Consider the following 57,671-nt stretch of genomic DNA (forward strand, 5'->3'; position numbering starts at 1 on the left):
GCCGGTTTTTTCATGGCGCTCACGTATTCGCTCGATGATTTCGCCGTCACCTTTTTTGTCACCGGCAACGGCTATTCCACGCTTTCCGTTGAAATTTATTCACGGGCGCGCCAGGGGATTTCACTCACGATTAACGCGCTGTCAACGCTGCTCTTTTTCTTCTCCATTATCCTTGTGATCGGGTACTACCTTATTAACCAGCGCCAGGCCCGCACGAACGGAATGGGGGTTAAAAGATGAAACAGTTGTTGCGTGTTTTCATTGCGATACTCGTGGTTGCCCTTGCCCTGCAGTTTCTCGCCGGGCGCATGAACCAAACGGAAGGCTACGCAGGCGGCAATACGCTTACGATTTACAACTGGGGGGATTATATCGACCCCGCCTTGATTAAGAAATTTGAAAAGCAGACCGGCATCAAAGTCATTTACCAGACTTTCGATTCGAACGAAGCCATGATGACGAAAATCTCCCAGGGCGGCACAACGTTTGATGTTGCGGTTCCGTCCGAATATATGATCGAAAAGATGAAAAAGGAGAACTTGCTGATTCCGCTTGATCATTCGAAGTTGCCGAACTTGAAATATATCGACCCGCGCTTTATGGATTTGCCGTTTGACCCGGGAAATAAATACTCGGTGCCTTATTTCTGGGGGACGGTCGGGATTGTATACAATTCAAGCATGCTCGGCGGCAAAAAAATTACAAGCTGGGATGACCTGTGGGATCCCGATTTGAAAAATCAGATTCTGCTTGTGGACGGCGCCCGCGAAGTGATGGGGATGGGGCTCAACAGCCTGCATTACTCGCTGAATGACACGAATGAAAAACATTTGCAGCAGGCAAAAGCAAAACTTGACCGGCTGATGCCGAATGTGAAAGCGATCGTCGGTGATGAAATCAAGATGCTGCTGGCCAATGAAGAAGCTTCGCTCGGGGTTGTCTGGTCGGGAGATGCGGCTGAAATCATGTCGGAGAATAAAAAGCTGAACTATGTTGTGCCGAGCGAAGGCTCCAATCTCTGGTTCGACAACATGGTTATCCCGAAAACAGCGAAAAACGTAGATGGCGCCCTGAAGTTTATCAATTTTATGCTCGATCCGAAAAACGCCGCGCAAAACGCCGAGTATGTCGGTTATTCAACGCCGAACAAAGCGGCTCTGAAGATTTTGCCAAAATCGATTTCCGGCGACCGCCGTTTTTATCCGGATGCTGCACTCACAAAGAAACTGGAAGTATATAAAAACCTTGGCAAGAAAAAACTCGCCCGCTATAATGAGCTATTTTTGGAATTTAAAATGCATACCAAATAACGAAAGCCGTCCCGGATGCGCGGGGCGGCTTTCAAAATGATTACGGACGAAAATAACCGGCGGAATGTCTTTTGAAGTGGGCACGGACATCACTCGGGTGGCGATTGAAATATTTTTTGGAGGTTTGAAAAGGCCAAAAGCGGCTTGGTTGGTGTTCGAAATGTCCTTTTGGGGGTTTGAAAAGGCCAAAAGCGGCTTGGTTGGTGTTCGAAATGTCTTTTTGGAGGTTACAAAAGGACAAAAGTGGCTTGGGTAGTGTTCGAAATGCCTTTTTGGAGAGCTCAAAAAGACAAAAGGAACCCGGGCAGTGATCGAAATGTCCTTTTGGAGGGCTCAAAAGGACAAAAGGAATCCGGGTAGCGATCGAAATGTCCTTTTGGAGGGTTCAAAAGGCCAAAAGTGGCTTGGGTAGTGTTCGAAATGTCTTTTTGGAGGTTTGAAAAGGACAAAAGTGGCCTGGTTGGTGTTCGGAATGTCCTTTTGGAGGCTTCAAAAAGACAAAAGGACCCCGGGTAGCGATCGAAATGTCCTTTTGGAGGTTTCAAAAAGACAAAAGTGGCCTGGTTGGTGTTCAAAATGTCTTTTTGGAGGTTTCAAAAGGCCAAAAGCGGCTTGGGTAGTGTTCGAAATGTCTTTTTGGAGAGTTCAAAAGGACAAAAGGGACCCGCCCACCAATAGAAATCCTTCATCGAGATTATGAAAGACAAAAGAGAGACGGCAGCCCTCGGAAATGTCCTTCATCCCGCGCATGAAGGACAAAAGGGGATCCGCCCGCCCTCGGAAATGTCCTTGATCGCGGGCATGAAAGACAAAAGGGACCCCGCCCGCCCCCAGAAATGTCCTTCATCACAGGCATGAAAGACAAAAGGGGATCCGTCCGCCCGCAGAAATGTCCTTCATCGCAGCCATTTGGGCGACCTGCGTACTCGGCCATAAAAAAAGCAGGGTCTGGCCCCACTTTCGCCTTACGCTCTTCGCTTTTCCATATCAATATACAAATTCCGGTATGCATTCGATTCCGCCTGCATGCCGAGTTCGTGATAAATTTTTGACAACCATTTGACCGGGGTTGGGTCGTTTTCCCGCAACTCCATTTCCCAGCTGAAACAGTCAAGCGCCTTGTCGTATTGCCCAAATTCAAAATACAATTCTCCGAGCAGCGATTGCTTGTCGGGATCGTCCGCCATTTGGTGCATTTGCTCCACTTTGCGGATGGCCGGCAAATGCCCCGCCGCTTTCTTGAACGGAAGCAGCCATTCCATTATATAGGAAGTGTCCCGGTGCTGTAACAAATATGAAATGCACTTTGCCGCAAATTTCTCTGCCTGTGCCGGGTGCCCGGAAAAAAGTGGGGCAAGCCGGTTCAGCGTTTCCACATCTGTATGGCCATCCGGGCTCCATGATTCAAGCATATTTTCCACTTTTTCCGCCTGTTTCGCACTAAGCTGAATCTGTTCCTCAAGCATCATCGGGATCATTTTTTCCAGTTGTTTTGTCTCAATATAAAACTTCAGTAAATCCTGCTGCAGCGGTTCAAACTGCCGGATGCGGGCATAAAGATTTTCCAAAATGGCCATTTTTTCCGCCTGTTCAAAATGCGCCTCCAGCCGCTCAAGAAGGGCTTTGTAACCGGCATCGGATGGCGCCGCCTCCATCTGTTCAAGGCTTAACGCGATTTCGTCCGCCCACCGGTTTTGCGCCCGCAGCAGGCTGCAAAGTTTTGCAAAAGCATCGGTATCCGGCATTTTCTCATATAAAAGTTTTTCGGCATAAAGGGGGTCTTTCCGGATCAGTTCGGGTGAATAGGATTGAAAGAGTTTGTCGTACTTAATCAGATTTAAATCGCGGGACATTTGCTTGACCCAGCTTTGCTTCGGCGCAAAATCTTTTAAGATGCGGAGGATGCGCGCGCACTGCAATAGCTGGCCGTTGCGGCGGTATTCGTAAAAGATGGACTGGATATATTCAAAGAGCTTCCGTTTCGGGACAAACGATTCGAAAAACGTGGCAATCCAGGCGGCTTCAAGTGGCGGGAACAGTTTCTCCATTTTGCCGGTAAGCTGGGCAAAATGAACGGTTTTAAAAGAGCAACCCGGCTGGAAAAGCAAATCAATCAGCGGATGGGGAGGCTCCAGCACAATGCAGTCACGGAAAGCCTGCGCCACTGCGGACTGCCGTTTGATTTTGGCGGCGGGTACCGCGTTCAAATAATGGTCCTTGTAAAAAATCACATACCACAGGCGGCCATCATCACCGGTTGCCTCGACAAATTTGCCCTGCAAAAAAACGGCCATCCTTTCTATATCCGCGTGAATCACGTGTTTGCGGTCTGTAATGGTCAATTGGGCTGCCATAAAATCCCCTCCTTGATAGTTTGATTATACCATACGAGAGCGGGATTGCGACCATCGGATATTCCGTAGCAGGCTCACGATTTTGAAGGATTGCGGGTTGTTCCAAGAAAGATTTTAGGCCCGTTTTTGGCGCTGAACCACCGTTGGCAGGCAAAAGATCCGTGGCAAAAGCCCGCCGCAGGGTTAAATTGCGAATTGATATGCTTACCCGGCCCCGGGTAAACGTATCAGGGGCCTTCACGAAAAAGCTTCGCGGACGTTCTTTTATTTCATATGCAAAGTTTTTACGCTGCCATGTTCTATTACGATGCAAATACAACAGTTTTTGCTGCCGGCAAACCGATACGGATATATCCGGGCAGGCCGGAAAAGCGTGATAAGGGTTACAATTTCTTACAATAAAAATTTTTTATTAATTTGTTATATTTCTATATTGATAAATTTTCAATGAAAAGTATAATAGAGATATGCAATTATACAAAAATTTTGGGGAGGATGAGAGATGAGCATCTTTCAGACAAAAGCAATCGCAAACCTTGTAGAAGAGACCCAGGGCAAGCAAGGGCTGAAAAAAGCGCTTGGTGCACTCGATCTCACTTTGCTTGGGATCGGCGCCATTATCGGCACAGGCATTTTCGTGCTGACAGGTGTGGCAGCAGCAAACTATTCCGGCCCTGCACTCGTCATTTCCTTTATCCTGTCGGGCCTCGCATGCGGATTTGCTGCCTTGTGTTATGCAGAATTTGCATCAATGGTGCCGGTTGCCGGAAGTGCTTATACTTACGGGTATGCGGCGCTGGGTGAATTTTGGGCATGGATTATCGGTTGGGATTTAATTTTGGAATACGGCCTGGCGGTTGCGACCGTTGCGATCGGCTGGTCCGGATACGCCGTGAACCTGCTCGGAAATCTCGGAGTCCATCTGCCAAAAGCGCTGACGCTTGCACCGATGGACGGCGGCATTGTCAACCTGCCGGCCATTCTCATCATCGCTTTGGTTGCCTGGCTGTTGTATTCAGGGGTCCAGCAGACATCCCGCCTGAACGGCATCATCGTAGCCATTAAAGTGGCCGTTGTCCTGTTGTTTGTCGTGCTTGCTGTCGGGCATGTAAAACCGGTCAACTGGCATCCGTTCATGCCGTTCGGGTTTAAAGGCGTGCTTTCGGGCGCAGCGGTTATTTTCTTTGCTTACATCGGTTTTGATGCTGTGTCGACAGCTGCGGAAGAAACGCGCCGCCCGCAAAAAGACGTGCCACGCGGAATTTTGTTCTCCTTGTTAATTTGTACCGTGTTGTATATCATCGTTTCCGCCATTTTGACAGGCGTTGTCAAATTCAGCATTTTCGGCAGGCCGGAAGCTGCTTCTGCTCCAGTTGCTTATGCATTGCAGCAAATCGGCATTCACTGGGGTGCGGCACTGGTTTCCGTCGGGGCCATTTGCGGGATTACTTCCGTATTGGTTGTCATGGCATACGGGCAGACGCGTGTATTGTTTGCCATGTCGCGTGATGGACTTTTGCCTAAAATTTTTTCAAAAGTCAGTGAAAGGAGAAAAACCCCGGCGACTTCAACCGTTCTGGTCGCGATCGTAACCGCGGTCACAGCCGGGTTCCTGCCGATCAATATCGTGGCTGAGATGACCAATATTGGGACGCTTGCTGCATTTGTGATTGTATGCGTGGCAGTCATCGTGCTCCGATATAAACGCCCGGATCTGGAACGCCCGTTTAAAGCGCCACTTGTGCCAGTCCTGCCAGCCCTTGGCGCGATTTGTTGCACCATCCTGATCGCAAGCCTGCAGCCGGCAACTTTGATCCGTTTCGCTGTCTGGTTCGCAATCGGCATGGTCATTTACTTCGGATACAGTATCCGCCACAGTGAGCTGCAGCAGGGAGCGAAAAAAACAGCATAAAATCCAAAAAAAAATAGATGGCCTGTTTCAGCAGGTCATCTATTTTTTGAATTTTTTTACGTTTTGTTATTGATCGTTTACGACAATATAAGCTGCTTTAACTGGCCCATGGACGCCGACGATCAAGTTCATTTCAATGTCAGCGGAGTTGCTTGGGCCTGTAATAAAATTGATGCACGACGGGACGGTTTCCCCGTTTTTGATTTTTTCGCGGATCTTTAAGGCGGCCTGCGTCATACGCGGGACAATCGTGCTTTTCGGCACAATCGCGATATAGGTTTTCGGCAGCAGGCTGACCGACCGGCCGCGTTCTTTACTGCTGAATAAAACCACCGTGCCGGATTCCGCCAATGTGATATCACTGAACGTAATCCCGACATTCGCTTTCTCGCACAGCGCAATATTTTTTTCGCCGATTTCGGGATCCCAGACATGGGTTTCGATTCCCATTTTCGGCCAGCCTTCCTCAATCAGCGGGGTTAAACCGAATTCCCCGAACCGCTTGTCATTCCAAAGCGAGACAGGCCCGCCGCCGTACAGTTCGACAACTTCGTTTAATTTTCCGGGCAAAGTTTTTGCATCCGTTTCAAAAAAATCAACATGGACACTGAGCGACTGCTGGCGCAATACTTCCAGCAGTTCCTCCTGGTTTGCATTTGGCAGTACATCATATTGCGGCTTATGCTTGTAATCCGGGCGGGCAACACCGGATACAACCGGTTTGCGGCCGAGCCTGCCGGCAATATTTTTTAAAAATGCATCCCGGTTTTGGATGGCTCCGTTCATTTTTTCTGCCCCCTGTCTTTTTCCCGCTTTTCAAACCAGTCGCGGAAAGGTTCTTTGTTCGGCGCAGGGAAATCGCGCACATCCGTCCACGGTTTCATCGGGCCAGGCCCTTTGTGGATCAAATCGTCTTTTAAAAACGGGCGGACGACTTTGGAAGCCATTTTTGCGCCTGCCCCGTAAATCCCGGGTTTTGAAGCGCCGACGCCGAATGCTTTCATCAGCAGCCGTTCCGCTACCGGCGAGCGTTTTTCTTTTTCCGCGATCACTTGGCGGTGCTTGATCAAAAGCTCATGCAGCGGAATTTTCACCGGGCAGGCTTCCGTGCAGGCGCCGCAAAGCGAAGAGGCGTACGGGAGTTCTTTGTATTTGTCGTATCCGCCTAAAAGCGGGCTTAATACCGCGCCGATCGGTCCCGGGTAAATGGAGCCGTACGAATGGCCGCCGATATTCCGGTAAACCGGGCAAACATTGATGCAGGCTGCACAGCGGATGCACTGCAGCACTTGTTGGAATTCCGTCCCGAGAATATCGGAACGCCCGTTGTCGACAATCACGAGGTGGAATTCTTCCGGCCCGTCGACTTCGCCTGCTTCTTTCGGGCCGGTCACGGTTGTAATATAGCTCGTCAGCCGCTGACCGACCGCGCTCCTCGTTAAAAGGCTCACCAAAACTTCAAACTCTTCGTAAGTCGGGACCAGCCGTTCCATCCCCATCACAGCGATCTGTGTTTTCGGAAGGGTTGTGACCATGTCGGCATTCCCTTCATTTGTGACAAGGCCGACCGATCCGCTTTCGGCAATGGCAAAGTTGCAGCCGGTAATCCCGATTTCCGCTGATAAAAATTCTTCGCGCAAAACTTTACGTGCAAACGCGGCCAGCTCCTCCGGTTTTTCTGTGCCGGTATAGCCGAGGCGGTCACGGAACACGTCGCGGATTTGATCTTTGTTTTTGTGCAAAGCCGGCGCGACGATATGGGAAGGATGGTCGCCGGCCACCTGTAAAATGTACTCGCCGAGGTCGGATTCGACAACAGTGCTGCCCGCTTCCATCAGGGCTTCGTTCATGCCGATTTCTTCCGTCACCATCGATTTCGATTTAATCACTTTTTTCGCGTTTTTTTTCTGCACGACTTCTTTAATATACCGGCTCGCTTCTTCAGCGGTCTGGGCAAAGAAGACATGGCCGCCGCGTTTCGATACATTTTCGCTTAATTGATATAGATAATAGTCCAGATTGTTTAAAACATGCTGGCGGATTTCTTCGCCGAGCGAACGCCATTCTTCCCAGTTTCCGAGTTCATTGGCCGCTGCCAGCCGGTTGGTTTGCAGCCGTTCCTGGGCACTTCGGACGGCACCGCGCATAAAATCATCGTTGATGCCTTCTTCGACCCTGCCTTTAAATTTTTCATCACTAATCGATAAACCCATTTTTTTCACCCCTTTGCCGTTTTTTAATCCCTGCTGTTCAAAACTTCAGCAATATGCATAATTTTTATCGGTTTTCCTTTACGCGTCATCCGGCCGCCAATATTCATTAAACAGCCGCAGTCGCCGCCGATTAAAACGTCGGCGCCGGTTTCTTCGACGTGCTCCACTTTTTCGTCCACCATTTGCTCGGAGATTTCGCTCATTTTCACGGAAAATGTGCCGCCGAATCCGCAGCATGACAATGCATTAGGCAGCGGCACAAATTCAAGGCCGTCCACATGTTTTAACAGTTTCATAGGCGCGTCTTTTACCCCGAGCAGGCGCGTCATATGGCATGATGGATGGTAGGTGGCCTTTGCGTGCAGGCTTGCCCCGACATCTTCCACTTTTAATACATCCACGAGAAATTGTGTAAATTCGTATGTTTTTGCAGCGAGCGCTTTTGCTTTTGGTTCCCACACCGGGTCGCCCGCAAAAATTTCCGGGTATTCTTTAAACATGTATGCGCATGAGCCGGAAGGGGATACGACGTAATCTGCGTTTTCAAATGCTTTCATCATTTGTTTCATCGCAGGCTTTGTATCTTCCAGATAACCGCTGTTATAGGACGGCTGCCCGCAGCAGATCTGGCCTTTTGGAAGATCAACTTCACAGCCCTGCCGCTCCAGCACTTCCACCATTGCTTTCCCGACGTCCGCTTTGAACATATCGACAAGGCAAGTGATGAACAAACTCACTCTCACAATATTCACCTTCTTAAAGTATTAGGCCAATCATCAGATGACCGGATTACAGTTATTATACTCCTTATAGTGAAAACTTGGCAATGAAAGAAATATAGGTTTTAAAACTTTTGCCCTACGAAACGGCAGTTCTGATTGGTTTCCATTCCGGAATCAAAAAGTTAATTCCATTCTATATGTTTATTTTAATGGAAAGATACAAATAAAACACCTGATTTACCGCTTTTTCTATCTTTAGTGACCTTTCTGGAGAGCCCAGCCTTTTTAGTCAAGCCGAACAGTTCTCTTAACGGAAAAGATGCTGCCTTCCTGTAAATAATTCAAAAATTTTAGATACTTATTTACATTTTATCCTTGTCTCTTTACGATATAAATATATGAACATGTTTGGAAAGGGGATGATGATTTGGTCACTTTGGAAAAACTTGTCGAATTGCCTGCGTTTGGCCGGATTGTGCTTGCCGCCGGAAAGTCAGGAATCAGCCGGGCGGTTACGGGGGTCAATGTGACGGAGAGCGTTGATTGGGCGGATTTTTTTAAGCCGAACGAACTACTTGTCACCACTGGGGTCACCATGGGCAATGATCCTGAAAAATTGGAGGAGATGGTGGCGTTTGCCTGCGGTCGGCGCGCAGCCGGGATTGTCATTAACACGGGCCCGTATATTCCTGAAATTCCAGAGGCGGTCATCCGGTTTGCCGATTCACAACATTTTCCGGTTTTTCAAATGCCATGGGATTACCGGGTAGCAGATTTTATAAAAATTACCGTCCAATTTTTGATGATTGAGCAAGGTAAAGAAGCGCTTTCCCAGCAAATACTTGCGGAACTCCTTTTTAACCCGGGGATGGACCGGGCGTATATGCGGAACGGGCTGTTCAAACTCGGTTTTGGGGAAGATGCAGATTACGGCATCATCGTTTGTACCCAGGACACGGAAAAGCCTGATATGTTGCCGTTTGCACAAACGGTGGAAGATGTTTTCCATGCCCGTTATGCGCAGTATCTGGCCGGCGTTTATGAAGACCAGATTATTTACCTTGTCGACCGTTCAAAAGTGCGGACGCCAGATATCCCGTTTGCAAGGGCAGCGGCAAAAATTCAGGAATCCATTTATAAACGGAATATGGAAAGCCTGCTTGTGGGGATGGGAAATTTTTACCGGGATATTGCCGGGATCCATAAAAGCTACCACGAAGCAAAAATGGTCATCCAGCTTGCCAAGCGCCAAGCTGTACCGCCTATTTGCAAATACAAGGAAATCGGCGCCTATAAAATTCTAATGGAAGTCAAGGATCGCGAAAGGATTGCAGGGTTCCACGGGGATATGCTTGGCAACTTGTACCGCTACGATGAGTTGCACGGCACAGATTATGTCCATTTCCTGAAAATTTATTTGGAAGAAGACGGCCAGACTGCTGCGATCAGCCGCCGCGAATTTATTCACCGCAACACCGTGCTGTATAAGGCGAAAAAAATAGAAACGATACTGGATGCAGACCTGACCCGCAGTTTTACAAAGACCAATCTTTCGCTTGCGTTCATGATTGAAGACATTCTCCAATGAGTATGTGCAACCGCACAAAATAATTTGTTCCAATCATCATTACATTCTGAAAAAAACCTTTTTATAATGAGGTTATCATTTACAAAATAGAAATGGAGCTGTCAATCATGAATGAAGCGGAGATTACGCAAATCCAGCAAGACGATCGGCAGTATGTCATGCACTCGTGGGCGAAACAGGCGTATGTGCGGCCAACGGTAATCACGAAAGCAAAAGGCATTTTTTTCTGGGATGAAAGGGATCATAAGTGCTATGACATGTGCTCCCAGCTTGTTTATTTGAATGTCGGGCACCGGCACCCAAAATTGTTGGAGGCGTTTAAATCGGTCGGGGAAATTCCGCTCGCCGCGCCGGCGTTTGCCACCGCGCCAAAATCTCAACTTGCCCGCAAAATTGTTAAGGCGGCACCGGAAAACATGGCCAAAGTATTTTTTACAAATGGGGGTGCGGACGCCAATGACCATGCTGTGAAAATTGCGCGGATGGCCACCGGGCGTTATAAAATTTTTTCGCGCTATCGTTCCTACCATGGCGCGACATTTGGAGCCGGCAACCTGACAGGGGAATCGCGGCGCTTTCTCGTGGAACCAGGGATCCCCGGTTTTGTAAAATTTGAAACACCCTATCTGTACCGCGAAACGCTGGATTTTGAAAGTGAGGAAGCGGCGTCCGCTTTTTACCTTAACCGTCTGCACAGCCAGATCCTCTATGAAGGGCCTGATCAGATTGCCGCTGTTTTCCTTGAGCCGGTTCCGGGCTCAAATGGCGTCCTCATCCCGCCGAAAGGATATCTTGAAGGCGTGCGCGAATTGTGCAGCCGCTACGGAATCCTGATGATCTGCGACGAAGTGATGACCGGCTTTGGTCGGACGGGCAAAATGTTTGCTGTCCAGCACTATCCTTTTGAACCAGATATGATTACTTTCGCAAAAGGAGTGACAAGCGGATACAGCCCGCTTGGCGGTGTCATTCTCAGCCGGGACGTAGCGGAATACTTCGATGAGCATATTTTTCTGACTGGCCTGACCTACAGCGGTCACACGGTTTCAGCTCAAATTGGCTGTGCCTCGATGGACATTTACCAGGAAGAGAATCTGCTTGAAAATGCCCGCGAAACCGGGGGTGTGCTGGCAGAACGGCTCAAACAGTTGAAAAAATTTCGCGCAGTCGGAGATGTCCGCTCGATCGGCCTCTTTGCCGCAGTCGAGCTCGTAAAAGATAAGGAAACGAAGGAACCGCTTCAGGCATATGGCATGGATTACGGAAAAGATCCGTCCGGCCTTATGAAGAAATTTGTAGCGCTGCTTGCAGAAAAAGGTTTTTATACCTATTCGCATGAGTCAAGTGTGATTATTGCCCCGCCGCTGATCATTACAGCCGAACAGGTGAATGAAGCGATGAACTTGTTTGAAACGGCCCTTCGCGAGTTTGAAGAGAACGTATTGTTTCCTGCAAATACTTTAACGGTAAAATGAGGAAAAGCATTGTTGGGATAGAAAGTTTTTCAAAAACTTCATTGGCGCCGGCCGGTGAACTGCGGAAAGGTAAGGGATTGTTGAAATGGAGGACTTTTTTTATAAACAGCCCGTCCCGATTGATTTCGGGGCCGGCAAGATCAGGAAGCTACCTGAAATCATCAAACAGACAGGCGGAAAAAAGGGCATTTTAATCAGCGCCCCGTCGATGCTCAGACAGGGAATTGCGCAGGATATCATGAAAGAAGCTGGTGGTGCGCTTACGGCGGTGTTTTCAAGTATTCAGCAAAATCCGACCGTAAAAAACACGGATGATTGCGCGCGGATGCTGCGTGAAGAAGGAGCAGATTTCGCGGTTGCCATCGGGGGAGGCAGTGTCCTCGATTGCGCGAAAGCTGCTGCCTGCATCGCGCAGACGCCATACAGCGCGTCTGCGTTTCTGGCAAAAGCACAAACGCTTGTGCAACCGGGCATTCCGCTGATCGCCATTCCCACAACTTCAGGGACTGCGAGCGAAGTGACCAATGTGTCGGTCCTGACCGATACCAAAAAAGGCATTAAGGCGCTGATTTCAAGTGATTTCCTTTACCCCGCGTATGCTCTCGTGGATCCTGAATTGACGCTCTCGTGCCCGAAACATGTTACAGCGTCAAGCGGGCTTGATGTGCTTGCACATTCCCTTGAAGCCTATTATGGGAAAAAGCACCAGCCTTATACAGATATGGCGGCTGAACGGGCTGCAGCGCTCGTGTTTGAATACCTGCTCCCGGCTTACCATGAACCTGGAAATCTGCAGGCGCGGGCAAAAATGAGTGAGGCATCCGTCACAGCCGGGCTTGCTTTTAACATGACGCAGACGGCCGCCGCCCATGCCTGCTCTTACCCGCTGACTCAGGAATTCGGCATTGCGCACGGGGAAGCATGCGCTTTTACCCTGCCGTCGTTCTGGCGTTTGAACAGTGTGGAAGGACCGGAAAGCGGGCGCCTTGAAGCGTTCAGCCGCTGCCTCGGGTTCAAAGATGCGGACGCGCTTGCCGGTCGTATTGATGAAATGAAAAAAGAAATGGGGCTTATCACGACGCTTGAGGAAGCAGGTATTGAAACGGAAGCAGATCTGGACCGGCTTGTCGCAGCGAGCTTTGCACCAAATATGCAGAATAGCCCAGTGAATATAACAAAAGACAAATTGAAAGTTATGTACAGCCGGCTCGCAGGCGGAAAAGTTAAACTGGCTTGATAAAAGCTTCGGCGTTCATTAGCGGTGAACAGTAGATTTTTTCACAAAAAAATAAACTGAAAATTAGCTTAAAAATAAACATTAAAACAATAAAAATAGTGATTTTGTTTTTTCAGTGATATTCAACAAAAGGAGGAGAAAGGCATGCAGCAACAAAAAATGCTGGTTAATGCACAAAGGTTACAGGAAACGCTGGAAAAGTTTGCGTCATTCGGGCGGACGCCGAATAACGGGGTTACACGGTTATCATTGTCGCAGGAAGATCTTACAGCAAGGGAGTACTTGGAAACTTGCTGTAAGGAAATCGGGATGGAAGTGAAATACGATGACATGGCAAACATGTATGCTACAATGCCCGGCAAAGAAGGCAAGCCGCCTGTGGTGATGGGCTCCCATCTCGATTCCGTCAAGAAGGGCGGACGCTTTGATGGCGTTCTTGGTGTCGCGGCGGCATTGGAAGTGGCTCGCACGATTCATGACAACCGGATCAAATTGGAAATCCCTTTTACCATCGTCAATTTTACAAATGAAGAAGGGGCAAGATTTGAGCCGGCGATGATGTGCTCGGGGGTCATTTCGGGCAAATTTGATAAGCAAACCGTTCTTCAAAGCCGGGATGAGACGGGGATGACATTCGGAGAGGCGCTTTCGGCGAGCGGTTATGCCGGCAGCGTTGAAAACCGCCTGAAGAAAGCAGCCGCCTTTCTTGAAATGCATATCGAGCAAGGTCCGGTCCTGGAAAGTGAAGACAAACAAATCGGAATTGTCGAAGGGGTCGTCGGCATGGTCAATTATGAAATTGAAGTCACTGGCGAATCCAACCATGCTGGCACGACGCCGATGGGCATGAGGAGGGATGCATTGTTCGTTGCTTGTGACATCATCAGGGATGTTCGTGAACAATTGAGTATGCTTGACCCGGAACTTGTTTATACGATGGGGCGGATGAATGTGTATCCGAATATCCATACCGTCATTCCGAATAAAGTGGTGTTCACACTTGAAGCAAGGCACAAAGATCCTCAAGTAGTGTCGCAGGTGGTGAGTACAATCAGGACGTTACCGCAGGAAATGGGCGGATGCACGATTGCTTCAAAAAAATTATGGTCCCGTGATACCGTTGCATTTGATCAGGGCATTGTCAGCCGGCTTGAAAAATCGGCTCAGTCGCTTGGGATTTCCGCCAAAAGAATGTACAGCGGCGCTGGCCATGATGCGCAATTTATTGCAAGCTACCTGCCAACCGCGATGATTTTTGTACCGAGTGCAGGTGGCAAAAGCCACTGTGAGGAAGAACTGACGTCATATGAAGACTGCGCGCGCGGCGCAAACGTGGCACTGGATACCGTGTTGTCTTTGCTTACAGGGCAATAACAGCAAATGAAAACGGAGGGGAACGGATGAAATCACAAATTGAAGAAAACGGTATTGTCATCCTGACGAAGGAAACGGCAGAACAATTGCAGCACTCAAACCTCTGGAATGATGACCTGCGCCCTGCAACAAAAGAAGAGCATACCTGGACAGGAAGGAGTTTTGCAGCTTTATGGATCGGCATGTGCCTGATCATTCCTTCCTATACAATGGCAAGCGGCATGATCTCGCTTGGGATGAACTGGTGGCAGGCACTTCTGACCATTTTTCTTGGAAACTGCGTTGTGCTGGTCCCGATTTTGTTAAATGCGCATGCCGGTGCAAAATTTGGGATTCCTTATCCGGTATTTGCAAGGCTCTGGTTCGGATCAAAAGGCGCACATATTCCGACTTTGGCTCGTGCGATCGTGGCAGCCGGTTGGTTCGGGATTAATACCTGGATCGGCACGACAAGTATTGACGCCTTGATGTCGCGCATGGTCTCGGGCTGGTCCGGCCTGCCTTTTCATACCGGAATTGTATTTCTGCTTTTCTGGGCGTTAAATGTTGGCATTGGGATCAAAGGGCCTGAAGCGATTAAATGGCTTGCCACCATTTCTACACCGGTGGTTGGGGTCTCGTCCATAATTTTATTTATCTGGGCGGCCACCCATGTCAATGGCTGGGGGCCAATACTCACAGCGCCGAGCAAGTTCCAGACGACAGGCGAATTTCTCGCGGTGTTCTTCCCGGCACTGACCGGCGTCATAGCCTTTTGGGCAACGCTTGCGCTTAATATTCCCGATTTTGCCCGCCATGCGGTGAACCAAAAATCGATGATGATTTCCCAGTCGTTTGCGCTGCCGCTGACGATGACAATATTCTCTTTTATCGGCATTTTCGTCACTTCCGCCACCGTTGTGATTTTTGGTCAGGCACTTTGGCAGCCGGTTGATCTGCTTTCAAAATTCCCGACTCTTGTCGTTTTTATCGGGGCCATTGTTGTCGCCATTTCATCCATTACGGTCAATGTCGGCGCGAACCTGGTGGCCCCGGCCCGGGCAGTTGAAAATTTATGGCCGCGGCGCCTGACATTTGCGTCGGGCGCAATTGTGACAGGCCTTTTTGCCATTGCCATGCAGCCATGGTACCTCATGTCAAACTTTCAAAATCTGATTTACGGTTTTCTTGGCACATACGGTGCGCTCCTCGGCCCGATTGACGGTATTGCGATCGCCGATTACTGGATTGTAAGGCGCCGGAGGTTTGACCTAAAAGAACTGTATGAGACGAACGGGCGCTACAACTATTCTTCCGGAATTAATACGAGCGGGGTATTTGCGCTTGTGATCGGCATTGCGGTTCCGGTTGTGGGGCTTCTTGTCCCGGGCCTTAGATTTTTGTGGGACAATGCGTGGACAGTCGGAATCTTAGTTGCCGCTGTTGCCTACAGCTGGCTGATGCGCAATGACAGGAGTTTGTTGTCCCAGAAAGCATATGAAGACATCACCGTTTTTGTCAGCCGTCATGAAAAAGGCGGTGCGGTGACCGCAACCGTTGCGGAACAAAGCAATCAAATATAACTTGCAGGGGGTGTTTGAATGGAATCTTTGACGGTCTCAGCCGTGTTTAAAGAAGTTCGGCGAGATTTATCCGCACAGGAAGCAGTGGAAGAAGCAAACCGTTGTTTATACTGTTATGATGCGCCATGTACGAAAGCCTGCCCGACCGGCATTCCCGTTCCTTCTTTTATCCGGAAAATCGCCACGGGCAATTTGAAAGGTTCCGCGCGTGCGATTCTGGAAGCCAATCCGATGGGGGCGACCTGTGCCCGCGTCTGCCCTACCGAAGAATTGTGCGAAGGGGCATGCGTGCTGAACGAGCTTTCCCTGCCGATTATGATTGGCGATTTGCAGCGGCATGCCGTTAACTGGGCGATGCAGTCCGGGGAGACTCTTTTTGAAAAACGCACGTCAAACGGCATGAAGGTTGCCATTATCGGCAGCGGCCCAGCCGGTTTATCCGCGGCTAGGGAACTGGCGAGGCACGGCTTTGGCGTCACTGTTTATGAAGCAAAGGAAAAAGCGGGCGGACTCGATACATACGGGATTGTCCCGTTCCGCCTTCCCCAGGAAATTCCGCTCTGGGAAGCGGACCAAGTGACAGCTTTGGGCGTGGAGATTTTGACAGAAATAAGGGTCGGCGAAGACATTTCAGCGGAGGAAATCCTCTCCCGCTATGATGCCGTGCTAGTTGCATGCGGAATGGGAAATGTTCCGCGCCTCGGCATCCCCGGAGAGGAGTACAACGGCGTTTTGGATGCAATTGAATTGATCGAGAATATCAAAGAAGGCAGGATAACGAATGAATTTAAGGGCAAAAGGGCGGTTGTCATCGGTGCCGGGAATACAGCGATCGATGCTGCCACCTGCCTGAAGCGCGCGGGGGCGGCGGATGTAAAAATTGTCTACCGCAGAACCGAAGCGGAAATGACGGCTTACAAAAGTGAATACGAATTTGCGAAGCGGGAGGGAATTGAATTCAGATGGCAGTGGCAGCCCGCAGAAATCATCAGCGATGTATCCGGCAATGTTACGGCGCTTTCTTTGAGCCGGGTCGTGCTTGGCGCACCTGATGCCTCTGGAAAACGCAAGATCCAGGCAACAGAAGATCCGAAATTTAGGCTAGAAACAGACGTGGTGGTCCGGGCGATTGGCCAAAACCGCCGTACTGATCTAATCAATGCATTCGGCCTTGTGCATCACCATGGTATTCTTGCAGTGGATCCGGAAACTTATCAAACTTCCAATGAAAAAATTTATGCGGCCGGAGACGTTATTTTTGGCATCGGCCTCACGGAAGCGATGGTAGTCAGTGCGGTTGAACAGGGAAAGAAGGCAGCATATGCCATTCAACGCGCCATGCAGACGCGTTACATGAGAGAGGAGGTTTAGTTTTTGGCAAATTTAAACGTTGAGATTACCGGCATCCGTTCGCCCAATCCTTTCTGGCTGGCATCGGCGCCGCCGACCAATTCCGGCTACCAGGTACAGCGTGCATTTGAAGCCGGATGGGGCGGGGTGGTTTGGAAAACGCTCGGCGATCCGATTTTAAATGTCACGTCCCGGTTCGCCGCACTTTCCTATAGCGGAAGAAGAATGGCCGGTTTCAATAATATTGAACTGATTACAGACCGGCCGCTGGATGTAAACCTGAAAGAAATTACTGAAACGAAAAAGAAATTTTCTGATCGAGCAATTATTGCCTCGGTGATGGTGGAGCCAAAACGGGAAAAATGGCATGAAATTGTCAAAAGGGTGGAGGATGCCGGTGTTGATGGACTCGAATTAAATTTTGGCTGCCCGCACGGCATGGCGGAGCGCGGGATGGGTGCGGCATCCGGCCAGGTCCCGCAGCTGGTTGAACAGCAGACTTACTGGGTCAAGGAAGCCGCAAAAACCCCGGTGATTGTAAAACTGACTCCGAATATAACGGATATTACAGCCACTGCCTTCGCTGCTGTACAGGGTGGAGCCGATGCCGTCAGTATGATCAATACAATTAACAGCCTGATGGGGGTGGATCTCGATACCTGGCAGACCGTCCCCCACGTAGCAGGCCTTGGCACACACGGCGGCTACTGCGGCCCGGCCGTGAAGCCGATCGCATTAAGTATGGTGGCAGAATGTGCCCGCGACCCTGACATCCCCGTCCCGATTTCCGGAATCGGAGGGATCGCCACCTGGAAAGACGCAGCTGAATTTATGCTGATGGGCGCCTCCAATGTCCAAGTTTGCACGGCCGTCATGCACCACGGATTCTCAATCGTAGAGGATATGATTGACGGATTGAACCATTATTTGGATGAAAAAGGGTTGCAATCAGCTTCGGACCTTATTGGAAAATCCGTACCGAAATACAAAAACTGGGGAGAACTCGACCTTAATTACAGGACAGTCGCCCGCATTAACGAGGAGCATTGCATTCATTGCAATAAATGCTATATCGCCTGTGAAGATACGGCTCACCAGTGTATTGACAGGCTGGTGGATACTTCCGGAAAAAGCATTTTAAGGGTGCGCGAAGAAGACTGCGTCGGCTGCAATCTTTGCTCGCTTGTCTGCCCGTCGGACGGCGCCATCACAATGATACCGTTACGAGGGGAAATGCCGCTTACCTGGAATGAACGTCAGCGAAAAATATCCGGTCTTGAAGCCGACGAAATCACAATCAGTTAAATGGAGGGAAATACATGAAAAAACTTATTAAAAATGGAATTGTTGTAACCGCAGCGGACACTTATGAAGCTGATTTGCTGGTTGATGGGGAGAAAATTACAGAAATAGGACGCAATCTCACAGTAGATGATGCAGAAATCATAGATGCAAAGGGGGCTTATATTTTTCCGGGCGGGGTCGATCCGCATACACACCTAGACATGCCGTTCAACAATACGGTAACCGATGATGACTGGGAAACCGGCACAATTGCCGCAGCATTCGGCGGCACCACCACGATCATTGATTTCTGCCTTACAACAGGGGATGATACGTTGGAAAAAGCCGTTGCGCGCTGGCATGGCAAAGCGGAGGGCAAAGCTGCCATTGATTATGGTTTCCACTTGATGCTTGCCAATCTGGATGAAAAGGTGCTGGAAGAATTGCCACTCTTGCTGGAAAAAGAAGGAATCACCTCGCTGAAAGTTTTTATGGCATACGCAAAAGAATTCCAAGCTGACGACCGCACCCTGTTCCGCGCATTTAAAGCCGCAAAAGAAGCAGGCGCGCTCGTAATGGTCCACTGCGAAAATGGAAGCGTCATTGACGAACTGGTTACAAAGGCGCTTGCAGAGGGACACACGGAACCGATTTACCATGCTTTAACCAGGCCTTCCGAAGCGGAAGGGGAAGCGACACACCGGGCAATCGAGCTGGCCCACATGGCGGATTCCCAGCTGTATGTCGTCCATGTCACCTGTGCCGAAGCCGTCAAGCAAATCGCCGAAGCACGCGCCAAAGGATACAAAGTATGGGGAGAAACATGCCCGCAATACCTTGTCCTTGACCAGTCTTATTTGGAAAAACCGGATTTTGAAGGTGCCAAATACGTCTGGTCGCCGCCGCTCCGCGAAAAGCATCACCAGAAAGTGTTGTTTGACGCTTTAAAGGCCGGCATTTTGCAAACCCTTGGCTCGGATCAATGCTCTTTTAACTTTAACGGAAAAAAACAGCTCGGACGCAATGACTTTTCTAAAATCCCGAACGGCGGCCCGTTTATCGAAGACCGGTTCAGTATTTTTTTTTCAGAAGGCGTGAAAAAGGGGATCTTATCCTTGAACCAGTTTGTGGACATTGTTTCCACCCAACCGGCGAAACTGTTCGGCCTGTTCCCGGAAAAAGGAACAATAGCTGTCGGGGCGGACGCAGATCTCGTTATTTTTGATCCGGAAGTAAAGCGCGTAATTTCTGCAAAAACCCATCATATGAACGTGGATTACAGCGCGTTTGAAGGCATGGAAATCACAGGAGAGCCAATCTCTGTTTTATGCCGTGGCAATTTTGTCATCAAAGACAAAAAATTTATTGGCCAGCCGGGAAGTGGGAAATATTTGAAACGCAAAAAATTTAACCAGGGTGCTCTGCAGTCCCCGACAGCAGCCACAGTGTAAAAGGAAAAAATGATGCGCGAATCCATTTTATTCCTGAAAGAAAAAGCGGAGATTGACCGTCTGCTGGATTGCGGATTTCGGATTACAGCGGTAGAAGAGGACTTGAACGGTTCTCTGGTCACCTTTACGAAAGAAAACCGATGCTCAGTGCGGCAGATCGTGACCACGGAAGGAAGAAAGTATTTTCCATTAAAAATTTGATCCATCAGAAACCCGATTGCTTTATGCAATCGGGTTTCCCATTTCTAGGAAATCTATTCCAAAATTTATTTTAACGAATTACTAATTTACCACTTTACCAAACTAAAGAAACGCGTTAAAATAATGACATAAAATGAAGCGAAACCAAACCAACACAAAGGGTGAACATATATGAATAAAAAATGGGGACTTTGGACTTTAACCACGTTCGTTGTTGGCAATATGGTAGGCGGCGGGGTCTTCATGCTGCCGGCCAATCTCGCAAATAAGGCCGGGGCGCTCGGTTCAACACTTGCATGGGTTCTGACCGGCTTTGGCGTTTTGATGATTGCGCTCGTGTTCGGAAACCTGGCCATCCGGAAACCGGAACTGAAAGCAGGGCCGCAAAGCTACGCACAGTCGCTTTTTAAATCGAAGCAGGCCGGCCGGGTCGCCGGCTACAGCATGGCATGGGGCTACTGGGCAGCCAACTGGGCGGCAACGGCTTCCGTCATTATTTCGTTTGCGGGTTATTTAACGACATTTTTCCCGATTATGCAAAGCACGAAAATCTTGTTTTCGCTCGGATCTTTCCAAATGGAGGACGGGAAATTTTTGACATTTGCCGTGTGTACAGTGATGCTATGGGGGATTCAATGGATCCTGTCGCATAGCTTTAACAGCGGCGGAAAAATGAATCTTGTGGCGACGGTCACAAAAGTGCTCGGCTTTATGATGTTTATCGTCATTACCGTTTTTGCATTCGATGCCGCGAACTTCGGCAATGCGAAAGCTTTTACCGATGCGGACGGCCACGCCGTTTCTCTCTTCGGGCAAATTAACGGCGGCGCCATCTCCACATTGTGGGCGTTTATCGGGATAGAATCGGCGGTGATGCTGTCAAACCGCGCCAAATCACAAAAAGATGTGAAAAAGGCAACACTTCTGGGCCTTTTGATCTCGATCTTGATTTATGTCGGCATTACCCTGCTGACAATGGGCGCTTTGTCCCAGGCTGAACTGCGCGTCTCGCATAAGCCGCTTGTCGATGCGCTCGGCCAGGTGCTCGGTGCAAACGCCCAGTATATTTTAGCCGCACTGGCGCTCATTTCCTTGTTCGGTTCCACGGTAGGCTGGATTATTGTCAGCTCCGAAGTGCCGTACCAGGCGGCAAAGGCCGGTCTTTTTCCGGCCTTTTTCGGGAAAACGAACAGAAAAGGATCGCCGTCCCGTTCGTTATTGGTAACGAATATGATGACGCAAATCTTTTTATTTTCCACTGTATCGGACACCATTTCGGAAGCATATGATTTTGCCATTGTTGTGGCAACACTGGCGTATTTGATCCCGTATCTTGTATCGGTTATTTACCAGTTGAAGCTGGTGGCAGCCGGGGAAACTTATACGTCTCTTGGCGCGCGCACAACGGACGGCATCATTACCGGCATTGCGCTGGTTTATTCGATATGGGTCATCATCACCGGCACTGCCGATTTAAAAACATTCTTCCTCGGCATCGGGCTGTTTGTTATCGGCCTGGTTTTGTACCCGGTTTTGATGCGGGAAAATAAAGTATATAAAGAAGTGCTGGAGTAACTGCAACCCGTTGGGAAGGCTGCTTCCTGACTGGGCTCCTTTGCTTGGTCGGTTTCTAACGGGCCGCCGCTTTGTCCGGAATTTCTGCTGATTCGGAAGTGGGGTGCGAGTATTTTAAAGATGATAACCCCTCATTTCGCAGGCCCCGTCAATAAGAAAAGGATGTCCCTATATAGGACATCCTTTTCTTATTACAAGCTCATTCTCAAAATCTCCCGCACATCTTCTTTGCCCAGTTTTTGAAAGTTGCCGATTGGGCCGAATGGCAGAGCTTTTTCCGCCACGACGCCGAGCTTGTCATCGCCGATATTGTAATCTGCAAGCCGGCTTGGCGCGCCGATTTCGTTAAAGAAAGCACGGACTGCATCAATGCCGGCGAGAGCCGTTTCTTCGTCCGTTTTTCCTTCAGGATCCACACCCCATACTTCAACGGCAAACCGTTTGAAACGTGGGATATTTTCTTTATATACATACTTCATCCAGTTCGGGAAGATGATCGCAAGCCCGCCGCCGTGCGGGATATCGTAAACAGCGCTGACGGCATGTTCAATCGAGTGCGTTGCCCAGTCGGTTTCCACGCCGGCCGCAAGCAGGCCGTTAAGCGCAAAAGTGGAACTCAGCATTAAGTTTGCGCGTGCATCATAGTCCTCAAGGTTTTGCAGCACTTTGCGCGCATTTTCGATCACGGTTTTCATAATCGTTTCCGCAAAGCCGGTTTGCAACGGAATTTCTGTTGTATGCGAAAAATATTGCTCAAATACGTGCGAGAGCGTATCTGAAATGCCGTAAACAGTCTGGTTGCGCGGCACGGTAAACGTATTTTCCGGGTCTAAAATCGAGAACACCGGGAAAGTCATGCTCGCTCCGTGTTTTTGCTGTGTTTCCCAGTTCGTAATAACGGAGCCTTTGTTCATCTCTGAACCCGTCGCAGCCAGCGTCAGCACAGTGCCAAGCGGAAGCGCTTTTTCCACTTTTGCCTTTCTTTCGTAAAAATCCCATACATCGCCGTCATACAGGGCGCCGCCTGCGATTGCTTTCGAGCAGTCGATGACGCTGCCGCCGCCGACAGCAAGAATCCAGTCGAGTTCATTTTCGCGGATCAGGGAGATGCCTTTTTTAACAGTGGACAGGCGCGGATTCGGTTCAACACCCGCAAGTTCGCGCACATGGCAGGCTTTTTTCTCAAAAATCGCCTGCAATTTATCGTACAAGCCGGAACGTTTGATGCTGCCGCCGCCATATACAAGCAAAATCCGTTTGCCAAGCTGGTCAATTTTTTCATTAAGCTTTTCGAGCTGCCCTTTTCCGAAAATCAGTTCAGTCGGGTTATAAAACGTAAACGGGTTCATTCAATTCCCTTCTTTCTTTGGAGTTTTACAGACAGATTGTACCACATTTTAGGATGTACCAATCATTTTAAAAGCTTGCATGAGGAAAACAGCCCCCATCTGTAATGATTTGTACACTGAAAGCGCATTCTGACAGGTTTGTAAGAAAACCTGACAAGAAACATAAAAATTTTAAAAAAATTAACGAAAAAGTATTGAAAAAATGGCTGACATCACATATGATAATTTATATAACAAAGATACGTTATAAAATCTAACATCAGAAAGGAAGAGGCAAATGGTTCCTGCAGATTCGGTCTTTATGTTTGTATCGACGGCGCTTGTTTGGGTTATGACACCTGCGATTGCGTTGTTTTACGGGGGGATGGTGAAAAGCAAAAACGTTCTAAGCACCGCGATGTACAGCTTCGGTTCGCTTGGCATTGTATCGGTATTATGGATTCTTGTTGGTTACTCGCTGGCATTTTCAACCGGCGGCAACGCGATTCTCGGCGATTTAAGCTGGGCGGGGCTGCACGATGTCACCTTTAAACCGAATGCAGATTACAGCGCGACGATTCCGCATAACTTATTCATGATGTTCCAAATGACGTTTGCGGTTTTAACCATTGCCATTATTTCAGGCGGTTTTGTCGGGCGGATGCGGTTTTCGGCATACTTGATTTTCATTTCCTTATGGTGCGTGCTCGTATATGCGCCTGTTGCCCACTGGGTATGGGGCGTCGGCGGCTGGATCCGCAACCTTGGCGCACTCGATTTTGCAGGCGGCAATGTGGTTCATATTTCTTCCGGCGTGGCGGCCCTCATCCTCGCGCTTGTACTCGGCAAACGGAAAGAATCCGAAACCGGGCGGCATAACTTAATGCTTGTCCTGATCGGCGGCAGCCTCCTTTGGCTCGGGTGGTTCGGATTTAACGTCGGAAGTGCCTTATCGTTAAACGAAGTTGCCATGTATGCTTTCATCAATACCAATACAGCGGCGGCTTGCGGGTTAATCGGCTGGGCCGCGGTGGAATGGATTGTCAATAAAAAGCCGACATTGTCAGGTGCGATCTCGGGCGGCATTGCAGGGCTCGTAGCGATCACACCGGCAGCCGGGTTTGTAACACCAATGGCATCGATTTTGATCGGCCTGGTTGGCGGCATCGTCTGCTTCTGGGGCGTCACGTATTTGAAATCGAAACTCGGCTATGATGATACGCTGGATGCATTCGGCATTCACGGTATCGGCGGCACATGGGGCGGCATTGCAACCGGCCTGTTCGCCTCCAAAGCGGTCAACTCCGCCGGCGCGAACGGCTTGTTCTACGGCGATCCGTCGCTCGTCTGGAAGCAGCTCGTCGCCATTGTGTCCACCTATATTTTCGTCGGCATTGCCTCCTTTATTATCATCAAAGCGATCCAATTGTTTATGCCGATCCGCGTTGATGAAGAAGCGGAAAAAAGAGGCCTTGATATCACGTTGCACGGCGAACATGCTTATGGACAGCCGTACGAAGAGGGGGTTTACGAACAGGCTGCAGCAAAATAATAGAGGGCGGGCATATCCGCTTTTTTCCAGCTGCCGGGACATTCCCGGCGGCTTTTAATTTGCTTGGGCAGGGCACCCGTTTCAGTGCATCATTCCTTTTTTGCCGCAACATTTCCAAAAATCATGTAAAATGGAGATAAATCCTGTTTGGCGGGGGATGGGGATGCGCAAAAGGAAAGTTTCATTGCAGACAAAAATACTTGGGCTTGTGCTGCTCCTGTCTTTTTTGATCATCGGCGCGCTTTCCGGTTATTTTATGATGCTGGAGCAGCGCCGAATCGAACAACAGGAAGGGCGCCTGGCGTTAAATATTGCCAAAACGGTGGCGGCAATGCCGGATGTCGTGGACGCTTTCCAAAGCAAGGATCCGTCCGACACGATCCAGCCGCTTGCGGAAAAAATCTGCAAAGAAACCGGCGCCGAGTTTATCGTTGTCGGCAACAGGGAAGGAATCCGCTACTCCCATCCGCTCCCGGGCCGGATTGGCAAAAAGATGGTTGGCGGTGATAATGAACGGGCCATTTTGAAAGGGGAATCCTATATTTCAAGCGCAAAAGGATCGCTTGGCCCGTCATTAAGAGGGAAAACACCGGTACGCGACCGGAGCGGAAACATTATTGGCATCGTATCGGTCGGATTTATGCTGAGCGATGTGAACCGGCAGACCAACATCCACATGATGAAAGTTGCCGGAGTCGCACTGCTCGCTTTTTTCGGGGCCATCATCGGAAGCGTGCTGCTTGCCCGGGATATCCGCAAAGACACAATGGGGCTTGAACCGTTCGAAATTGCCTCGCTTTACAAAGAAAAGCGGGCCATTTTACATGCGGTCAAAGAAGGGATTATTGCTGTGGACCGGGAAGGGTTTGTCACCACCATGAACCAGCCGGCGAAAAAAATGCTGCATATTGGCGGATCAGTCAGGCGTACAAAGATTGACAGGCTGATACCGGCTTCCATTTTTTACGCCGTGTTAAAATCCGGCAAGCCGCAAAAGGACCGGGAAATGGTATGGAAAGACCGGACGCTCATTGTAAACAGTACTCCGATTCTGAATGAACGAGGGAAAGTGCAGGGGGCGGTTGCTTCTTTTCGCGACCGTTCGGAAATTGAACGAATGGCCAATACATTGAGCGAAGTCCGCCAATACTCGGAAGATTTGCGGGCCCAGTCCCATGAATACGCAAATAAGCTGCATGTCCTTTCCGGGCTGTTGCAGCTTGGGGCTTATGAAGACGCAATTGAATTTATCAGGGAAGAGACGGCATCTTTGAAAAACCAGCACGCCCGTGTTTTTGAGAAGATAAAAGACATGAAAGTCCAGGCGGTTTTGCTCGGCAAACTCGGCAAAGCATCCGAAAAAAAGATTCATTTTGATATTGATCCGAACAGTTCTTTAGAAAGGTTGCCAAAGCAAATCGATGTGATGCGGCTGATTGTCATGCTTGGCAATCTGCTCGACAATGCTTTTGAAGCAGCGGGAAAAACCGATCACCCGGCCGTCTTGTTTTTTGCGACAGATATGGGGGATGACATTGTATTTGAAATCAGCGATAACGGACCTGGCATGGAAGAAGCGGTCCTCGGGCATATATTTGAAAGGGGTTTTACAACAAAAGCAAAAGAAGCGAACAGAGGGTTTGGCTTATCCAATGCCGCTCATGCTGTGTCTGAACTTGGAGGTTTTATTGAAGTCCACAGCCACCCCGGGGAAGGAACGGTTTTTACGGTTTATTTGCCGAAAAGGGAGGGTGTCAACAGTTGAAAACAATAAAAGCGGTGATCGCCGAGGATGATTTCCGTGTGGCGCTTGTCCATGAAAAGTTTCTGGCGGAGTTCCCTTGTTTCGAAGTGGTTGGCAAAGCCTTGAATGCAAAAGAAACACTGGCGCTTGTAGAGGAAAAGTCTCCGGATTTTTTGCTTCTGGATGTATATTTTCCCGACCGGATCGGTGTTGATCTGCTTCCTGACCTGCGGGCGTTGTCGCCGCATCTCGACATTATGATGATTACAGCCGCTGTGGAAAAGGATTTTATCGAAAAGGCGCTTCATTATGGGGTGGAACATTATTTAATCAAGCCGGTTTCGCTTAAGCAGTTTAAGGAGACGGTCGAAAAGTATCTGGATAAAAAGCGCCTCCTGGAAACAGCGGGTACGGTGGATCAGGCCTGGGTTGATTCGCTGTTCGGGTCGCCACGCCGGGAAGCGGGGACGCAGGAAACGGAGCTGCCGAAAGGAATTGATGCGATTACGCTGAGCAAAGTAAAAGCAGTGCTGATTCCGGACCAGGGGCAGTCCGCCGAACAGGTCGCCGAAAAAATCGGCGCCTCCCGGACAACCGCCCGCCGCTATTTGGAATACCTGGTTTCAATCCGGACGTGCAGGGCAGAAGTCGAATACGGCATCGTCGGCAGGCCGGAGCGGAAATATTACCTTGTTTAAACGCCTGTACGGCAGGTTGTGAAAACGAGGGTTACAAAAAATGGAAATCGGGTTTTCCATAAGTGTTGGGACCGTGACGGGATACTGGGGAGTACTGGGTACGTGTTGCTCTTGCACGAGGCTCACCGACCATTAGATCGGCCGGGCTTCGTTAGCGAGTACTGGGCACATGTTGCTTTTACACCCTTCCCCCTTTTCTGTTCGTGAACAAAATAAACAAAATAATCAAAATGGATTTTATATCAATAATGTTGAAAACGCTTACAATAGTTGCTTCGTTGGGTAAACTGAAAGAAACGAACGAAGGGGTGGCTGTTTTGTTGGCATTCATGGGTTTTTTGATGATTATTGTTTTCATGTTTTTGATCATGACGAAACGTTTGTCCGCCATGATTGCGTTGATGTTGGTGCCGATCATTTTTGCGGTTATCGGCGGGTTTTGGAAAGGAATCGGGAAGATGGCGATCGACGGGGTTACAAGCGTTGCGCCGACCGGCATTATGATTTTATTTGCCATTCTTTATTTTGGACTCATGATCGACGCGGGGTTATTTGACCCGGTGATCTCGCAAATATTAAAACTCGTAAAAGGGGATCCGCTCAAAATTGCGATCGGGACAGCGGTTTTAGCCGTTTTGGTATCGCTTGACGGGGACGGCACGACCACCTATATGATTACCATATCCGCGATGCTGCCGCTTTACCAGCGGATCGGCATGAAACCGCTCGTGCTTGCGGGCATTGCCGTTTCCGGATCGGGCGTGATGAACCTGCTGCCATGGGGAGGCCCGACAGCTAGGGCAATGAGTGCGCTCGGCCTCGAGACGTCAGATCTATTCACGCCGGTGATTCCGTCTATGATCGGCGGCTTGCTATTTGTCTTTCTCCTTGCTTTTTATCTCGGGCGTAAAGAAAGAAAACGGCTGGGGATCATCAGCTCAGAAAATGAAGCAATTTTGGAACAGGCTGCAGCAGTTGCAGTCGGTGAGGGGAATGAATTAAAGCGCCCGAAACTCATTTGGTTCAACGGCCTTTTGACGATTGCGCTGCTTGTTGGGCTCATTATGGAAGTCCTGCCGACAGCGGTTTTGTTTATGCTCGGTTTTGCCATTGCGGCGATGGTCAACTATCCGAATATGGATGTCCAGAAAGAAAGGGTTGCAGCCTATGCCGGAAATGCGATGTCGGTTGTGGGAATGATTTTTGCAGCCGGGATTTTTACAGGCATTTTGTCCGGGACAAAAATGGTTGATGCAATGGCAAACACATTGATTACCCACGTTCCAGCAGCCTGGGGCCCGCATTTTGCTGTCATCACGGCAGTCATCAGTGCACCGTTTACCTTTTTCATGTCCAATGATGCATTTTATTACGGCGTTCTCCCGCTCGTTGCAAAGGCAGCGGCAGCGTACGGCATTAGCGCGGAGGCAATTGGCAGGGCATCATTGCTCGGGCTTCCGGTCCATTTGCTGAGCCCGCTCGTCCCATCCACCTATCTGCTGGTCGGCATGGTCGGTGCCGAGTTTGGTGATTTGCAGCGTGCTTTCTTAAAATGGGCGTGCGTATCGGCACTCGTTATGATCATTGTGGCATTGGTGATTGGCGTGATTCCATTTTGAAGCAGGAAAAGCGAAAGGATGATGTGTGCCTTTCGCTTTTTTGCACTTGAGGGAGCCTAGGTTTCGTTCCGGTCCTTACAGGCTGGTCTGTGGTTTTCGCGGCTCTTTTCGTAAAATGACCTGAAAGAAAAGAAGCCCGTGTTTACGCGTTCACCGAGGTGCTTTGCCGCATACGAAAACACGGCTTCCCAAAAAAGCGAGATAGAAGGAAGCGGCGGGGTGGAACAAGCCAACCACCGCTTCTGATACGACGTAAAAAGCGACAACAGGCTTGTCAATTAATCCTTTTTGCCGAATCCTGCTGTGTCCGCAACAATTGCTGGCTGATTGTCTCCTGCTGTGCATCCTGCGCAATCGTGTAGCGCGGACGCCTTTTTGTTTCCTGGTAAATTTTACCAATATACTCGCCGATTAACCCCATACTCATTAACATAAAGCCGCCTAAAAACCAAATGGAGATGATAATCGAAGCCCAGCCGTCATCCGCATGGCCGGAAATTTTTACAAAAAGTGCATACAAGCCGGCGATGGTGCTTGATAAAAAAGTAAACAAACCGACAAGGGTAATAAAGTGAATCGGCACCACACTAAAAGAAGTAAGGCCGTCAAAGGCAAACGCCAGCATTTTTTTGAGCGGATACTTGCTCTCGCCGGCTGCCCGTTCTTTCCGGTCGTAAAGCACTTCGGCCGTTTGCAAGCCGATTAACGGCACCACACCGCGCAAAAATAAATTTTGCTCAGGGAAGCGGGAAAGCTCCTCCAGCGCACGCTTACTCATCAGCCGGTAATCCGCATGATTGTATACGAGATCAACGCCGAGTTTTTTCATTGCCCGGTAATACCCCTGGGCAGTCGCTCTTTTAAAAAAGGTATCTTTCTCCCGCTTTTTCCGCACGCCGTACACAATGTCACAGCCGTCGTGAAACTTCAATAGAAATTCGCGCATAACCGAGATGTCATCCTGCAAATCAGCATCGATGGAAATGACACAGTCAGCCTCTTCTTTTGCTGTTTCGAGCCCGGCAAGCAGCGCTTTTTGGTGCCCGAAATTGCGCGAAAGCTTCAATCCTTTGACAAGCCGGTTTTTCCTTACAATTTCCTCGATCATCGTCCATGTCTGGTCACGGCTGCCGTCATCGACAAACAAAATACTGCTTTTCGGGCTGATCAGGCCTTCGTTCATCAAGGAATACACCATTTCCGTCAGCTGGCGTTCCGTTTCGTATAAAACAGCTTCTTCGTTGTAACAGGGAACGACAATGGTCAGTACTGGATTTTCCACGTTAGCAACCTCCAACAAACAGTATTACGGATAGGTTTTGCCAGCGTGCATCACTTTATGCTTGAAAAAGGGAAATGAAGAAAAAGAATGGCAAGATGAGAGATTATGCGGTCTTCTCTATAAAATAACTTAAGTTTTTACATCAACCCCGAGCACCCATTTGGCATGAGTACTACTTTTTGTGGTAGGCAACAGAACGGAAAAAAACATGGAATGGCAAAAGAGAACAGACCAGACATTGGAAAATCAGGTGGAAACGTGGTATACTAAGATGCGGAGTGCAATGAATAGGGGATATATATTTTACCATTTTAATTATAGCATCTCCTCATGCCATTGTCAAATTTATTGGCTTGTGGTGCCGCGCTTTTCCCGGCTGGTTGGAATGCCGGGATGTACCGCTTTATGCCATAACATCAAGACAATTTGCATGATCACCACTTTTACAGCAGGCAACAGAGCTAAGATAGTTTGTTCATTTTTTTAGGAAAAATTTTCTATACTCTTACTGTCAGGAAGGGGCCGGTTCTATGCCACACGATGAAGAATGGTTAAAGGAACAAAAACGCGTTGATGATACAATTGAAAAAATGAAGCACGAAAAGGATACACTGCTCTCCAAAGTAAGGGCTGTCCGCGGCGAGGCACAGGAAATCCGCAATACGTTCTGGGAAGACGTAACGGTGAACCTCGATGAGCCGGATGATGTCGTAGAAACATCGGCGAGCGTCCGCCAGCAGGCAGAACTCCTTGCCGAACGCGAACGAAGCTATGGGCATATGGAAAAAGATGTGAAAAAACTTGACCGCCTCATTTATTCTCCATATTTTGCCCGCGTCGATTTTCATGAAGAAGGGGAACCTTCCGAGCCCATTTACATCGGCATTGCTTCCTACCGGGATGAGGATGAGTATCTCGTTTACGATTGGCGTGCGCCAATTTCCAGTATTTACTATGACGGAGTGCCCGGCCCGGTTTCGTACCAGGCGCCGGACGGCAAGCGCGAAGGCATCATGGATTTGAAACGGCAGTTTTTAATCCGGCGCGGCCATATTGAAGCGATGTTTGATACCGGTGTTTCGATTGGCGATGAAATGCTGCAGGAAATGCTTGGGGCAAATGCAAATACCCATATGAAAAATATTGTGGCGACGATTCAGAAAGAACAGAACCGGATTATCCGTGATGTTTCAAGCAATCTTCTGTTCGTGCAAGGGGCCGCCGGAAGTGGAAAAACATCGGTTGCCCTACAGCGGATTGCGTATTTGCTGTACCGTTACCGCGATTCGCTCCATTCCGAGCAAATGGTTTTATTTTCGCCAAACCAGCTGTTTAATCATTATGTGTCAAAAGTGCTCCCGGAGCTCGGGGAAAACAATATGCAGCAGACGACTTTCCTGGAGTTTGCCCAGGCACGTGCCGGCAAAAAGCTGAAAGTCGAAAGCCTGCTTGAGCAAATGGAAGAAGCGCTCGAAGGTAAAGCCGAAAATAGGAAAGAAGCACAAATCAAAGGCAGCCTTGCCTTTTTCCATGCCGTTCGGGATTATGCGGAAAAACTTTTAAACGGCGGCATCCTTTTCCGCGACATCCGTTTTAAAGGCGAGACGATCGTGCCGAAGGAAAAAATTGCTGAGATGTTTTATGCCTATGATAAAAGTTACTCGCTGCCGAACCGGTTTCAGCTTGTCAGCAAAAAGCTGCTGAAAGAACTGGAACAGATTGCAAAAGAAGAGCGGAAAAAGCCATGGGTGGAAGAAGAAATGGAACTGCTCGGGACGGAAGCTTTTCTTGCCGCCCATCAATATGCCGAGCGCAAATCGCGCAAGAGCAATGATGCGTTCAGCGGGGCCGATGATGAAAAAGAATTTTTGGCGCGTAAAATTGTCAACCGCCGCTTCAGCTCGATCCGAAAACAAATCAAAACGTTCCATTATCTCCATATCCGTGCCCAGTATCTGGACTTTTTGCGGCGTGCACCGGAATTTGTTCCCGGTGCGGGAGAACGGCTTGATGCAAAAACGCGCGCCGCTTTCCGTGAAGGGTGGCTGCCCTATGAAGATACCGTGCCATTTTTGTATCTCTTTGACCTTTTGACAGGCAAAGCAACGAGCAGTTCGATCAAATATGTGTTTATTGATGAAATCCAGGATTATTCGCCGGTCCAGCTTGCCTATTTGCGCTATTTGTTCCCGTACAGCAAGTTTACGATGCTCGGCGACTTGAACCAGTCCATATTCGGCACAAGCGGCCGTTCGCAGATGGAGCTGATCAAGGAGATTTTTGGTGAAGAAAAAGCGCAGGTCGTATACTTGACGAAAAGCTACCGCTCGACTGCCCAGATCACCCGCTTTACGAAAGAAATTTTAGCGGGCGGGGAGAAGATTGAATGGTTTGAACGCGAAGGCGATTTGCCGGTTGTTACGGTGGCCCGCGGCAAGGAAGAAGCTTTGGCAAAAGTTGTACAGTTTGCGAAAAAATACGCAAAAGAGAGCAATACCGTTGCGATCATCGGCAAGTCACGGAAGCAGTGTGCCGAAGCGTATGAAACATTGCGGGAAGAACTGGATCTGACCTTTATTAAAAAAGAATACAGCGATCTTCCGGAAGGCATCATCCTGATCCCGTCTTATCTTGCGAAAGGGCTGGAATTTGACAGCGTCATCGTGCTCGATGCCTCGGCGTCTGTATATAAGGATGAAGCAGAACGCACCTTGCTATATACAGTCGGAACGCGGGCAATGCACCACCTCGCCCTTGTCAGCAACGGTCCGGTGACCCCGCTTTTAGATAAAGTGCCTGAGGCGCTATACGTTAAGGAATAAGAAACAGGATAACAACGGCCGGCTGCCAAACGCATCAGCCGGCCGTGATCTTTTCCAGTAAGTAAACCAGAATGCAGAATGGTTCGTAATGTTCATGATGTGAGAATCAAATGGATGGTCCTTGAGAATCTTTAAATCGGTTACGGGTGTGATGGCGTCACGAAACAGACATTACTGTTTAGGGAATTTAGCAGGAGTTTTTGGGTGAGGTGCAGAAACATTAACATAAATACTTTTTATATAGGGGGAACGTATGGAAAAGTTTATTAAAATATGGAGGAGTACTTATATTTGGCTTTTGATCTTTCTACCGGTTCTTTTATTCGCAACTTTCGATCATGTCCATATTTCTTTTTTCATCTTAGCCTTTTATTTCTTTGTTCACCTTATCATAGAATTCTATAAAAAAGTTGCAGCCAGGGAAAAAGTTGTTACTGTTTGCTTGATATTGATTTTTCTTTATTTTAGCTTTGTTAAATGAAATAACCAAGGCAGTTGCCTTGGTTATTTCATGTACGAAGTCACAGCGTCATATGAACTTACCAGCTTCGTTCTCGAAGAATTTGAATACAACTTTGTACTCCATTTTACGTATATTGCGGCATTATCTTCGTCAACATATTTTTTAGTAGTCCAATAATAATTTTTGCTCTTTGATACAGGCATGACACTGGTTACTAAACTAGCAGAAGCGGCGCCTTTCCATCCTCCTACTCTTTTAGCAATATAACTAGATACAACTGCTTCAAAAGCCTTGTATAAAGTGCTAGCTATTTTGTTACCAGAAACATTATCGCCTTTATAAGTCGCTTTATATTTCCAACTCCAATTGCCACCAGAGCCGTTTACAAGTTGGACATAAGATACTGTTCCCAAACCCGATGGGTTTGTAGGTGAAGAAGCAATAGGTGTTGTTGTAGAGTTTCCATTTTTATCATAATAAGTAACACTAATAAGCTGAGGAGTAGAAGCAGAATCACTACTATTGCTACTACTTATATCATCATCTGCCTTTACTTTTGATGAAACTAAAGGAATTAAAGGAACAATCAACAAAACACTCAGAAACAATAAAAAATTTTTTTCATAAAAAAACTCCTTTCAATTTTTTGTTTGCACAATTATTATACTACTTTTAAAAATTTTTTCAAAGAGAAAAATGCGTTTTTTCAAAAAATATTTGTTCCATACTTAGAACTTGCTCATTAAGCAAAGTTCCTGGACTTGACAAGAATTCTGGAAGATTGGTTAAACATTAAATACAAGGATTTTATAAAAATACATGAAAAAGCATTGCACTCGTAAGCTTTTCAATGGTAGAAGAAGGAAAAATCAGTCCGTATTTGCAGTATCTCTTCTTAGGCGTATGAGTAGCCCGCTCTTGATAGCCGAACGTATTTCAGGACTTTCGTGGGTATCGGATTTTGGATTTTTGGGGAGCTGGATTATGATTAGAAACTGGAAGTGTTCCAAGATGACTTTGGCCATCTGACATATCGGGAAAATCTTGTCATATACACAATGCGTACCGGCCCATCGTACGTGGTAAACTAAATTTGCACTAATATAAGGAGGAGAAAAAATGGCCTTTTCTCAAAGAATTCTTCCGGCTTCTGTCAACATGAAGGAGTTTGAAAGGTTTTTAAAAAGTGATTATGAAATCGGGATTTTTCTGGAGCTTCACATTTCACAGCTCAAATATGTCGCGGCAATGGCAAAGGCGGAAGGCAAAAAAATGATTTACCATGTGGACTTGATCCAGGGCTTGAAGAGTGATGATTACGCAACGGAATATTTATGCCAGGAGTATCAACCTTTCGGGCTAATTTCCACGAAAGCCAATGTCATACAAAAAGCAAAGCAAAAGGGAGTCGTGTCGATCCAAAGAATGTTCCTGATTGATTCGCATGCGCTTGAGAAAAGTTACAAATTAATTGAACGGACGAAACCTGATTATATTGAAGTTTTGCCGGGAATCGCGCCATGGATGATCACCGAAGTAAAAGAACGGCTTGGCATTCCAATTTTTGCAGGCGGGTTGATCCGTACGCGGGAAGATGTGGAAAAAGCATTGAAAGCCGGAGCGGAAGGCATCACTACCTCGGACACGGAATTGTGGGAAGCCTTTTTGGAAAAGAAATAAAGATAAGCGGCTGTTCCGGGCGGCCGCAGTGGTTTTTTGCATGGGACGGCACCCGGGTGTACAGCGGGCATATTGACAAGCCGACTCCTAACCAGAAGTGGAAGCGATGTGAAACATTCTCCCATTGGAGCCGAATGCAGCCCAGCGGAATCCTAAGTCTGCTGGCAAGGATGTCCGCTTCTTTCAACAAAATCTGGAAAAATCCGGTATATATTTTTTTGTGAACATGGATTGACAAAATTTAAAGTAAGCGTTATCATCATACATAAGTTAATAAACTTGGCAGGAGAACAAAGAGATCCACTCCATTCGCAACAAATTTGCGGGCGTCGTGGGTCTTTTTGTTCTTTTTTGATGAAAGGGACCGGATTATTGCCGGATCAGCTTTTAATTCATTCGAAATGGAGGAAGGGGTATGAATCCATATTTAGCAGAATTGGTTGGCACAGCCATCCTGATTATTTTTGGTGGTGGTGTTTGTGCCAATGTCAATTTGAAAAAGTCATTTGCCTACCAGAGCGGCTGGATTGTCATTTCGTTCGGGTGGGGACTTGGCGTCGCCATGGCGGCTTATGCAGTCGGAAAATACAGCGGTGCCCATTTAAATCCCGCACTTACCGTCGGGCTTGCATTTAACGGGGATTTTCCATGGTCGAAAGTGGCCGGATATATTGTGGCGCAAATGGTCGGGGCCATGATCGGCGCTGCCGTCGTATTTTTTCACTTTTTACCGCACTGGAAGGAGACGGACGATCCGGGAGCCAAACTTGGCGTATTTTCGACCGGGCCGGCCATTCCAAACTATTTTGCGAATCTTATCAGTGAAATGATTGGGACCTTTGTTCTTGTGCTCGGCGTTCTTACGATCGGGGCAAATAAGTTTACAGACGGGCTGAACCCGTTCATCGTCGGCATGCTGATTGTAGCGATCGGGGTTTCACTTGGCGGGACGACGGGTTATGCGATCAACCCTGCCCGCGACCTTGGCCCGAGAATTGCCCATTTTCTGCTCCCGATTGCAGGGAAAGGGCCTTCGAATTGGGGTTATGCGTGGGTGCCGGTTGCCGGTCCGTTGCTCGGGGGTTCTCTCGGGGGCGTTTTTTACCGGGCTGTGTTTAAAAATGATTGGACGCCCGCGTTTTGGTGTGTTTTGCTAACGTGTTTACTTGTATTATTGATAGTATGGATGATAGAAAACAAGAAAAAGAGAGCGTAAGGAGGAAACGGGATGGAGAAATTTATTTTATCCATTGACCAGGGGACAACGAGTTCAAGAGCTATTCTTTTTAACCAAAAAGGGGAAATTGTGCATACAGCCCAGCAGGAATTTCACCAATATTTTCCAAAACCTGGCTGGGTGGAACATAATGCGAATGAAGTGTGGGCATCGGTGCTCGCAGTTACGACGACTGTTTTAACAGAAGCGGATGTAGAGCCGAAGCAGATTGCCGCGATTGGGATTACCAACCAGCGTGAGACAACGGTCGTCTGGGATAAACAAACCGGGCATCCGATTTACAATGCGATTGTCTGGCAGTCGCGGCAGACAGCGGATATTTGCGCCGATCTAAAAGAAAAAGGCTATGCTGATATGGTCCGTGAAAAAACCGGGCTCCTGATCGATCCGTATTTCAGCGGGACAAAAATCAAATGGATCCTCGACCATGTTGACGGAGCAAGAGAACGCGCTGAAAAAGGCGAGCTCCTGTTTGGCACAATCGACACTTGGCTGATCTGGAAATTTTCAGGCGGCAAAGCCCATGTTACCGATTATTCGAACGCGTCCCGGACGCTTTTGTACAATATTTACGATTTGAAATGGGATCCCGAGCTGCTTGAAATGCTGGACGTTCCTGCTGCGATGCTCCCGGAAGTCAAGCCTTCCTCCCATGTTTATGCACGGACTGCGCCGTACCATTTCTTTGGTGAGGAAATTCCGATCGCAGGCGTGGCGGGCGACCAGCAGGCAGCGCTGTTCGGGCAGGCTTGCTATGAAGAAGGGATGGCGAAAAATACGTACGGCACCGGTTGTTTTATGCTTTTGAATACCGGCGAAAAAGCCGTTTCTTCCAAGCATGGCTTGCTGACGACGCTCGCATGGGGTATTGATGGTAAAGTCGAGTATGCCCTTGAAGGCAGCATCTTTGTGGCAGGGTCAGCGATTCAATGGCTGCGTGACGGGATGCGCATGATCAAAGACAGCGCTCAAAGTGAATCGTATGCAGAGCGGGTCGATTCAACAGATGGTGTGTATGTTGTGCCGGCATTTGTCGGGCTTGGGACACCGTACTGGGAAAGCGATGTGCGCGGCGCGGTGTTCGGGCTGACACGGGGCACCACGAAAGAACATTTTATCCGGGCCACGCTTGAATCGCTCGCCTATCAGACGAAAGATGTACTTGCTGCGATGGAGGCAGATTCCGGATTACCGCTTAAAACATTGCGTGCGGACGGCGGCGCAGTGAAAAACAATTTTCTCATGCAGTTCCAAAGCGATATGTTAGGCGTGCCGGTTGAACGTCCGGTTGTGAGCGAGACCACTGCACTCGGCGCCGCATATTTGGCGGGGCTTGCGGTCGGTTACTGGGAATCGCGTGAAGAAATTGCCCGCCAGTGGAAAGTGGAACGCAAATTTGAACCGTCACTCGCGGAAAAAGAACGTGAAGCCTTATATGACGGATGGAAAAAAGCAATCCGTGCAACCATTGCCTTTAAATAGATTTGCAGATTGCTGCAGGCAGCGCGGTAATCTGGCTTAGCCTGCGACCAAATTGGATAGCCGTACGGAAGCGGGCATGCAGTGGGCAACTTGGTTTATCTCGCTTAGCCTGCGCAGCATAGCTGTTACAGGCGGTCACGCTTTTAAAAAGCTTACAGGGATACCATGGCAATAACACCTTGGATTCTTGGTAGCCGCTATTGTAGCAGGCAACTAATGGTTTTGCGTAAGCTTTTACGTAGCCAGCTATTGCGTTGTTATCGCTCATCGTTCTGGCGACATTGCCTCTATGTTTTAGCCGCAATACTAGCAGGCAATCAATAGTTTTGCGCCAGCTTAACCTGTGAGTTGATGTGGCCAGCTATTGCTTTATTGCCTCGCATGATTCGGGCGCCATTGCCTTCTATGTTTTGATGCGCTGCCTTATCTAACGGAGCAACGGCAAGAAACGGGGATTACTACATTTTCCCGGTGCATAACAGCTGAAAATCAGCGGAAGGTCTGTTATAATAAAAACAAGTTCATAAAATGTCAAGAGATGCAGAGAGACCTGGCTTGTTTTATGGGAGTTTTCCATAATGCATGGTTCAGGTCTCTTTTTATTTTGAAGGAGGGGACGAAAATGGAATTTTCAGGAAAACAGCGCGGGACAGTTTTACAAAACATGAAGAATAAAACGTTCGATCTGCTTGTGATCGGCGGCGGCATTACAGGGGCCGGAATTGCGCTTGACGCAGTAACGCGCGGCATGTCCGTAGCGCTTGTCGAGATGCAGGATTTCGCAGCGGGCACGTCAAGCCGATCAACCAAACTTGTCCATGGGGGCCTGCGGTACTTGAAGCAGTTTGAAGTAAAGATGGTGGCTGAAGTCGGAAAAGAGCGCGCCATCGTTTATGAAAACGGCCCGCATGTGACAACGCCGGAATGGATGCTGCTGCCGTTCCATAAGGGCGGCACGTTCGGCGCGTTTACAACGAATATCGGCTTGCGGCTGTACGACTTTTTAGCCGGCGTGAAAAAAACGGAACGCCGGAAAATGCTGTCGGCTTCGGAAACCTTAAATAAGGAACCGCTGATCAAAAAAGATGGGCTGAAAGGCGGCGGTTATTATGTCGAATACCGGACGGACGACGCGCGGCTGACCATTGAAGTGATGAAAGCAGCAGTCGCACACGGGGCGCTGGCTGTCAACTATACAAAAGCGGAAGAGTATTTATATGAAAACGGCCGCATCTCGGGGGCCACTGTTCGTGACCAGATCAGCGGGGAAACCGTAAACGTGCGGGCGAAAATGGTCGTCAATGCGACCGGGCCGTGGAGTGACAAAATGCGCAATAAAGACGGGAAAGGGAGCAAAAGCCTCCGCCTCACAAAGGGCGTGCATATTGTGTTTGACCAAAGTATCTTTCCGCTCCGGCAGGCCGTGTATTTTGATACGCCGGACGGCCGCATGGTGTTTGCCATTCCGCGCGGCGACAAAACGTACGTCGGCACAACGGATACATTTTACGACAAAGACCCGATTCACCCGAAACCGCTCCCGAAAGATATTGATTACTTATTAAAAGCGATCCACTTCATGTTTCCGAAAGTCAAAGTGACCGCCCGTGATGTCGAATCAAGCTGGGCCGGCGTCCGTCCGCTGATTTACGAAGAAGGAAAAGACGCCTCCGAAATTTCGCGTAAAGATGAAATTTGGGAATCCGACAGCGGCCTCGTGACAATCGCAGGCGGCAAACTGACCGGTTACCGGAAAATGGCGGAAACGGTTGTAGATCTTGTAGCACGCAGGCTTGGCGGCAATTTTCAGCCGTGCCAAACGAAGCACTTGCCGATTTCCGGCGGTGATGTGGGCGGCTCTGAAAATTTGCCGGCGTTTGTCAAAGCAAAAACAAAAGAAGGCGAAGCAAGCGGCCTGTCTGCGGAAGCAAGCCGGGCGATTGCGGAAAAATACGGCACGAACGCGGATCACGTATATGCATATGCGAAAAGCTGGAAAGACGACTATCCGCTACCGCGGGAAGTGTACGCCGTATTGAAATATGCAGTGGAACAAGAAATGGTGGTAAAACCGGTCGATTTCTTCATTCGCCGTACCGGTGCCCTTTTCTTCGATATCAACTGGGTCCGCAAATGGAAAGAGCCGGTTATAGCATGGATGGCCGCTGAATTTTCCTGGGATGAAGAGACAGAACAGGCGTACAGGAAAGAATTGGAAGAAGCATTGCGGGAAGCGGTCCCGGAAGTGTAAACTTGTTCCGGGAAAGGGCACAGACCCTGGTGGCGAAAAAGGATTGGTTTCATTTTGGAAGTAACAAGCAAAGACAGCTAGAAAAAAGCAGCGGATATCTGCCCCGCTGCTTTTTTGCGCTTTGCTTGTATGTGTAAAATTTTACTCGAAGGGGCATATGAGTGGAAAAAAATGGGAAGACGCTCTATCATCTAATTGTACACTTCAAGATGAACATCTAGAGAGAGAGGTCTTCCCATGGATATTATATCAATAATTGCTGGATTATTAAAGGATACAAAGAGTCTTATCGAATTTGAAGAACAGCTTAAACTTCTGATGCAGAAGGCTTTTACACAATGGGTTGGGGAAATATTTGAAGAGTTAGATAAAACAATTAAACAGGAGAAGTTAGAGGAGGGCTGGGTGTACTGCCGGAGTGATAACAGAAACATTCAGTTTCTATTTGGAAGTGTGACCTTTAAACGCTCATTAATGCATGACAAGAGAGGAAATTCCCATTATCCTCTGGATGAATGGTTAGGGCTGGTACCACACCAACGATACAGCCCGTTAGTGGAATTAAAGGTGGCAGAGTTGGCAAGTGAGAACACCTATCGGGAAGTAGCTGATATTTTAAAAGAGTGGACAGCAGTGAGTCTTAGTCACACAACTGTAGGGAACATGGTAAAACACGTAGGGAAAACTCAGGCGGAAGCCGATAAGGCACTTGTAGAAGAGCTAGAAATAGCTGTTTCCCTGCCTGAGGGGAAGAAGGTAGACTACCTGTTTTCTGAAGCAGATGGTGTATTCGTTCGGGGACTAAAAAAGAAACAGAGTATGGAAGTCCACCACGCCATTCTCTATGAGGGATGGCAAACCAATGGTAAAAGGGTCTCCCTGCGTCAGCCCACAGTCATCATGACAACGGAAGCCATCCAGACATTTTGGGATGAAGTCCAAGCCACAGCTGCCAACACCTATTCCCTCGAAAAAGCGCATGTCATTACAAACAGTGATGGAGGTGCTGGGTACACAGCTGAACGGTTTCAAACAGCATTCTCACAGTCGGAATTTCCGGTGCTCAACCAGCTGGATACCTACCACGTTGCACAAGCCATCATAAGGACATTTGGGGGCGGAAAGAGCGAGATCAAGGAGCAAATTAGAAAAGCGATTAGAACGCATGACCTGGACCAATTCACGTTATATTTGGATACGCACGAAAGCACCTTGACGGATAAAAAGGCTCTCAAGAAAATCAAGGAATTCCGTTCGTATATCTTGAAAAACTGGGACCGCATTTTTGACTGGAGAGACAGGGTGAAAAACGTGCCGGAAGGTGCGAGAGGCCTAGGAGCGATGGAATCGAATCAAAGGCATATCTCCTTCAGGATGAAAAAAAGGGGCATGCATTGGAGTGAACTTGGCGCAGAAGCCATGGTGAAAATCAAACAAGGCATACTCAATGGGACATTGAGAGAAGCCTATCTGAAACACCGTTCAAGAAGCGAGAGAAAGCAACGGAACTTGAAACAATCCATCAGGATGTCTCAACTACTCAAGCAGCCTGTACGCCCGTCAGTGGGCGTAAAGCACGGATCAGTTGCCCTGCATTCAAGCAGTTCATCGGCAATGGGACATTTAAGCAAAATATTAGAGCTTTCGTTTTAAGCCTGGCTCAGTGGGGACTGATCGTTGAGGCGCGCGAAATTTACGAGACTCCTGCGGGAAAAGCGAGCCAGGAGAGACCCCGCAGCGAGGTACGAGCGAGGAGGCTCGCCGGCCGCCCGCGGAAAGCGAGTGAATTTCGCGCGCCTCAACATCCCCGTTATCCATCTTTATACGGAAATATTACATCTTTTCCGAAAATTACACCGAGCAAGTAAAGCACGGTAGCCGAAAGTGTACAAAAAGAGTGTCTTGGAATACCCGATATTTAAACCTTGTCGAGAAAAACTTGACACATACGCTTTGCTTGCACCGATATTTTTTAAAAGCAAAATTTTTTTAATATAAAAATAGTGAAAACAGGGAAAACCTGTACTATAATAGAAATATAATGGATGACACTAAAATGTAAGCGCAAACAGAGGGGATGGCAAATGAGGATCAACTTTCGGAATCTTACAGTACAAGTCATTATCGGCATCATTCTGGGTATTATTGTAGGACTTGTTTCACCTAAATTCGGCGCGGAACTGAATATTCTCGCGCAATGGTTTATTAAACTGATCAAAATGCTCGTCCCGCCGATTATCTTCTTTACGGTTATTATCGGGATCGGCGGCATGGGGGATTTGAAAAAAGTCGGCCGGATCGGCGGCAAGGCGCTTATCTATTTTGAAGTCGTCAGCACGGTTGCGCTCGCCATCGGTCTGGTTATCGTTAATTTGATCCAGCCTGGCCACGGCATTGATACAAGCCATGCGAAAACAAGCCAGGTTTCACAATTCGTCACGCAGGCAAAAGACAGCGAGCACGGTTTTATCGGTTTTATTTCCGGTATTATTCCGGAAAGCATCGCCGGGGCTTTTGTCAAGGGAGATCTTTTACCAATTTTATTTTTTGCGGTACTGTTCGGGGTTGCTGCCGCATCCCTCGGGGAGAGGGCAAAACCGGTTATCCGCTTTTTTGAAGACATGACGGAAGTTTTCTTTAAAATTGTCGGTATTGTCATGAAAGTGTCACCGATCGCTGCATTCGGGGCAATGGCATATACAGTTGGCCAGTTTGGCGCAAGCTCGCTGATCAATCTCGGCGAATTAATGGGGTCTGTCTACCTGACGATGATCATTTTTATCTTGCTTGTCCTCGGCGGGATTGCAAAAGCGTTTGGTTTCAACATTTTCAAGTTCATCGCTTATATAAAGGAAGAACTTTTACTCGTGCTCGGGACCTCTTCATCGGAATCGGCGATGCCTTCCCTGATGAGAAAACTCGAAAAATTCGGTTGTTCAAAATCGGTTGTCGGCCTTGTCGTTCCAACCGGATACTCGTTTAACCTGGACGGCACCGCCATCTATTTGTCGATGGCATCCATTTTCATTGCGCAGGCGTATAATGTGCACCTGACGATCGGGCACCAAATCATGCTGCTGCTGATTTTAATGCTGACATCGAAAGGGGCGGCCGGCGTGACCGGTTCCGGTTTCATTACCCTTGCTGCGACTTTGTCTGCGTTCCCGGTTATCCCGGTTGCAGGGATTGCGCTGTTGATCGGCGTGGACCGGTTCATGTCTGAATCACGCGCGCTCACAAATATTATCGGGAATGCCGTCGCGACGGTCGTCATCTCCAAAACGGAAAAAGAATTTGACAAAAAGGAAGCACTGGAAACGGCTGCCCATCCTACAGAATCGATTCCTTCTTAATAAGAGGCGCTCCGATTGGGGCCCTCTTCTTTTTTAACATTGGCTTTGGAGAATACGCGGGGTAATTGAGAGATAGTTGCACTTTATTGAAGGAAGGATAAGAGGCGTTCCGAGGGGGGACACTCTTATTTTTTTAACATTGACTTTGACTTTGGGCGGTGTGCTTATTTTTGTGTACAATAGGGTGTGTTGAGGGATTTGTCCAGCAGGCCGCCTGCAGCTACGTAATGATATCTATGAAATTTGGAGAATACCGAGTAATTGAGGGATAATTGCACTTTATTGAAGAAGGGAAGTGAGCGCTTTGGAAAACCTGCGTAAAATGCCGCTTTTTAAAGGACTCGGGGACGCGGATCTGGCTGTGATCGCCGATATATCTGTTAAAAAGCATGCAGAAAAGGATGCGCATATTTTTTTCCAGGGGGACCCGCAGGAAGCCGTTTATTTTATTGAAAGCGGGGAAGTGAAAATTTACCGCACCGATGCGAACGGCAAAGAGCAAGTTGTCACACTGCTTCGCGATGGCGACATGTTCCCGCATGTTGGTTTTTTCCGTAAAATAAGCTACCCGGCGAATGCGATGGCGGTTGTAGACACGAATCTCGTTGCGATCCGGATTACTGATTTTGAAAACGTGTTGCTCAACAATCCGCAGCTGACCATGACTTTATACGGTGTGATGAGTGATGAAATCCTTGACTTGCAGGACCGGCTCGAAGCCCAGATTTTAAACAACGCTTACGAGCAAGTAGTCAAACTTTTTCTGCGCCTCACCCGCACACATGGCGTTCAGGAAAAAGACGGGTTTGTCCTCGTGAAAACCCCGCTCAACAACTCCGACCTCGCCAACATGATCGGCGTCACCCGTGAAACGGTCAGCCGCACGATCCGCCAGCTTAAAGAAAAAAACCTCATCCTCCCGCAGGAAAAAGGCACATACCTCATTCACCAGGAAAAACTGACGGAGGAACTGCTCGGGGTATAAAGATTTTCCCGCCGGTAAGAATTAAAGCAAAGAAAGACAAGGGGGCGTCGTGGGAGCGAAATGTCTTTCATCGGGGTGATGAAGGACAAAAGAGAGGCGTCCAGGCAGCGAAATGTCTTTCATTGGGGTGATGAAGGACAAAAGAGGGGCGTCCGGGCAGTGAAATGTTCTTCATCAGAGCTATGAAAGACAAAAGTGAAGTGCCCGCGCAGCGAATTGTCTTTCATCAAGGTGATGAAAGACAAAAGGGGGTTGCCCACGCAGCAAAATGTCTTTCATCGGAGTTATGAAAGACAAAAGAGAGCTGGAATCCGAGCAAATTGTCCTTTTGGGGGATTCAAAAAGACAAAAGAAAGCCGGACCCGGGGTGAATTGTCCTTTTGGAGGTTTCAAAAAGACAAAAGAAAGCCGGACCCGGGGTAAATTGTCTTTTTGGGGGCTTCAAAAAGACAAAAGAGAGCTGGAATCCGAGCAAATTGTCCATTTGGAGGTCTCAAAAAGACAAAAGAAAGTCGGACCAGAGGCAAACTGTCTTTTTGGAGGTCTCAAAAAGACAAAAGAAAGCCGGACCCGGGGCAAATTGTCCTTTTGAAGGTCTCAAAAAGACAAAAGAGAGCTGGGATCCGTACAAATTGTCCTTTTGAAGGTCTCAAAACGACAAAAGAGGAACGCACGCGCAACGAGTTGTCTTTCCCCGGGGCCAGGAAAGAAAAATAAAAAGCAAACCGCCCCTTTTTAAAAGGCTGCCTGGGAGGACAGCCTTTTAAAAGTCAAACGGCTTCTTCGAGCAACCGCTTAAATAGAATATTATTCTCCAGGTGAATGTGCTGGAATGTATCATTTTCAAAATTTTCAAGGCGGTGGTATACGAGCTGGAATGTACGGCATGCCCCTTCTGGCAACGTATAGTCATTCGTAATTTCGCGGAGCCGGTGCAAAATTTCCCCGACAGCAGCATGTTCTGTTTCAAGGTCGGTCAAACCGGCTGTCGCGGCTTTCAGGTTAGCGGCAGTTGGAAGATTTTCGTATGCACGAATGGCAGGAAATTGTTCGGTATCTTCTTTTTCAGTGTGCTCCAGCAGTTCTGCTTTTAATTGGTTAAACAGTTCATGCACTTCGATGAGATGCGGGTGGTTGCCGCCGTGGACACGCATCACTTTTGTTACATACGGGCTCAAGTTTGGCAGTTCCTCGCGCAAAAACGCGTGATGGGTGGCCTGAATATAGTTGACAATTTCCGTATAGCCCGCTTCATTCCAATTTTGCTCAGTGCCTTTTCCGGCATATTGGCCATAAAGGTTGCAAATAGCATCAAGTAGTTCATCTGCTGATAGGTTGCGCTTTTCCGCAGCTTCTTTCACAGACACATTGCCGCCGCAACAAAAATCGATACGATTTGCTTTAAACAGATCCGCCGCTTTTGGGAATAAGGTTACGATTTCCCCGACAGTCTGGCTCGTTGTAAAACGTTCCATCGAATTCACTCCTCCATTTCATTGCTGCCTTCATCATAAACCATCAGCACCTGCTTATTTGTGATGCACATCACAGCAATTGAGGAAAGTTCTTATTTATGTTAAGGAAGCGCGAAAAAACGAAGGCCTTCCTTCACATAGAGTGCGTCTAAGTTAAGGAAGCGTGGAAAAACGAAGGCCTTTCTTCACATAGAACCCGTCTACGTTAAGGAAGCACGAAAAAAAGATGTCCTTTCTTCACATAGAGTGCGTCTAAGTTAAGGAAGCGCGGAAAAAAGACGGTCTTTCTTCACCTAGAGCCCGGCTATGTTATTTAATAGAAAAAAAGCATCCCAAAACCTTGGCCATAAGAAGCATGATCTGCCCAAAGAAAAAAGCGCCAATCTAAATTGGCGCCTCCGCAATTATTCTGCTTTGCTTGCTTCTAATTCCACCGTAAATTTGATTTCATCGCCAACGAGGACACCGCCTGTTTCAAGGGCTGCGTTCCAAGTAAGGCCGTAATTGCTCCGTTTTACGGTCCCTTCTGCACTAAAGCCGGCTGTTTCCGCGCCGCTCATCGGGTTTTTCGAAATCCCTTCAAATGTGACTTTAAATGTTTCTTCTTTTGTCACGCCATGAATCGTTAAATCACCGGTAACGTTATAATCATTGTCCCCTGCCTTTGTAACCGACTTGGAAACAAATGTAATATTCGGATATTGTTCAACATCTAAGAAATCAGCAGAACGAAGATGATTATCGCGGTCATCATTTTTCGTATGAATGCTCCTGGCATCAACAATAAAAGAAACTTTTGCATCCGTTAAATCTTGGGGATCAGCTTCGATTTCGGCTTCGAAATTTTGAAAAGACCCTTTTACTTTTGAAATCATCATATGTTTTACTGTGAAATCAATGGTGCTATGTGCATAGTCAACTGCCCATTTTGTTTTTGTCATCCTAAATTCCTCCTGTTTTTAAAACTTACTTTTCGTAACTTAGTTTAATATCGTAAGTTAAAAAAGTCAAGAAAACCGAACCCTTTTTTTAAAAGGGTTCGGTTTCTGAATCAGCAGGTAGGCAACATCCTGCATGTTAATGGTGCTTTTTGCACTTTCTTTTGCAGTATAGTGGTTCTTACACCAGGCAGAATCCTGCATTGTTAACGGTGTTTGCGGGAACCAATTCGGGCACGCCGTAAGTCGCGCAAAAGCCGCGTGCTGAAAACCCGCAGCAATGCGTGTCAATCAATAACTGGAGAAGGTAGGTAATTCCAGCCCAAAAATTGCATGCCAACTTATATATAATGATGCCCATTCCATCGCATCCATATACTCCGGCTCTAGCTCTAGGCCAGATTAGGCAGGTGCAGCCATTCATTCCTTGACCATTACATATGCTTCACTTCAGTTGTCAACCGAGCTTCGCGGCGCAGCCAATCATTTCTGGACAATTGCGTATGCTCAATTCGATCGCCAACTGGGCCCCGCAGTGAGCCATTCAATCTTTGGCCATTATATATGCTTCGTCAACCGAGCCCCGCGACAAAGCCAACCATTTCTTGACCATTACGTATGCTCAATTCGATCGCCAACTGGGCCCCGCAGTGAGCCATTCAATCTTTGGCAATTACATATGCTTCAATTCGATCGCCAACCGAGCTCCGCGGCAAAGCCATTCATTTCTTGACAATTGCGTATGCTCAATTCGATCGCCAACCGAGCTTCGCGGCAAAGCCATTCATTCCTTGGCCATTACGTAAACTTCAATTCGTGTATCAACCGAGCCTCGCAAGCGCAGCCATTCATTCTTTGACAATGCCGTGCAACATGCAGATGTCATTCTGCAAACGGGAACCAGCCCGGCGTTGAGATGATCATCTTCCACAGCGGTTCCGGAATAACGAGCCGTTCGCGGTCGTCTTTTCTTAACGCGGTTTGAATTGCATCCTCCTGGCCGGCTTTAATTTTTTCCACCCAATGCGGCTCCATGACAAGCTCACGGCCGAGGGCAATAAGCGGTACATCGGTTTCCATTGCCTTCAAAACCTCGTCTCCTGTGTGCAGGGAGCCGACGCCGATCAAAGGCACGCGGCCTGCGACATGTTCCACGATCTGTTCCATGCGCGGACGGCCGGGTTCACCGCCGCGGCGGGCTTTAGACCAGAAGTGCTGCAGGGAAATATGCACATAGTCGAGCTCTTTTTCCATCAGCGCATCCAAAAGCGCGAACGTGTCATCCATCGTAATCCCCGGTTCGTACGGTTCTTCCGGGGATAAGCGGTATCCGACTAAAAACGGCCGGTCCGCATATTCCGCCACCGTTTTTTTCACAGCATCGACGACAGCAAGCGGGAATGCAAGCCGTTTTTCCAGACTGCCGCCCCACTCGTCTTCACGCCGGTTCGTATACGGGGAGAAAAATTGTTGAATCAGATAGCCGTTTGCACCGTGAATTTCAACGCCATCAAAACCGGCTTCGATCACGCGGCGTGTTGCTTCGCCAAATGCCTTCACAATTTCAGCGGTTTCTTCTCCCGTCAACGCGCGTGCATGGACACTGCCATCTGACGAATCTGTTTCACTCGCGCTCACAACATCTCCGCCCGGCACGAGTTCAGCCGGGCATTCGCGGCCACCATGGTGGATTTGCACAACCGCTTTTGCACCGTTTTGCTGAATCGTTTGTGCCAGTTTTTTCATGCTCTCAACCATTTCGTCTGTATGTGCGCCAGGTTGCCCGGTAAACGCTTTGCCGTTTTCCGTAACATTGGCACATGCCGTCACGACCATCCCCGGCCCTTTTGCACGTTCTGCATAATAACGCAGCTCAGCATCCGAAATCGTGCCGTCATCATTCGAGGAATAATGGGTCATCGGCGCCATCACGATGCGGTTTTCCGCCCTGACGCCGCTTTTAAACGTAATGGGTTCAAACAGTTTATCGTATTTGCTCATGGTCATGCTCCTTTCCTGGTTGCTTTCGCTTTTTTATTATGTTCCAATCTGTAAAAAAACGAAAATGAAAAGCACCGATCAAACCATGCAGGCATATCATATAGGAAAGTATTTTTTACATCATGAATTGGGAGACGTGAATGATGAGTGATGTCCTTTTACTGCTTCAAATGGTGGCAAAAAGGTTGAGTATCCTTTCGTTGATTACAGCGGTATTGCTGTTGTTGTCCCATTTATGGCTGTACGCTGTATTCGCGTTCATCATAATGGGCGGCCTGATTTGCGTTGACCGGATCATTAGTGAAAAAGGCAATTCACGGGCAGCGGAAAACCGGCGCTATTATACTTTGATTGTTGTAACAGATGAAGATTGGTACGAAGAAGAGCATGTGCCGTTTCTTGAAATGGATCATGTCTCCTTAGAGCTGCATTATCAATATGAAGATATCCGTCGCATTAATCCGTTGATCCAGCTGCAGGCGTTTCCCGGATTTGTTCTCGTCGAAACGGATGATACAAAAAGAATAGAGGAATCGTTGCAAAACCCGGCGCTCGTTACGGGAAACTATGCGGAAGTCATCCATTTTCTGAAACAGGAAAGCGCGGCGGAAAGCTGAAAAAGAAACGGAATCCAAACAAAGCCGATGCCCATTTGTTGCGTGAAATTGCTTGGGAGAAGTCTTTTTCCGAAACAGGAAGTGCGACTGGAAAGCTGAAATAGATACGGAAATCCAAGCAAAGCCGATGCCCGTTTGTCTCGAAAATTGCGTGGGAGCGGTCTGTTTTCTGAAACAGAAAGCGCGGCGGGAAGCTGAAAAAACTGAATATCAAGCAACCATGCAAAGCCCGATGTCTGTCTGGAGAGGATTTTGTTTTTTGAAGTAGGAAACCCGCGCCAAAAGTTGAAGTAGAACGGGAAATTGCGTAGGCGAGATCTTCTGAAACGCAGGAAAGTGCGAGAAATTTGAAATGAGGCGGAGATTCAAAAAAACAAAGCTGTTCCCCGTTTGAGAATTGTGCGGAGATGGTCCGTTGTTTGAAGTCGAAAATCATGGCAGGCAGCGGAACATAAATGAACTTTTTAAGAAAAATCGGAAAGGCTCCTTTTCACTAACATTTCCTGTGTTAAAATGTAAAAAAAGTACGTTCAAGGGGAGCTTTTTCAATGGTGTTTCAAAAAGGGGAAAAGTTAGAAGAAGATTTGTACTCCAATAGCGGCGTCCTGTTGCTGCGGAAAGGGACGTTTCTTACAGAAAGGCTCGCTGCCATTTTAAATAAATATGAAGTCCTGCGCGATCCGGAATTGGACGGCAGGCGCATTGCCACCGAAGTGCCCGGGATCTTCCATGACTTATTATATGAGAGTATTTACCATGAAATGGAAGAACTCCAGCGCATCATTCAAGTGAAAACAACCCTTTGTGATGCAGAAGTGGAGAGTATGGAAAAAAATTTTCGCAAGCTTTACAAAGAAGTGTTTACGACCCGGACGTCTATTTTGGAACTAATGGAGCATTTCTCCGCTGACGAATATTTGTTCAAACACTGTATCCATGTCGGGCTGATCGCTGCCAATATTGGGAAAATTTTGAAGCTGGATCCTGAAAAGCAAAGCCTGCTGGCGCAAATGGGGCTTTTCCACGATATTGGCAAGTTCACCATTGACCCGCAAATTCTCAATAAACCGGGAAGACTAACAGATGAAGAGTTTGCCTTGATCAAGAAGCATCCGGAAGCGGGTTACCGGCTGCTTGAGAAAACATCGCTCGACCCGATGATTTTAAAAGGGACCCTAATGCACCATGAACGGCTGGACGGCTCAGGCTATCCGGATGGCAGGAAAACCATTCCTTTTCTTGTCAGAATTTTATCGGTGGCGGATACGTTTGACGCCATTTGTTCCAACCGCGCATACCGCAGGAGGCAGCCGGTGTTTTTTGCAATTGACGAATTAATGGCGGACGCCGATGCTGGCCGGCTCGATCGGGAAATTGTCCTCCCGTTTGCCAACTTTCTGATGGAAAATTACCGGAAACAGCCGATTACACTGCGTAACGGGGTGAAAGGGAGCATTATCCGTATCCATCCGCTTCATCCAAACCAGCCTGTTCTTAAAGTCGAAGGTTACCCGGTTTTAAACCTGATGGAACAAAAACTGACCTTGTTTCAAATTGCCAATCCCTATTAACCGGGGATTCTTATGTACGTACCCCATGTAAAAAAGATAAAGCGTATCTTTTTGGAGCCGGAAAGTACGGTCCGCCCGGGTGGTTCAACAAAAATCTTCCCGGAAAGAGCGAAGGGTGAGACAAAACGCCACAATAACGGATTACAACATTCATACCCAAGCCGGGCATTGACTTGTCCTGCCCGGTTTTGGTATAGTATTTCTATTCAAATAGCGACGATGAAGGATCAATAGTAGCCGGAACTTTTCCTTTTAAAGCGAGCCGGGGGCGGTGGAAGCCCGGCAAGGAACCCGGTGAAACGGCAGTCCGGAGTTTTTTTCATGGAAAGTGGGTGCGAAAATTTCGCATCAACTGGGGTGGAACCGCGGGAATTCAAGCTCTCGTCCCCAGGCTGTTGCCTGGAGCCGGGAGCTTTTTATATGGAAACATTCCCGTCCCCAGGGGAAACCATTTCAATGAAAAAAGGAGAGATGACAATGAGCGTCACGATGGATCAAATCGTCTCGCACGCGAAACACCGCGGGTTTATTTTCCCGGGTTCGGAAATTTACGGAGGGCTTGCCAACACTTGGGATTATGGCCCGCTCGGCGTCGAATTCAAAAACAACGTTAAAAAAGCCTGGTGGAAAAAATTCATCCAGGAGTCGCCGTACAATGTCGGCCTTGATGCTGCCATTCTGATGAACCCGCGCACATGGGAAGCAAGCGGCCACCTCGGCAATTTTAATGACCCGATGATCGACTGCAAACACTGTAAAGCTCGGCACCGTGCCGACAAACTGATCGAAAATGCCCTGCATGAAAAAGGGATCGACATGATTGTTGACGGCCTGCCGTTTGAAAAAATGGAAGCGCTGATTAAAGAGCATGACATCGCCTGCCCGGATTGCGGCAGCAAAGACTGGACCGGCATTCGCCAGTTTAATCTGATGTTCAAAACGTACCAGGGTGTAACCGAAGACAGCACGAATGAATTGTATTTGCGCCCGGAAACCGCACAAGGCATTTTTGTCAATTTTAAAAATGTACAACGGACAATGCGTAAAAAATTGCCGTTCGGGATTGCCCAAATCGGCAAAAGTTTCCGGAACGAAATCACCCCGGGGAACTTCATTTTCCGCACGCGCGAATTTGAACAGATGGAACTTGAATTTTTCTGCAGGCCGGGCGAAGAGCTGAAATGGTTTGACTACTGGAAACAGTATGCGCGCGAGTTTTTACTGAATCTCGGTATGAGGGAAGAAAACTTGCGGCTGCGCGACCATGAAAAAGAAGAACTATCCCACTACTCGAACGCGACCACCGACTTTGAATACAACTTCCCGTTCGGCTGGGGCGAACTGTGGGGCATAGCCTCCCGTACCGATTACGACCTGAAACGCCATATGGAATATTCCGGCGAGGATTTCACTTATCTTGACCAGGAAACGAATGAACGCTTTGTTCCGTACTGTATTGAGCCGTCGCTTGGGGCGGACCGTGTAGCACTGGCATTTCTGATTGACTCTTATGCAGAAGAGGAACTTGAAGACGGCACAAGCCGTACGGTCATGCACCTGCACCCGGCCCTTGCGCCATACAAAGCCGCGGTTTTGCCGCTGTCGAAAAAATTATCAGCTGAAGCACGCGACATTTTTTCGGATTTGTCGAAAACGTTTATGGTTGATTTTGACGAAACCGGGTCGATCGGCAAGCGCTACCGCCGCCAGGACGAAATTGGCACACCGTTTTGCATCACATACGACTTCGATTCGCGCGACGACCATATGGTGACCGTCCGCGACCGTGACACAATGGAGCAAACCCGTGTGCCAATCACGGAACTTAAAGCCTTTTTGGAAGAAAAAATTAAGTTTTAAAAAAAGCCCGCAACTTGCGGGTTTTTTCTTTGTTGGTGCGCCGGACAGCCATAAGCAAATCTATCCTGATCGTAATGGATTTTGGCGCGAAAAACTGATGTTCATTTTTTAAACGCCTAATTGGACATTACTAATGGGGAGTTACGTTTCATTTGTCTAGTTAGAATCACTAATTGGACAAAACCCGCTGAGGCCGCAGCTCATTTGTCCAATTGGAATGCCTGGGACCACTGAAAAAGTCAATCTGAAAATTCAAAATAATTATATGTACAATAAATTGAAAAAAATACCCCCAGTATTTGGTATAATAAAGTTATACTACAAACCAAAACCAAACTGGGGGTATCTATCATGCTTAAAGAAAAAGATAATCAATTAAGCATCTATTCCATATTATACGATAAAATTCCTGAAAATCATACACTTAAATTATTAAGAGATGAAGTGGATTTTAGTTTTATCAATAAAATGCTTGAAAAAACTTACTGTAAAGAATATGGAAGGCCTGCAAAAGAGCCCGAACTTATGGTTAAAATCTTGGTGTTACAAAAACTCTATGACTTATCTGATGAGAAAGTTATAGAAAATTGCTCATTAAACCTTGCATATATGTATTTTTTAGGAATCAATCCGGAAGACGACCTCCCTCACCCAAGTCTTTTGGCAAAATTTCGTAAAAGTAGATTAGAAGGCAATCTCACTATAGATGAAATTATTATTGAAATCATAAACCAATGCATTGAAAAAGGAATTTTACAAAAGGTTTCTGGTATAACGATTGATTCCACTCATACAGAAGCCAACACCAAAAAATATAGACCGGAACGAGTCATGAAACAATTATCGAAAAAAATCTTTAAAACCGTTAAAGAAGAAAACGGAGAAATACCAAGTGAAATCAACCAAGAAATCCCTGATTATAAAGAAATAGAAAACCATGATGAAGCTAGAAAAACAATGAAGTCCTATCTTGAAGAAACGGTATCAAAGGTAGAAGAACTAGTTGAACTGGAGAAAGCACCTGAAACAAAAGCACTCGTTAATAATGCGAAAGAAATTTTAGCAGACCCGAAGTTTATGGAGCAAAAAGGGGTACGATCGATTGTCGACCAAGAAGCGAGAATAGGGTATAAAAGCAAAAATGATCCTTTCTTTGGTTATAAAACGGAATTTATGATGACAACAGAAGATCGAATGATTACAGCTGTTCATACTGGTAATGGAGCTTATGTGGATGGAACGAAGTTTGATGAATTATTAGAGTTAACCAAGAAAACGAGAATAAAAATACCAGAAGTATATGGTGATAAAGCCTATTTTAAAAAGCCAATCTTAGACAAAATCTCTGAACTTAAAGCAAAGGCATACATCCCTGTAAGTGAAGCTGCATATCGCATAGACGAAGAAAGATTCAGTTATAACAAAGATTCTGACGAGTGGTTCTGTAGTCAAGGAAACAAAACAATCAAAAAGAAACACTATATAAGAAAATGTGGAAAAGAAACGTATAATTACTATTTTGACAGAGAACAATGTAGAAATTGCCCAATGCGAGAAGTTTGCATAACCGGAAAAACAGTCGGAAAAGTATTAGGGATCGGAATCAACACCCCAGAATTTTATGAGTATAGTCAACAACAGAAATCGGAGGGATTTAAAGAGAAGTATAAAAAAAGAGCATGCCAAGAAGGGAAAAATGGCGAAATGAAGAATTTCCACGGGTTAGATCGTGCCAAATGGTACGGTCTAAAAAGCATGGGCTTACAAGCCAAGCTAACAGCCTTGGCAGTAAATTTAAAGAGGATAGCCGCCATACTATCCTCTAAAAAGGCGAATTATAGCCAAACATTTGTCATTTTTACTAATTTCTATGGTAAAGAGTACCATTTACAGAAAATTTCTTACACTACACAGCAAATTTTACATAAAAAAATGGCTTTTTTCAGTGGTCACGGAATGCCTAATTAGACAATTCCACCGGGATCTACGCCACATTTGTCTAGTTGGAGCCCCTAATTAGACAAATTCCACCGGGTTTTACGCTGATTAGAACGCCCAACTAGACAAAATCTGCTGAGGCCGCGGCTCTTTTGTCCAATTGGAACGCCTAACTAGACATTTTCAACGGGTTTTCGCCTAATTTGTCCAATTGGATGCGGCGTGTTTTGTCCTTTTGACAGGTTCAAAGGGACATTTCATTCCCGGATGCGGCATGTTTTGTCCTTTTGACAGGATCAAAAGGACATTTCGTTACCTGATGCCGCTCGTTTTGTCTTTTTGACGGCTTCAAAAGGACAATTCGGGCCCGAATGCAACTCCTTTTGTCCTTTTGACAGGTTCAAAGGGACATTTCATTCCCGGATGCGGCATGTTTTGTCCTTTTGACAGGATCAAAAGGACATTTCGTTACCTGATGCCGCTCGTTTTGTCTTTTTGACGGCTTCAAAAGGACAATTCGGGCCCGGATGCAACTTCTTTTTGTCCTTTTGACAGGTTCAAAGGGACATTTCGTTACCTGATGCCGCTCGTTTTGTCTTTTTGACGGCTTCAAAAGGACAATTCGGGCCCGAATGCAACTCCTTTTGTCCTTTTGACAGGATCAAAAGGACATTTCGTTACCTGATGCCGCTCGTTTTGTCTTTTTGACGGCTTCAAAAGGACATTTCGGGCCCGAATGGAGCTCCTAATTAGACAATTCCACCGGGTTCGCACCTCTTTTGGTCTTATGTTTCCAATTGATCCGCCTGCCCCAAGAGGTCATCTTTTCATCCCCAGGTTTTACCTTCCTAACTCTGTTTATCTCTTTACTCCGGATTTGCCGAAAAACCTTGCTTTTTGCATGCTTTAGGCACATTCGGATATTCTACAAAAGAAGCATGATTGAAAATTAGGTACCGTGAGCAAAGACAGTTTGCCCGGGGATATGGCGGGTAAAGATGGACATACCGAAACGCAATTGCGAAATAGTCTTTACAAACCATGGTAACGGGAGTAAGATAGGATGTCGTATGAAAAATTTGTGTTTCATAACTGAACCGCTTAATCCGGAAACGGAACGGGGGAACCAGGTTGGCGGCCGCGCGCCGCTTTGGGGTGAAGCCTTTTTTTAAAAAGGCAGGGCCACTCTTATGCCCGAACCCGACAGCTAACCCCGTCAGCGTTATAAGAGAGGATGTGAAACTGTGATCGGGCAATAGACCACAGGGAAGATAAATTCTCTTTGTGGTTTTTCTTATTTTTGGGGAAGCATTTTTGAAACACTGCAGATAAAAGGAGACAATTCAAATGTTCACCACGATAAAACGATTGTTAATTGGGAGACCGCTGCGTTCAAATGAACTCGAAGGCCAGAAGCTAACCAAGTTAAAAGCACTGGCCATTCTGTCATCCGACGCACTTTCATCTGTTGCGTACGGGCCTGAACAGGTGCTGATTGTACTTGCCACAGTGGGGGCGCTGGCGTTTTGGTATTCTATTCCAATTACAGTCGGCATTTTAATTTTATTGGCTGCACTCATTTTATCTTATCGCCAGGTCATTTACTCTTATCCGCAAGGCGGCGGGGCATACCTTGTCTCGAAAGAAAATCTCGGCGTCACCCCCGGCCTTCTTGCAGGCGGATCCTTGCTGGTGGACTACATTTTAACGGTGGCCGTTTCCGTCTCAGCCGGAACAGATGCCATTACTTCCGCGTTTCAGAGCTTGCATCCGTACAGTGTGCAGATTGCGGTTTTTCTCGTTCTGATCATTACGATTTTGAATTTGCGCGGGCTGACGGAATCAGCCAATGTGCTCGCATACCCGGTTTACCTGTTCGTATTTGCATTGATTGTCATCATTGTTGTCGGTTTATTTAAAACCGTAACGGGGCAAGTTCCGCAAAACCTGCATCCGCATATCGGTACGCCGGTCGCCGGCATTTCACTGTTTCTTTTGCTAAAAGCTTTCTCATCCGGCTGTTCGGCATTGACAGGGGTCGAAGCCATTTCCAACGCGATCCCGAACTTTCGCGACCCGGCACCGAGAAACGCAGCCCGCACGCTTGCCATGATGGGTATCATTCTGGCATCGCTTTTAGCGGGCATCAGTTTTCTCGCATACTGGCTCGGCATTGCGCCGAAAGAAACAGAAACCGTTGTATCGCAAATGGCACACCGGACACTTGGCAACGGTGTTTTGTACTATTTCGTCCAGGCAACTACGGCTTTAATTCTCGTGCTTGCTGCGAACACCGGATTCTCTGCGTTCCCGCAGCTCGCTTTTAACTTGGCGAGGGACAAATTTATGCCGCGCATGTTCACGATCCGCGGTGACCGGCTTGGTTACTCAAACGGAATTATTTTTCTCGGCGTTGCTTCCATGATTTTAATTGTCGCATTCCAGGGCAATACCGAGCGCCTCATTCCGTTGTACGCAGTCGGCGTGTTCATTCCGTTTACCCTTGCGCAATGCGGCATGATTGTGAAATGGGTCACTCAAAGACCGAGAGGCTGGGCCGGCAAAATGTCGGTCAACTTTGTCGGTGCCATTATTACATTTAGCGTCCTTGCGATTTTATTCATTACGAAATTCACGCAAGTATGGCCGGTTTTGATTTTCCTGCCGATCGTCATGTTTATTTTCCGGAAAGTGAACCGGCATTACGAGGCGGTCGGCGAGCAGTTGCGGATTAAAGGGGTGTTTCAGGAAGAAATCCACTCCAATGTGATCATTGTCCCGGTGGCCGGCATTACAACGGTCGTGGAACGGACGATTAATTATGCAAAATCGCTCTCGGATCAGGTCATAGCCGTTTATGTCGCTTTTGACCATGAAGACGAGAAGAGAATGGAAGAAAAATGGAAAGAGTGGGACTGTGGTGTCCGCCTTGTCACCCTGCACTCGTCTTACCGGAGCATTGTCCAGCCGCTTGCCAAATTTTTGGAAATTATCCAGCGGAAAGCAAAAGAAAACAAGTACCAGGTCATGGTACTCATTCCACAGTTCATTCCGAAAAAACGCTGGCAAAACATTTTGCACAACCAGTCCGCGCTCCTCATCCGGATGCGCCTTCTCTGGGAAAAAGACGTTGTCGTTGCAACAATGCCCTACCATTTTAAAAAATA

At 47.8% G+C, this 57,671-nt stretch carries 40 protein-coding genes, 1 pseudogene, 1 riboswitch and 1 other annotated feature (2 of these 43 cut by a window edge); of the genes and pseudogenes, 31 read left to right on the plus strand and 10 right to left on the minus strand.

Going from position 1 to position 57,671, the window contains the following annotated elements:
• The 3 genes from NSS95_RS01415 to NSS95_RS01425 form a co-directional block, all read left to right on the plus strand.
• Positions 1-240, plus strand: the 3' end of a protein-coding gene (locus NSS95_RS01415; RefSeq protein WP_017553711.1) for an ABC transporter permease. Its footprint begins 570 nt before the window's first position; only the last 240 of its 810 coding nucleotides appear in the window; its start codon lies beyond the left edge, outside the window; it ends in the stop codon at positions 238-240.
• Positions 237-1,310 (plus strand): ABC transporter substrate-binding protein, encoded by a 1,074-nt coding sequence (locus NSS95_RS01420; protein WP_061087282.1) that lies wholly within the window; start codon positions 237-239, stop codon positions 1,308-1,310. Before NSS95_RS01415 ends, NSS95_RS01420 begins: the two co-directional genes overlap by 4 nt.
• 64 nt (positions 1,311-1,374) lie before the next feature.
• On the plus strand, positions 1,375-1,566 hold the full coding sequence (locus tag NSS95_RS01425) for a hypothetical protein (protein ID WP_061577150.1): 192 nt from the start codon (positions 1,375-1,377) through the stop codon (positions 1,564-1,566).
• A 709-nt stretch (positions 1,567-2,275) separates the two neighbouring features.
• Here NSS95_RS01425 and NSS95_RS01430 read toward each other — a convergent pair.
• Positions 2,276-3,664, minus strand: coding sequence for a hypothetical protein (locus NSS95_RS01430; RefSeq protein ID WP_013858238.1), 1,389 nt, complete (start codon positions 3,662-3,664; stop codon positions 2,276-2,278).
• 502 nt (positions 3,665-4,166) lie between these two features.
• Between NSS95_RS01430 and NSS95_RS01435 the strand changes: the two genes are divergently transcribed.
• The gene (locus tag NSS95_RS01435) at positions 4,167-5,576 is read left to right on the plus strand and encodes an amino acid permease (protein WP_026684229.1); all 1,410 of its coding nucleotides are present in this window, start codon (positions 4,167-4,169) and stop codon (positions 5,574-5,576) included.
• A 66-nt stretch (positions 5,577-5,642) separates the two neighbouring features.
• Here NSS95_RS01435 and NSS95_RS01440 read toward each other — a convergent pair whose 3' ends face one another.
• From NSS95_RS01440 to NSS95_RS01450, 3 genes are read right to left on the minus strand one after another with little or no spacing between them, the layout of a single operon-like run.
• Positions 5,643-6,362, minus strand: coding sequence for a LutC/YkgG family protein (locus NSS95_RS01440; protein ID WP_013858240.1), 720 nt, complete (start codon positions 6,360-6,362; stop codon positions 5,643-5,645).
• Positions 6,359-7,789 carry a LutB/LldF family L-lactate oxidation iron-sulfur protein gene (locus NSS95_RS01445; RefSeq protein WP_328229378.1) on the minus strand — a complete coding sequence of 477 codons (1,431 nt, stop codon included), beginning with the start codon at positions 7,787-7,789 and terminating at the stop codon, positions 6,359-6,361. The genes NSS95_RS01440 and NSS95_RS01445 overlap by 4 nt, the downstream gene beginning before the upstream one ends.
• Before the next feature lie 23 nt (positions 7,790-7,812).
• Positions 7,813-8,532, minus strand: a complete 720-nt coding sequence (locus NSS95_RS01450) for a (Fe-S)-binding protein (protein ID WP_061577725.1) — start codon at positions 8,530-8,532, stop codon at positions 7,813-7,815.
• A 406-nt stretch (positions 8,533-8,938) separates the two neighbouring features.
• Here NSS95_RS01450 and NSS95_RS01455 point away from each other — a divergent pair, with 406 nt between their 5' ends.
• The 10 genes from NSS95_RS01455 to NSS95_RS01500 all read left to right on the plus strand — a co-directional run bounded on the left by NSS95_RS01455 (position 8,939) and on the right by NSS95_RS01500 (position 21,608).
• A complete protein-coding gene (locus NSS95_RS01455; protein ID WP_014096307.1) occupies positions 8,939-10,099 on the plus strand; it encodes a PucR family transcriptional regulator in 1,161 nt (386 codons plus the stop codon).
• 107 nt (positions 10,100-10,206) lie between these two features.
• Positions 10,207-11,574: an aminotransferase class III-fold pyridoxal phosphate-dependent enzyme gene (locus tag NSS95_RS01460; RefSeq protein WP_014096306.1), complete on the plus strand. Its 1,368-nt coding sequence runs from the start codon at positions 10,207-10,209 to the stop codon at positions 11,572-11,574.
• A gap of 85 nt (positions 11,575-11,659) precedes the next feature.
• On the plus strand, positions 11,660-12,811 hold the full coding sequence (locus NSS95_RS01465; protein WP_014096305.1) for an iron-containing alcohol dehydrogenase family protein: 1,152 nt from the start codon (positions 11,660-11,662) through the stop codon (positions 12,809-12,811).
• A 144-nt stretch (positions 12,812-12,955) separates the two neighbouring features.
• A complete protein-coding gene (locus NSS95_RS01470; RefSeq protein WP_014096304.1) occupies positions 12,956-14,185 on the plus strand; it encodes a Zn-dependent hydrolase in 1,230 nt (409 codons plus the stop codon).
• 26 nt (positions 14,186-14,211) lie between these two features.
• Positions 14,212-15,747: an NCS1 family nucleobase:cation symporter-1 gene (locus NSS95_RS01475; protein WP_014096303.1), complete on the plus strand. Its 1,536-nt coding sequence runs from the start codon at positions 14,212-14,214 to the stop codon at positions 15,745-15,747.
• 18 nt (positions 15,748-15,765) lie between these two features.
• Positions 15,766-17,118 carry an NAD(P)-dependent oxidoreductase gene (locus tag NSS95_RS01480; RefSeq protein ID WP_328229377.1) on the plus strand — a complete coding sequence of 451 codons (1,353 nt, stop codon included), beginning with the start codon at positions 15,766-15,768 and terminating at the stop codon, positions 17,116-17,118.
• Between the two features lie 3 nt (positions 17,119-17,121).
• Entirely contained in the window at positions 17,122-18,402 is a 1,281-nt protein-coding gene (preA, locus tag NSS95_RS01485) for an NAD-dependent dihydropyrimidine dehydrogenase subunit PreA (RefSeq protein ID WP_014096301.1), read from the plus strand.
• Positions 18,403-18,416: 14 nt separating this feature from the next.
• Entirely contained in the window at positions 18,417-19,832 is a 1,416-nt protein-coding gene (hydA, locus tag NSS95_RS01490; protein ID WP_328229376.1) for a dihydropyrimidinase, read from the plus strand.
• Positions 19,833-19,844: 12 nt separating this feature from the next.
• Positions 19,845-20,033, plus strand: a complete 189-nt coding sequence (locus NSS95_RS01495; RefSeq protein ID WP_014096299.1) for a hypothetical protein — start codon at positions 19,845-19,847, stop codon at positions 20,031-20,033.
• A gap of 171 nt (positions 20,034-20,204) precedes the next feature.
• A complete protein-coding gene (locus NSS95_RS01500) occupies positions 20,205-21,608 on the plus strand; it encodes an amino acid permease (protein WP_328229375.1) in 1,404 nt (467 codons plus the stop codon).
• 191 nt (positions 21,609-21,799) lie between these two features.
• Here NSS95_RS01500 and NSS95_RS01505 read toward each other — a convergent pair whose 3' ends face one another.
• Positions 21,800-22,957 (minus strand): iron-containing alcohol dehydrogenase, encoded by a 1,158-nt coding sequence (locus NSS95_RS01505; RefSeq protein WP_017553719.1) that lies wholly within the window; start codon positions 22,955-22,957, stop codon positions 21,800-21,802.
• Between the two features lie 277 nt (positions 22,958-23,234).
• On the opposite strand from NSS95_RS01505, the gene NSS95_RS01510 reads away from it, so the two are divergent.
• The 4 genes from NSS95_RS01510 to NSS95_RS01525 all read left to right on the plus strand — a co-directional run bounded on the left by NSS95_RS01510 (position 23,235) and on the right by NSS95_RS01525 (position 28,549).
• Entirely contained in the window at positions 23,235-24,488 is a 1,254-nt protein-coding gene (locus tag NSS95_RS01510; protein ID WP_013858247.1) for an ammonium transporter, read from the plus strand.
• A 163-nt stretch (positions 24,489-24,651) separates the two neighbouring features.
• A complete protein-coding gene (locus NSS95_RS01515) occupies positions 24,652-26,253 on the plus strand; it encodes a sensor histidine kinase (protein WP_340713732.1) in 1,602 nt (533 codons plus the stop codon).
• The gene (locus tag NSS95_RS01520) at positions 26,250-26,930 is read left to right on the plus strand and encodes a response regulator (protein WP_017550630.1); all 681 of its coding nucleotides are present in this window, start codon (positions 26,250-26,252) and stop codon (positions 26,928-26,930) included. Before NSS95_RS01515 ends, NSS95_RS01520 begins: the two co-directional genes overlap by 4 nt.
• 317 nt (positions 26,931-27,247) lie before the next feature.
• Positions 27,248-28,549, plus strand: a complete 1,302-nt coding sequence (locus NSS95_RS01525; RefSeq protein ID WP_035182639.1) for a CitMHS family transporter — start codon at positions 27,248-27,250, stop codon at positions 28,547-28,549.
• Between the two features lie 274 nt (positions 28,550-28,823).
• Here NSS95_RS01525 and NSS95_RS01530 read toward each other — a convergent pair whose 3' ends face one another.
• The gene (locus tag NSS95_RS01530) at positions 28,824-29,831 is read right to left on the minus strand and encodes a glycosyltransferase family 2 protein (RefSeq protein ID WP_017550628.1); all 1,008 of its coding nucleotides are present in this window, start codon (positions 29,829-29,831) and stop codon (positions 28,824-28,826) included.
• 530 nt (positions 29,832-30,361) lie between these two features.
• Between NSS95_RS01530 and helD the strand changes: the two genes are divergently transcribed.
• Positions 30,362-32,653, plus strand: coding sequence for an RNA polymerase recycling motor HelD (helD, locus tag NSS95_RS01535; RefSeq protein ID WP_328229483.1), 2,292 nt, complete (start codon positions 30,362-30,364; stop codon positions 32,651-32,653).
• A 504-nt stretch (positions 32,654-33,157) separates the two neighbouring features.
• Here the strand turns inward: helD and NSS95_RS01540 are convergent.
• Complete coding sequence (locus NSS95_RS01540; protein WP_128890989.1) at positions 33,158-33,706, minus strand: hypothetical protein; 549 nt, start codon at positions 33,704-33,706, stop codon at positions 33,158-33,160.
• Between the two features lie 529 nt (positions 33,707-34,235).
• Here NSS95_RS01540 and NSS95_RS01545 point away from each other — a divergent pair.
• The 7 genes from NSS95_RS01545 (at position 34,236) to NSS95_RS01575 (ending at position 44,104) form a co-directional block, all read left to right on the plus strand.
• Positions 34,236-34,796 carry a glycerol-3-phosphate responsive antiterminator gene (locus tag NSS95_RS01545; protein WP_014096283.1) on the plus strand — a complete coding sequence of 187 codons (561 nt, stop codon included), beginning with the start codon at positions 34,236-34,238 and terminating at the stop codon, positions 34,794-34,796.
• 415 nt (positions 34,797-35,211) lie between these two features.
• Positions 35,212-36,012, plus strand: coding sequence for an MIP/aquaporin family protein (locus NSS95_RS01550; RefSeq protein WP_029142931.1), 801 nt, complete (start codon positions 35,212-35,214; stop codon positions 36,010-36,012).
• A 12-nt stretch (positions 36,013-36,024) separates the two neighbouring features.
• Positions 36,025-37,515 (plus strand): glycerol kinase GlpK, encoded by a 1,491-nt coding sequence (gene glpK / locus NSS95_RS01555; RefSeq protein WP_340713733.1) that lies wholly within the window; start codon positions 36,025-36,027, stop codon positions 37,513-37,515.
• 622 nt (positions 37,516-38,137) lie between these two features.
• Positions 38,138-39,766, plus strand: coding sequence for a glycerol-3-phosphate dehydrogenase/oxidase (locus NSS95_RS01560; RefSeq protein ID WP_340713734.1), 1,629 nt, complete (start codon positions 38,138-38,140; stop codon positions 39,764-39,766).
• A 237-nt stretch (positions 39,767-40,003) separates the two neighbouring features.
• On the plus strand, positions 40,004-41,419 hold the full coding sequence (locus NSS95_RS01565; protein ID WP_104851582.1) for an ISLre2-like element ISBco6 family transposase: 1,416 nt from the start codon (positions 40,004-40,006) through the stop codon (positions 41,417-41,419).
• A gap of 431 nt (positions 41,420-41,850) precedes the next feature.
• On the plus strand, positions 41,851-43,119 hold the full coding sequence (gene dctA / locus NSS95_RS01570) for a C4-dicarboxylate transporter DctA (protein ID WP_340713735.1): 1,269 nt from the start codon (positions 41,851-41,853) through the stop codon (positions 43,117-43,119).
• Positions 43,120-43,423: 304 nt separating this feature from the next.
• Positions 43,424-44,104 carry a Crp/Fnr family transcriptional regulator gene (locus NSS95_RS01575; RefSeq protein ID WP_014096278.1) on the plus strand — a complete coding sequence of 227 codons (681 nt, stop codon included), beginning with the start codon at positions 43,424-43,426 and terminating at the stop codon, positions 44,102-44,104.
• Between the two features lie 770 nt (positions 44,105-44,874).
• Here the strand turns inward: NSS95_RS01575 and ric are convergent.
• From ric to NSS95_RS01590, 3 genes are all read right to left on the minus strand, one after another.
• Positions 44,875-45,579, minus strand: a complete 705-nt coding sequence (gene ric / locus NSS95_RS01580) for an iron-sulfur cluster repair di-iron protein (RefSeq protein ID WP_035182628.1) — start codon at positions 45,577-45,579, stop codon at positions 44,875-44,877.
• A 404-nt stretch (positions 45,580-45,983) separates the two neighbouring features.
• Positions 45,984-46,520 (minus strand): YceI family protein, encoded by a 537-nt coding sequence (locus tag NSS95_RS01585; RefSeq protein WP_013858263.1) that lies wholly within the window; start codon positions 46,518-46,520, stop codon positions 45,984-45,986.
• A gap of 879 nt (positions 46,521-47,399) precedes the next feature.
• Positions 47,400-48,518, minus strand: a complete 1,119-nt coding sequence (locus tag NSS95_RS01590) for an NADH-dependent flavin oxidoreductase (protein ID WP_035182625.1) — start codon at positions 48,516-48,518, stop codon at positions 47,400-47,402.
• Between the two features lie 143 nt (positions 48,519-48,661).
• On the opposite strand from NSS95_RS01590, the gene NSS95_RS01595 reads away from it, so the two are divergent.
• The 5 genes and pseudogenes from NSS95_RS01595 to NSS95_RS01615 form a co-directional block, all read left to right on the plus strand.
• The gene (locus NSS95_RS01595) at positions 48,662-49,135 is read left to right on the plus strand and encodes a hypothetical protein (RefSeq protein ID WP_035182624.1); all 474 of its coding nucleotides are present in this window, start codon (positions 48,662-48,664) and stop codon (positions 49,133-49,135) included.
• A 548-nt stretch (positions 49,136-49,683) separates the two neighbouring features.
• The gene (locus NSS95_RS01600; protein WP_061565278.1) at positions 49,684-50,706 is read left to right on the plus strand and encodes an HD-GYP domain-containing protein; all 1,023 of its coding nucleotides are present in this window, start codon (positions 49,684-49,686) and stop codon (positions 50,704-50,706) included.
• A 210-nt stretch (positions 50,707-50,916) separates the two neighbouring features.
• Positions 50,917-51,098, plus strand: a binding site (T-box leader).
• 85 nt (positions 51,099-51,183) lie between these two features.
• A complete protein-coding gene (locus NSS95_RS01605) occupies positions 51,184-52,566 on the plus strand; it encodes a glycine--tRNA ligase (protein WP_026684984.1) in 1,383 nt (460 codons plus the stop codon).
• Between the two features lie 351 nt (positions 52,567-52,917).
• Positions 52,918-54,435 (plus strand): annotated as a pseudogene (locus NSS95_RS01610) (IS1182 family transposase); the annotation flags it as partial.
• A gap of 1,157 nt (positions 54,436-55,592) precedes the next feature.
• Positions 55,593-55,742, plus strand: a riboswitch (cyclic di-AMP (ydaO/yuaA leader).
• Between the two features lie 109 nt (positions 55,743-55,851).
• Positions 55,852-57,671, plus strand: partial view of an APC family permease gene (locus tag NSS95_RS01615; protein WP_340713736.1) — the 5' portion only. It continues 1 nt past the right edge of the window; 1,820 of the gene's 1,821 nt are visible here — the first part of the coding sequence; its start codon is at positions 55,852-55,854; the stop codon is cut by the window's right edge — 2 of its three bases fall inside, at positions 57,670-57,671.

This window comes from Weizmannia sp. FSL K6-3076 (genome assembly GCF_038007245.1).
Classification (GTDB): Bacteria; Bacillota; Bacilli; order Bacillales; family Bacillaceae_C; genus Weizmannia; species Weizmannia faecalis.

Bases quoted from the DNA above. Each gene is read 5' to 3' on its own strand.
- helD (WP_328229483.1), top strand. From the start codon at position 30,362: ATGCCACACGATGAAGAATGGTTAAAGGAACAAAAACGCGTTGATGAT.
- NSS95_RS01515 (WP_340713732.1), top strand. From the start codon at position 24,652: ATGCGCAAAAGGAAAGTTTCATTGCAGACAAAAATACTTGGGCTTGTG.
- NSS95_RS01465 (WP_014096305.1), top strand. From the start codon at position 11,660: ATGGAGGACTTTTTTTATAAACAGCCCGTCCCGATTGATTTCGGGGCC.
- NSS95_RS01565 (WP_104851582.1), top strand. From the start codon at position 40,004: ATGGATATTATATCAATAATTGCTGGATTATTAAAGGATACAAAGAGT.
- NSS95_RS01590 (WP_035182625.1), bottom strand. From the start codon at position 48,518: ATGAGCAAATACGATAAACTGTTTGAACCCATTACGTTTAAAAGCGGC.
- NSS95_RS01510 (WP_013858247.1), top strand. From the start codon at position 23,235: ATGGTTCCTGCAGATTCGGTCTTTATGTTTGTATCGACGGCGCTTGTT.
- hydA (WP_328229376.1), top strand. From the start codon at position 18,417: ATGAAAAAACTTATTAAAAATGGAATTGTTGTAACCGCAGCGGACACT.
- dctA (WP_340713735.1), top strand. From the start codon at position 41,851: ATGAGGATCAACTTTCGGAATCTTACAGTACAAGTCATTATCGGCATC.
- NSS95_RS01425 (WP_061577150.1), top strand. From the start codon at position 1,375: ATGTCTTTTGAAGTGGGCACGGACATCACTCGGGTGGCGATTGAAATA.
- NSS95_RS01475 (WP_014096303.1), top strand. From the start codon at position 14,212: ATGAAATCACAAATTGAAGAAAACGGTATTGTCATCCTGACGAAGGAA.
- NSS95_RS01430 (WP_013858238.1), bottom strand. From the start codon at position 3,664: ATGGCAGCCCAATTGACCATTACAGACCGCAAACACGTGATTCACGCG.
- NSS95_RS01605 (WP_026684984.1), top strand. From the start codon at position 51,184: ATGAGCGTCACGATGGATCAAATCGTCTCGCACGCGAAACACCGCGGG.
- NSS95_RS01440 (WP_013858240.1), bottom strand. From the start codon at position 6,362: ATGAACGGAGCCATCCAAAACCGGGATGCATTTTTAAAAAATATTGCC.
- NSS95_RS01480 (WP_328229377.1), top strand. From the start codon at position 15,766: ATGGAATCTTTGACGGTCTCAGCCGTGTTTAAAGAAGTTCGGCGAGAT.
- ric (WP_035182628.1), bottom strand. From the start codon at position 45,579: ATGGAACGTTTTACAACGAGCCAGACTGTCGGGGAAATCGTAACCTTA.
- NSS95_RS01550 (WP_029142931.1), top strand. From the start codon at position 35,212: ATGAATCCATATTTAGCAGAATTGGTTGGCACAGCCATCCTGATTATT.
- NSS95_RS01560 (WP_340713734.1), top strand. From the start codon at position 38,138: ATGGAATTTTCAGGAAAACAGCGCGGGACAGTTTTACAAAACATGAAG.
- NSS95_RS01545 (WP_014096283.1), top strand. From the start codon at position 34,236: ATGGCCTTTTCTCAAAGAATTCTTCCGGCTTCTGTCAACATGAAGGAG.
- NSS95_RS01595 (WP_035182624.1), top strand. From the start codon at position 48,662: ATGAGTGATGTCCTTTTACTGCTTCAAATGGTGGCAAAAAGGTTGAGT.
- NSS95_RS01495 (WP_014096299.1), top strand. From the start codon at position 19,845: ATGCGCGAATCCATTTTATTCCTGAAAGAAAAAGCGGAGATTGACCGT.
- NSS95_RS01500 (WP_328229375.1), top strand. From the start codon at position 20,205: ATGAATAAAAAATGGGGACTTTGGACTTTAACCACGTTCGTTGTTGGC.
- NSS95_RS01435 (WP_026684229.1), top strand. From the start codon at position 4,167: ATGAGCATCTTTCAGACAAAAGCAATCGCAAACCTTGTAGAAGAGACC.
- NSS95_RS01585 (WP_013858263.1), bottom strand. From the start codon at position 46,520: ATGACAAAAACAAAATGGGCAGTTGACTATGCACATAGCACCATTGAT.
- NSS95_RS01420 (WP_061087282.1), top strand. From the start codon at position 237: ATGAAACAGTTGTTGCGTGTTTTCATTGCGATACTCGTGGTTGCCCTT.
- glpK (WP_340713733.1), top strand. From the start codon at position 36,025: ATGGAGAAATTTATTTTATCCATTGACCAGGGGACAACGAGTTCAAGA.
- NSS95_RS01505 (WP_017553719.1), bottom strand. From the start codon at position 22,957: ATGAACCCGTTTACGTTTTATAACCCGACTGAACTGATTTTCGGAAAA.
- NSS95_RS01460 (WP_014096306.1), top strand. From the start codon at position 10,207: ATGAATGAAGCGGAGATTACGCAAATCCAGCAAGACGATCGGCAGTAT.
- NSS95_RS01600 (WP_061565278.1), top strand. From the start codon at position 49,684: ATGGTGTTTCAAAAAGGGGAAAAGTTAGAAGAAGATTTGTACTCCAAT.
- NSS95_RS01470 (WP_014096304.1), top strand. From the start codon at position 12,956: ATGCAGCAACAAAAAATGCTGGTTAATGCACAAAGGTTACAGGAAACG.
- NSS95_RS01445 (WP_328229378.1), bottom strand. From the start codon at position 7,789: ATGGGTTTATCGATTAGTGATGAAAAATTTAAAGGCAGGGTCGAAGAA.